General features: G+C 55.0%; 53 protein-coding genes and 1 pseudogene (1 of these 54 cut by a window edge). 29 read left to right on the top strand and 25 right to left on the bottom strand.

Features of this window, described 5'->3' with window-relative positions; all coding sequences use genetic code 11:
- The 4 genes from RZA33_RS04455 to RZA33_RS04440 all read left to right on the top strand — a co-directional run.
- Window positions 1–417 carry the final stretch of a CoA-acylating methylmalonate-semialdehyde dehydrogenase gene (locus RZA33_RS04455; protein ID WP_317506650.1) on the top strand. 1,080 nt of this gene lie to the left of the window's left edge, so only the last 417 of its 1,497 coding nucleotides appear in the window; its start codon lies beyond the left edge, outside the window; it ends in the stop codon at window positions 415–417.
- A gap of 95 nt (window positions 418–512) precedes the next feature.
- A complete protein-coding gene (locus RZA33_RS04450; RefSeq protein ID WP_317506649.1) occupies window positions 513–1,133 on the top strand; it encodes a TetR/AcrR family transcriptional regulator in 621 nt (206 codons plus the stop codon).
- 71 nt (window positions 1,134–1,204) lie between these two features.
- Window positions 1,205–1,744 carry a type IV toxin-antitoxin system AbiEi family antitoxin gene (gene abiEi / locus RZA33_RS04445; RefSeq protein WP_317506648.1) on the top strand — a complete coding sequence of 180 codons (540 nt, stop codon included), beginning with the start codon at window positions 1,205–1,207 and terminating at the stop codon, window positions 1,742–1,744.
- Entirely contained in the window at window positions 1,731–2,663 is a 933-nt protein-coding gene (locus RZA33_RS04440) for a nucleotidyl transferase AbiEii/AbiGii toxin family protein (protein WP_317506647.1), read from the top strand. The genes abiEi and RZA33_RS04440 overlap by 14 nt, the downstream gene beginning before the upstream one ends.
- Window positions 2,664–2,679: 16 nt before the next feature.
- Here RZA33_RS04440 and RZA33_RS04435 read toward each other — a convergent pair whose 3' ends face one another.
- Entirely contained in the window at window positions 2,680–2,988 is a 309-nt protein-coding gene (locus RZA33_RS04435) for an Lrp/AsnC family transcriptional regulator (protein ID WP_317506646.1), read from the bottom strand.
- A 101-nt stretch (window positions 2,989–3,089) separates the two neighbouring features.
- Here RZA33_RS04435 and RZA33_RS04430 point away from each other — a divergent pair.
- Window positions 3,090–3,829 (top strand): annotated as a pseudogene (locus RZA33_RS04430) (IS5 family transposase).
- A 139-nt stretch (window positions 3,830–3,968) separates the two neighbouring features.
- Here the strand turns inward: RZA33_RS04430 and RZA33_RS04425 are convergent.
- The gene (locus tag RZA33_RS04425; protein ID WP_317506645.1) at window positions 3,969–4,550 is read right to left on the bottom strand and encodes a DUF1566 domain-containing protein; all 582 of its coding nucleotides are present in this window, start codon (window positions 4,548–4,550) and stop codon (window positions 3,969–3,971) included.
- Window positions 4,551–4,893: 343 nt separating this feature from the next.
- On the opposite strand from RZA33_RS04425, the gene RZA33_RS04420 reads away from it, so the two are divergent.
- Together RZA33_RS04420 and RZA33_RS04415 are read left to right on the top strand one after the other, a co-directional pair.
- Complete coding sequence (locus tag RZA33_RS04420) at window positions 4,894–5,205, top strand: Hsp20/alpha crystallin family protein (RefSeq protein WP_317506644.1); 312 nt, start codon at window positions 4,894–4,896, stop codon at window positions 5,203–5,205.
- Between the two features lie 144 nt (window positions 5,206–5,349).
- Entirely contained in the window at window positions 5,350–6,402 is a 1,053-nt protein-coding gene (locus RZA33_RS04415; protein ID WP_317506643.1) for a class I fructose-bisphosphate aldolase, read from the top strand.
- A 39-nt stretch (window positions 6,403–6,441) separates the two neighbouring features.
- Here RZA33_RS04415 and RZA33_RS04410 read toward each other — a convergent pair whose 3' ends face one another.
- Together RZA33_RS04410 and RZA33_RS04405 are read right to left on the bottom strand one after the other, a co-directional pair.
- Window positions 6,442–7,332: a PhzF family phenazine biosynthesis protein gene (locus RZA33_RS04410; protein ID WP_317506642.1), complete on the bottom strand. Its 891-nt coding sequence runs from the start codon at window positions 7,330–7,332 to the stop codon at window positions 6,442–6,444.
- The gene (locus tag RZA33_RS04405; RefSeq protein ID WP_317506641.1) at window positions 7,319–7,543 is read right to left on the bottom strand and encodes a DUF1127 domain-containing protein; all 225 of its coding nucleotides are present in this window, start codon (window positions 7,541–7,543) and stop codon (window positions 7,319–7,321) included. Before RZA33_RS04405 ends, RZA33_RS04410 begins: the two co-directional genes overlap by 14 nt.
- 164 nt (window positions 7,544–7,707) lie before the next feature.
- On the opposite strand from RZA33_RS04405, the gene RZA33_RS04400 reads away from it, so the two are divergent.
- The gene (locus RZA33_RS04400; protein WP_317506640.1) at window positions 7,708–9,159 is read left to right on the top strand and encodes a PLP-dependent aminotransferase family protein; all 1,452 of its coding nucleotides are present in this window, start codon (window positions 7,708–7,710) and stop codon (window positions 9,157–9,159) included.
- Here RZA33_RS04400 and RZA33_RS04395 read toward each other — a convergent pair.
- Window positions 9,143–9,853: an anti-sigma factor domain-containing protein gene (locus tag RZA33_RS04395; protein WP_317506639.1), complete on the bottom strand. Its 711-nt coding sequence runs from the start codon at window positions 9,851–9,853 to the stop codon at window positions 9,143–9,145. The two genes, RZA33_RS04400 and RZA33_RS04395, sit on opposite strands and share 17 nt — an antisense overlap.
- Window positions 9,832–10,395 carry an RNA polymerase sigma factor gene (locus tag RZA33_RS04390; RefSeq protein WP_317506638.1) on the bottom strand — a complete coding sequence of 188 codons (564 nt, stop codon included), beginning with the start codon at window positions 10,393–10,395 and terminating at the stop codon, window positions 9,832–9,834. Before RZA33_RS04390 ends, RZA33_RS04395 begins: the two co-directional genes overlap by 22 nt.
- Window positions 10,396–10,593: 198 nt before the next feature.
- Between RZA33_RS04390 and RZA33_RS04385 the strand changes: the two genes are divergently transcribed.
- A complete protein-coding gene (locus tag RZA33_RS04385; protein WP_317506637.1) occupies window positions 10,594–11,145 on the top strand; it encodes a fasciclin domain-containing protein in 552 nt (183 codons plus the stop codon).
- A 148-nt stretch (window positions 11,146–11,293) separates the two neighbouring features.
- On the opposite strand, the gene pcsA is transcribed toward RZA33_RS04385, so the two are convergent.
- Window positions 11,294–11,977, bottom strand: coding sequence for a phosphatidylcholine synthase (gene pcsA, locus RZA33_RS04380; RefSeq protein ID WP_416337845.1), 684 nt, complete (start codon window positions 11,975–11,977; stop codon window positions 11,294–11,296).
- 351 nt (window positions 11,978–12,328) lie between these two features.
- Here pcsA and RZA33_RS04375 point away from each other — a divergent pair, with 351 nt between their 5' ends.
- Window positions 12,329–12,778 carry a GNAT family N-acetyltransferase gene (locus RZA33_RS04375; protein WP_317506635.1) on the top strand — a complete coding sequence of 150 codons (450 nt, stop codon included), beginning with the start codon at window positions 12,329–12,331 and terminating at the stop codon, window positions 12,776–12,778.
- 10 nt (window positions 12,779–12,788) lie between these two features.
- Entirely contained in the window at window positions 12,789–13,244 is a 456-nt protein-coding gene (locus RZA33_RS04370) for a rhodanese-like domain-containing protein (RefSeq protein WP_317506634.1), read from the top strand.
- A gap of 77 nt (window positions 13,245–13,321) precedes the next feature.
- On the opposite strand, the gene RZA33_RS04365 is transcribed toward RZA33_RS04370, so the two are convergent.
- The 3 genes from RZA33_RS04365 to codB are packed head-to-tail and all read right to left on the bottom strand — an operon-like array spanning window position 13,322 to window position 16,464.
- Window positions 13,322–13,876 (bottom strand): YbaK/EbsC family protein, encoded by a 555-nt coding sequence (locus RZA33_RS04365; protein WP_317506633.1) that lies wholly within the window; start codon window positions 13,874–13,876, stop codon window positions 13,322–13,324.
- A 51-nt stretch (window positions 13,877–13,927) separates the two neighbouring features.
- Complete coding sequence (gene codA, locus RZA33_RS04360; protein ID WP_317506632.1) at window positions 13,928–15,181, bottom strand: cytosine deaminase; 1,254 nt, start codon at window positions 15,179–15,181, stop codon at window positions 13,928–13,930.
- Window positions 15,182–15,198: 17 nt separating this feature from the next.
- The gene (gene codB, locus RZA33_RS04355) at window positions 15,199–16,464 is read right to left on the bottom strand and encodes a cytosine permease (RefSeq protein ID WP_317506631.1); all 1,266 of its coding nucleotides are present in this window, start codon (window positions 16,462–16,464) and stop codon (window positions 15,199–15,201) included.
- Window positions 16,465–16,872: 408 nt separating this feature from the next.
- Between codB and RZA33_RS04350 the strand changes: the two genes are divergently transcribed.
- The 3 genes from RZA33_RS04350 (at window position 16,873) to RZA33_RS04340 (ending at window position 20,188) form a co-directional block, all read left to right on the top strand.
- Entirely contained in the window at window positions 16,873–18,342 is a 1,470-nt protein-coding gene (locus RZA33_RS04350; RefSeq protein ID WP_317506630.1) for a sensor domain-containing diguanylate cyclase, read from the top strand.
- On the top strand, window positions 18,330–19,226 hold the full coding sequence (locus tag RZA33_RS04345) for an amino acid ABC transporter substrate-binding protein (RefSeq protein WP_317506629.1): 897 nt from the start codon (window positions 18,330–18,332) through the stop codon (window positions 19,224–19,226). The genes RZA33_RS04350 and RZA33_RS04345 overlap by 13 nt, the downstream gene beginning before the upstream one ends.
- 74 nt (window positions 19,227–19,300) lie before the next feature.
- Window positions 19,301–20,188: an amino acid ABC transporter substrate-binding protein gene (locus RZA33_RS04340; RefSeq protein WP_317506628.1), complete on the top strand. Its 888-nt coding sequence runs from the start codon at window positions 19,301–19,303 to the stop codon at window positions 20,186–20,188.
- 3 nt (window positions 20,189–20,191) lie between these two features.
- On the opposite strand, the gene RZA33_RS04335 is transcribed toward RZA33_RS04340, so the two are convergent.
- Window positions 20,192–20,821 carry a TetR family transcriptional regulator gene (locus tag RZA33_RS04335; RefSeq protein WP_317506627.1) on the bottom strand — a complete coding sequence of 210 codons (630 nt, stop codon included), beginning with the start codon at window positions 20,819–20,821 and terminating at the stop codon, window positions 20,192–20,194.
- Between the two features lie 194 nt (window positions 20,822–21,015).
- On the opposite strand from RZA33_RS04335, the gene RZA33_RS04330 reads away from it, so the two are divergent.
- Together RZA33_RS04330 and RZA33_RS04325 are read left to right on the top strand one after the other, a co-directional pair.
- Entirely contained in the window at window positions 21,016–22,110 is a 1,095-nt protein-coding gene (locus tag RZA33_RS04330) for an efflux RND transporter periplasmic adaptor subunit (protein WP_317506626.1), read from the top strand.
- Window position 22,111: 1 nt separating this feature from the next.
- On the top strand, window positions 22,112–25,156 hold the full coding sequence (locus RZA33_RS04325) for an efflux RND transporter permease subunit (RefSeq protein ID WP_317506625.1): 3,045 nt from the start codon (window positions 22,112–22,114) through the stop codon (window positions 25,154–25,156).
- A gap of 7 nt (window positions 25,157–25,163) precedes the next feature.
- Here the strand turns inward: RZA33_RS04325 and RZA33_RS04320 are convergent, their stop codons facing one another.
- From RZA33_RS04320 to RZA33_RS04300, 5 genes are all read right to left on the bottom strand, one after another.
- On the bottom strand, window positions 25,164–26,018 hold the full coding sequence (locus tag RZA33_RS04320) for an ABC transporter substrate-binding protein (protein WP_317506624.1): 855 nt from the start codon (window positions 26,016–26,018) through the stop codon (window positions 25,164–25,166).
- Window positions 26,019–26,172: 154 nt separating this feature from the next.
- Window positions 26,173–27,507: an NAD-dependent dihydropyrimidine dehydrogenase subunit PreA gene (gene preA, locus RZA33_RS04315; RefSeq protein ID WP_317506623.1), complete on the bottom strand. Its 1,335-nt coding sequence runs from the start codon at window positions 27,505–27,507 to the stop codon at window positions 26,173–26,175.
- Complete coding sequence (locus tag RZA33_RS04310) at window positions 27,504–28,883, bottom strand: NAD(P)-dependent oxidoreductase (RefSeq protein WP_317506622.1); 1,380 nt, start codon at window positions 28,881–28,883, stop codon at window positions 27,504–27,506. Before RZA33_RS04310 ends, preA begins: the two co-directional genes overlap by 4 nt.
- Before the next feature lie 34 nt (window positions 28,884–28,917).
- Window positions 28,918–30,357 carry a dihydropyrimidinase gene (gene hydA / locus RZA33_RS04305; RefSeq protein ID WP_317506621.1) on the bottom strand — a complete coding sequence of 480 codons (1,440 nt, stop codon included), beginning with the start codon at window positions 30,355–30,357 and terminating at the stop codon, window positions 28,918–28,920.
- Between the two features lie 31 nt (window positions 30,358–30,388).
- A complete protein-coding gene (locus RZA33_RS04300; protein WP_317506620.1) occupies window positions 30,389–31,255 on the bottom strand; it encodes a nitrilase-related carbon-nitrogen hydrolase in 867 nt (288 codons plus the stop codon).
- Between the two features lie 574 nt (window positions 31,256–31,829).
- Between RZA33_RS04300 and RZA33_RS04295 the strand changes: the two genes are divergently transcribed.
- On the top strand, window positions 31,830–33,347 hold the full coding sequence (locus tag RZA33_RS04295; protein WP_317506619.1) for an NCS1 family nucleobase:cation symporter-1: 1,518 nt from the start codon (window positions 31,830–31,832) through the stop codon (window positions 33,345–33,347).
- A 36-nt stretch (window positions 33,348–33,383) separates the two neighbouring features.
- On the opposite strand, the gene RZA33_RS04290 is transcribed toward RZA33_RS04295, so the two are convergent.
- Complete coding sequence (locus tag RZA33_RS04290) at window positions 33,384–34,289, bottom strand: LysR family transcriptional regulator (protein WP_317506618.1); 906 nt, start codon at window positions 34,287–34,289, stop codon at window positions 33,384–33,386.
- Window positions 34,290–34,506: 217 nt separating this feature from the next.
- On the opposite strand from RZA33_RS04290, the gene RZA33_RS04285 reads away from it, so the two are divergent.
- The gene (locus RZA33_RS04285) at window positions 34,507–35,181 is read left to right on the top strand and encodes a hypothetical protein (protein WP_317506617.1); all 675 of its coding nucleotides are present in this window, start codon (window positions 34,507–34,509) and stop codon (window positions 35,179–35,181) included.
- On the top strand, window positions 35,150–37,264 hold the full coding sequence (locus tag RZA33_RS04280) for a putative bifunctional diguanylate cyclase/phosphodiesterase (protein WP_317506616.1): 2,115 nt from the start codon (window positions 35,150–35,152) through the stop codon (window positions 37,262–37,264). Before RZA33_RS04285 ends, RZA33_RS04280 begins: the two co-directional genes overlap by 32 nt.
- On the opposite strand, the gene RZA33_RS04275 is transcribed toward RZA33_RS04280, so the two are convergent.
- From RZA33_RS04275 to RZA33_RS04255, 5 genes are read right to left on the bottom strand one after another with little or no spacing between them, the layout of a single operon-like run.
- Entirely contained in the window at window positions 37,241–38,260 is a 1,020-nt protein-coding gene (locus RZA33_RS04275) for a CobW family GTP-binding protein (RefSeq protein ID WP_317506615.1), read from the bottom strand. The genes RZA33_RS04280 and RZA33_RS04275 overlap by 24 nt on opposite strands.
- Before the next feature lie 3 nt (window positions 38,261–38,263).
- Window positions 38,264–39,346 (bottom strand): GTP 3',8-cyclase MoaA, encoded by a 1,083-nt coding sequence (gene moaA / locus RZA33_RS04270; protein ID WP_317506614.1) that lies wholly within the window; start codon window positions 39,344–39,346, stop codon window positions 38,264–38,266.
- A complete protein-coding gene (gene glp, locus RZA33_RS04265; protein ID WP_317506613.1) occupies window positions 39,343–40,617 on the bottom strand; it encodes a gephyrin-like molybdotransferase Glp in 1,275 nt (424 codons plus the stop codon). The genes moaA and glp overlap by 4 nt, the downstream gene beginning before the upstream one ends.
- Window positions 40,614–41,252 (bottom strand): molybdenum cofactor guanylyltransferase MobA, encoded by a 639-nt coding sequence (gene mobA / locus RZA33_RS04260; protein WP_317506612.1) that lies wholly within the window; start codon window positions 41,250–41,252, stop codon window positions 40,614–40,616. Before mobA ends, glp begins: the two co-directional genes overlap by 4 nt.
- A complete protein-coding gene (locus RZA33_RS04255) occupies window positions 41,249–42,124 on the bottom strand; it encodes a formate dehydrogenase accessory sulfurtransferase FdhD (protein ID WP_317506611.1) in 876 nt (291 codons plus the stop codon). The genes mobA and RZA33_RS04255 overlap by 4 nt, the downstream gene beginning before the upstream one ends.
- A 211-nt stretch (window positions 42,125–42,335) precedes the next feature.
- On the opposite strand from RZA33_RS04255, the gene RZA33_RS04250 reads away from it, so the two are divergent.
- The 10 genes from RZA33_RS04250 to moaB all read left to right on the top strand — a co-directional run bounded on the left by RZA33_RS04250 (window position 42,336) and on the right by moaB (window position 51,932).
- A complete protein-coding gene (locus tag RZA33_RS04250; protein ID WP_317506610.1) occupies window positions 42,336–42,776 on the top strand; it encodes a DUF3305 domain-containing protein in 441 nt (146 codons plus the stop codon).
- Window positions 42,773–43,405, top strand: a complete 633-nt coding sequence (locus RZA33_RS04245) for a DUF3306 domain-containing protein (protein WP_317506609.1) — start codon at window positions 42,773–42,775, stop codon at window positions 43,403–43,405. Before RZA33_RS04250 ends, RZA33_RS04245 begins: the two co-directional genes overlap by 4 nt.
- 245 nt (window positions 43,406–43,650) lie before the next feature.
- Window positions 43,651–45,378 (top strand): 4Fe-4S dicluster domain-containing protein, encoded by a 1,728-nt coding sequence (locus tag RZA33_RS04240; protein ID WP_317506608.1) that lies wholly within the window; start codon window positions 43,651–43,653, stop codon window positions 45,376–45,378.
- 4 nt (window positions 45,379–45,382) lie between these two features.
- A complete protein-coding gene (locus tag RZA33_RS04235) occupies window positions 45,383–45,997 on the top strand; it encodes a TorD/DmsD family molecular chaperone (RefSeq protein WP_317506607.1) in 615 nt (204 codons plus the stop codon).
- A gap of 97 nt (window positions 45,998–46,094) precedes the next feature.
- A complete protein-coding gene (locus tag RZA33_RS04230; protein WP_317506606.1) occupies window positions 46,095–46,295 on the top strand; it encodes a twin-arginine translocation signal domain-containing protein in 201 nt (66 codons plus the stop codon).
- Window positions 46,296–46,319: 24 nt separating this feature from the next.
- Window positions 46,320–49,172, top strand: coding sequence for a molybdopterin-dependent oxidoreductase (locus RZA33_RS04225; RefSeq protein WP_317506605.1), 2,853 nt, complete (start codon window positions 46,320–46,322; stop codon window positions 49,170–49,172).
- 64 nt (window positions 49,173–49,236) lie between these two features.
- Window positions 49,237–49,851, top strand: a complete 615-nt coding sequence (fdh3B, locus tag RZA33_RS04220; protein WP_317506604.1) for a formate dehydrogenase FDH3 subunit beta — start codon at window positions 49,237–49,239, stop codon at window positions 49,849–49,851.
- An 11-nt stretch (window positions 49,852–49,862) separates the two neighbouring features.
- Window positions 49,863–50,963 (top strand): formate dehydrogenase subunit gamma, encoded by a 1,101-nt coding sequence (locus RZA33_RS04215; protein WP_317506603.1) that lies wholly within the window; start codon window positions 49,863–49,865, stop codon window positions 50,961–50,963.
- A gap of 115 nt (window positions 50,964–51,078) precedes the next feature.
- Window positions 51,079–51,405, top strand: coding sequence for a DUF1244 domain-containing protein (locus RZA33_RS04210; protein ID WP_317506602.1), 327 nt, complete (start codon window positions 51,079–51,081; stop codon window positions 51,403–51,405).
- Between the two features lie 5 nt (window positions 51,406–51,410).
- Window positions 51,411–51,932 (top strand): molybdenum cofactor biosynthesis protein B, encoded by a 522-nt coding sequence (gene moaB / locus RZA33_RS04205; protein WP_317506601.1) that lies wholly within the window; start codon window positions 51,411–51,413, stop codon window positions 51,930–51,932.
- Window positions 51,933–52,046: 114 nt separating this feature from the next.
- Here moaB and hsdR read toward each other — a convergent pair whose 3' ends face one another.
- The 3 genes from hsdR to RZA33_RS04190 form a co-directional block, all read right to left on the bottom strand.
- The gene (gene hsdR / locus RZA33_RS04200; RefSeq protein WP_317506600.1) at window positions 52,047–54,434 is read right to left on the bottom strand and encodes an EcoAI/FtnUII family type I restriction enzme subunit R; all 2,388 of its coding nucleotides are present in this window, start codon (window positions 54,432–54,434) and stop codon (window positions 52,047–52,049) included.
- Window positions 54,435–54,597: 163 nt separating this feature from the next.
- On the bottom strand, window positions 54,598–56,052 hold the full coding sequence (locus tag RZA33_RS04195; RefSeq protein WP_317506599.1) for an ATP-binding protein: 1,455 nt from the start codon (window positions 56,050–56,052) through the stop codon (window positions 54,598–54,600).
- Window positions 56,049–57,406, bottom strand: a 1,358-nt coding sequence (locus tag RZA33_RS04190) for a restriction endonuclease subunit S (RefSeq protein ID WP_317506598.1), incomplete at its 5' end; no start/stop codon positions are given. The genes RZA33_RS04190 and RZA33_RS04195, both read right to left, overlap by 4 nt.

The raw sequence follows: 57,406 nt of genomic DNA, 5'->3' as shown, positions 1-57,406 counted from the left end.
TATTTCGTAGGTGGCTGTCTGTTCGATAACGTTACCGCTGAAATGCGTATCTACCAGGAAGAGATTTTTGGGCCGGTGCTCTGCGTGGTTCGGGTTGGCAGTTTAGATGCTGCCATGCAGCTGGTTAACGACCACGAATACGGTAACGGCACCTGCTTGTTTACCCGCGATGGCGAAGCTGCCCGCCGCTTTACCGACGCTATCGAGGTTGGCATGGTCGGGGTGAACGTGCCGCTGCCGGTGCCCGTGGCCTACCACAGCTTTGGTGGCTGGAAGCGCTCGCTGTTTGGGGATCTGCACGCCTACGGGCCGGACTCTGTGCGCTTCTACACCCGCCGCAAAGCGGTTTCCCAACGCTGGCCGTCGGTTAGCGAAGCGACCCTTGCTGAGTTCTCGTTCCCCGCCAATCAGAGTTGACGTCTTGAGGTAACTAAGACATCTTCTCAGCACCATCGCCCGGCGGTGGTGCTTTTTTTGGTGCGTACTTCAGGCGTAAAAGGGACGAGAACAGCGTGGCGAGAACCCAGGACGAAATTCGGCAAACCAACGTGAAAAAGATTCTCCAGGCGGCAGAACAGCTGTTTGCCGAAAAGGGCTATGCCGGTGCTTCCATGGGCGACATTGCCCAGCTGGCCAATATCCCTAAGTCCAACGTGCACTACTACTTCTCTACCAAAAAAGCGCTCTATCAGGATGTGTTGCTGGAGCTGTTGGAGATATGGAAGCAGGACGCGCTGTGCTTTGAACTCTACGACGACCCGCGGGTGGTGCTCTCCACCTACATTCGCGCCAAGATGAACCACTCCCGCGACCGCGCCCACGGCTCGAAAGTATGGGCGGCCGAAGTGATGCAGGGCGCACCGATTCTTAAAGAGCGCCTGCGCGACAATCTCTATGAATGGGCCAAGCTCAAAGAGTCGAAAATTCGCGAGTGGGTCGAGTCAGGTCAAATCAATCCCGTCGAGCCTTCTTACCTTCTTTATATGATCTGGGCCTCCACCCAGCACTACGCCGACTTCGACTACCAAATCTGCCTGCTCAACGACGACCAACCGCTGGACGATCTGCAGTTCGAAAAAGCTGTGCAGTCGGTGACTTCAGTGATTTTGCGAGGGATTGGGTTGACGGCGTGAGCAAACAAAGATGACTTGAAGGCATTTAAGTATACGCCTAGACTATACATACATAGTCTAGGCGTATACTTATGGATCAAATGCTCGCCCGCCAACGATTGGATGCGTGGGATCGCCAGGGGCGCAATATCTTCACATTGCGAGATCTCGCCAAGCTGTTCCATGAAGATAACCCGAAAACGCTACAAGAGGGTGTGAACCGTCTCCGTCGTCATGGGGTGCTTGAAGGGGTTGCGCGGGGTATCTATCACTATGCACTGTCTCGAACTCCAGACGCTTATCGGTTGGAGCGTATCGCCCGAGCCATGCGGCGCGGCGAATACAGCTATGTTTCTTTAGAGTCTGCCTTGTCTGAATACGGCGCCATCTCGCAGATTCCGGTCGATCGATTGACCATTATGACCACCGGCCGAAAGGGCACCTATCGCACGCCTTATGGCACCATTGAGTTCACCCATACACGCCGCCCGGTCACCGAGCTGATGGGCCGCATGAGAAATATTGGCCGTCCTCTCAAGATCGCGACGCCTGAAGCCGCTTGGGCTGATCTAAAACGTGTAGGAAGAAATACGCATCTAGTGGATACCGAGGTGTTGAATGAACCGGATTGAGCTTGGGGATTATGAACAGCTAGTAGCGCAAGCGATGGAAGATCCAGCCCGTAAAGCAATGCGTCCAGTGATCGAAAAAGAATTGCTCCACTTCGATATCCTCTATGCCCTTGATAGAGAGGGGCTGCTCAACGCGCTGACGTTTCAGGGCGGGACTTGCTTACGGCTTTGCCGAGGATCGCCAAGATTTAGTGAAGATCTGGATTTTGCGGGAGGCATAGACTTTAAACGCGAGGACTTTACGCAGATCAAAGAGTGTATCGAAGCGTACATTAGCCGACGCTATCGTCTTGAGGTCACGGTGAAAGCACCAAAAGAGCTCAAAGATGATCCTCGATATGCCGATATACATGTCGACAAGTGGCAGGTTGCTGTTGTGACCGCGCCCATGCGGCCAGACATTCCGAAGCAGCGAATCAAGTTGGAGATTGCGAATATTCCTGCTTATACCCGTGAGGCCCATGCGATACAGATTCATTACCCTTTTCTGCCGGATGGATATAGTGATCTTTTGGTGGTCACTGAAAGCAACGATGAGATCATGGCGGATAAGCTCGTCTCGCTAGTGAATACGAAAAAATATGTACGCCACCGGGATATCTGGGATCTGCAGTGGTTAAAACAGCAGGGCGCAACACCCAGTCTTGATTTGCTTCAGCGCAAACTCTCGGATTATAGCGTTGAAGGTTACTCAGCTAAGGCTCGAGGCATGATTGAGCGTTTGCCAAGTATCATTTCAGGCACAGACTTCCACGCTGAAATGACTCGGTTTCTACCTGCTGACACGCTTGCGCGGACGCTGGATAATCCGCGGTTTGCTGACTTTCTGTCGCGCGAACTCACCACAATGCTTAGTACCGTCGTGGCAACGCTTGAGGGGCGTGATCCAAATACAGCACCACCTGAATTTAAGCTCTGAAAACCCGTTTATTTTCTCAACGGCTGAGCCGAACGGATGTATCAAACTTATGCCGCTTACGTGACAGAAGCGTGCGGAACTTACGCATATTGTCGTCGCCATAAAGTACGCGATCACAGAAGCGGTCATACTCATCTAAATCAGCGACTGTCACGATCAACACAAAATCACACTCGCCGGTTACCTGATAGCACTGCTTCACTTCAGGGGCGTTCAGCGCTGTTGTTAAAAAACGCCTGTAGAGTGATTTGTTATCCCGCTCCATGGTGACTTCTACCACCATGTGCAGGCACTGCCCCAAGGCGTCAGGGTTGAGTAGTGCCACCTCCCGCTCAATGATTCCAGCTTCGCGTAACCAATTAACGCGCTTTAAGCAGGCAGAGGGGCAAAATACAGGTTCCGACACCAACAAACTGCGAGCTTGACATGCCCCGACTGATGCTCACTGATGAACACTGGTCGAAGCTAAAACCTATACTGCTTCAACAACGTATCTATGACAAGGCTGACCTGCGGATGACGGTAGAAGGCATACTTCACCAAACTCGTACCGGCTGCCAGTGGCGCGATTTACCCGACGACTTTGGGCACTGGAATACGGTCTATAAGCGCTTTAACGCTTGGTCGGCCGCGGGCAAACGGGTGAATTTTTTTAATCGGTTAGTGGAAGATCCAGATACGGAATGGCTCTTTATTGATGGCTCCTATATCAAGATTGCACAGGGGCTGCCACAGAGGAAGTAGAAGCCATTGGTAATAGCCGTGCGGGCAACATAAGCAAGATACACTTAGCCGTTGAGGCTTATGGCCTACCGATTGCTTTCAGAATCACCGGAGGTGACTTACACGACGGCACAGAGGCAAAGGCGCTGATTGATGCGTTGCTAGCAGGCGGGGCATTAGTGGCTGACAAGGGGCATGACGGTGAGCGTATCCGTGAGCAGGTCGACGCCAAGGGGATGGACTCGGTGATCCCACGAAAACGTAACTCAAAGACAGGAGATGACAGTTTAGACAGAGGGTTATATCACTATCGTCATCTTGTAGAGAATGCCTTTGCTCGGTTGAAGCCGTATCGCGCCATAGCGACGCGTTAAGACAAGCTCAAGCGAAACTACGAAAGTATGGTGGTCTTGGCTTGTGCTTTTTTATGGTTGCCCATGTGAAACGTCAACAGATCCTAGTTATCCTGGTATGTGAAGTTGTATGTCACAAATTTCTGGAATGCGGAATGGTTCAAGGGCAGGTTAGTTAGATTGTTTTTTCTAAGCTGTACCCGCCTTGAGTCTGTTCTCTCAATAGCATTCACCGTTTAACACATCGGACCTCGTATCGATCTTCTTGACGTCGGTGGACCTCTTGGGGATTGGCATCATTAAAGAGGTAACTCCAGGCACGGTTGTCGTTAGTATTGTTATTGCCGCCTGAATATTGTGGCTGAGGGATTTCTCCATCGAGCTCGGTAGCAGACCAGTAAAATCCATTATGAAATCCGCCAATCTGCCACTTTGCAGCATGCATCTCAATCAGCTCGTCAAGATTTGGTAGGAACCAGTCATTTTTGCCGAGGATTGTTGTATTTTCACAAATATTTTGAGCATCCGACCAGTTGGCTCTGATTAAATCCCAACCCATTACTTCAAGACCGCTATCTAGTGTCGTAGAGCCTATCATTTCTTCAGGATAAAAACAGGTGGCGTCGTCACTTCTCAACTGAGCATATTGCGGTGTGTAAGGGTAACCAACGCCGGGAGCGCAAAACATATTGCTGCCAAGGTTAGCTTGACCATTAGAACTAAAAGGTCCGAAGCCTGATGCTGTGCTAAAAGGCGTTATGATTAGGGTAGTTAAGAAGCCAAAAATGGTTTTTTTAGCATGTTTCTTCATTAGCAGTTCTCCAAAAGATGGCCGCTAAAGCGGTCTGTATTCCTGTGAGCGTAGGTTTCACGAAAACAAAGTAGAGAAATATTATTTCTACTCCCTCAAGGGGGAAAAAAGAGATCAATCACTACATTTTTAGTAAATAATATTAACTTTATCTCATCAAAAGTGTTTAGAGTACAGCATCTTCAAATGCTGTGATGCGACTCTCATTTCGCTTTTCCGATTTTTGAGCCACTCCTCTTGAGGTGCCCACTGTTACTGGGCAGGATCAATTCGTTCATCTAACCAATCCACGCTTCAACAGCGTGGCGAAGAGAAGAACCCACAGGAAACGCTGCTGCCAGCGGTGGATATTGTCGAAGAGGCTGATGCCATCAAGTTGGTTGCCGATATGCCCGGCGTTACCAATGAATCGCTTAATGTAGAGCTCGATAATAACGTGCTGAGTTTGGAGGGTGAGATAAGCTTGAACATGCCCGAAGGACTGAGTGCGCTGCATGCTGAGGTAAGTGGCCAGCGTTTCGCACGGCGTTTCAACCTCAGCCACGAAGTGGACAGTGACGCCGTTTCCGCGACTATCGTCAATGGTGTACTGACGGTAACGCTGCCCAAGAAAGATAGCCACCGCACACGGCGTATCGAGGTTCAGGCGGCATAACATAAGCGGTTGCTTGGCTTCTTTGTGTAGCCGTCCTATGGGGCGGCGCTTTTCTTAACCCGTATTTTAGCTCTATGCTCTGTTTTAAGGGTTTTAGGGGGTACACTCACATTTCCTTACAAATAGAGCGTAGAGGATTGCATTATGACCGATATAGCCGCTTTGCTTGGCAGCGATGCCGATAGCTTGCTCAATCATACCTGCCGGGGAGTGCCTCGCGAGAGCTTGCACCTGCCGGGCTCAGACTTTATCGACCGTGTCATGGCGGATAGCGACCGCAGCCCAGCGGTGCTGCGCAATATGCAGAGCTTGTTTAATCACGGACGCTTGGCAGGTACTGGTTACCTCAGCCTGCTGCCGGTGGATCAGGGCATTGAGCACTCGGCGGGCGCCTCTTTTGCGCCTAACCCGCGTTACTTCGACCCGGCCAATATCGCTGAGCTTGCGCTCGAGGGTGGCTGTAACGGCGTGGCTTCAACGCTGGGTGTGTTGTCGTCGGTGGCGCGGCGCTATGCCCACAAAATCCCGATGATGCTCAAGCTTAACCATAACGAAACGTTGAGCCATCCGGCGATATACGATCAGACGCTATTTGCCGATGTGGATCAGGCCCATGACATGGGGTGCGTGGCGGTGGGAGCGACGATTTACTTTGGCTCCCATGAGAGCCGTCGGCAAATCATGGAGATCAGCGAGGCCTTCGAGCGTGCCCACCAACTGGGAATGGTCACAGTACTGTGGGCCTATCTGCGTAACCCGGAATTCAAGCACAACGGTGCTGATTATCACGTCTCTGCTGACCTCACCAGCCAAGCTAACCACATGGCCGCAACGCTCAAGGCTGATATCGTCAAACAGAAACTGCCCGAGAATAACGGCGGCTACAAGGCGGTCGGTTTCGGACATACCCATGAGAAAGTCTACAGCGAACTGACGTCTGATCACCCCATCGACCTGGCCCGCTATCAGGTGGCCAACTGCTTCATGGGCCGCGCCGGTTTAATCAACTCAGGCGGTGGCTCTAAGGGCCACTCAGATCTTGGCGAAGCGGTGCGCACGGCGGTTATCAACAAGCGGGCCGGCGGTATGGGCTTGATTTCTGGGCGTAAGGCCTTCCAGAAACCCATGCAGGAAGGCGTCGAACTGCTGCATGCGATCCAGGATGTCTATCTCTCTAAAGACGTTACCGTCGCCTGATTTCTTGGTTCGCACGAATCAAGTTGGGTCGAGGGGCGCTTAGTAGCTATCCGCCATTGAGTGATGTATTTCAAAAGCGCCCCTGCCCACGACCACAGCGTGACCGCCCACTGCGACCAAGCCATGCTTGATCTCGCCGTTGGCGGCGGTGTGGATAACACTGGGCCGCCCCATTTCAACACCCTGACGAATCGTGCAGCGCAAAGCGTCTGACTGTTTTGATGCCAAGTAGCCGGTCAATGCCGCAGCGGCACTGCCGGTGGCGGGGTCTTCGCAGAGACTGTGTTCCATAGAAAACATACGGCTGCGCACTACGAACTCCGTCTCATTATGCTGCTCCATCACGTAGAGGTAGATCTGTTCGGCGCCGCTTGTCGTCACGGTCTTTCCCCAGATGGCCGGTGATATCTGAACGCTCGCTAAGGCGGCCGTATCGGCAAGTTCAATCAAGTGATAGGGCAGCCCGCAGGAAGCAACGACTGTGTCGCCCATCACTTGATGTGTTTCAAGCCCTAACAAGGTTGCAGTAGTGGCGTGATCCAGCGGGCTGTCCTCTATCGTGGCGGGCTGAGCGGTGGTAAAGGTTGCGCTTTGCTGCGAAAAATTAACCACTAACGCACCGACCGGTGGCGCTAGCACTAGGGGTTGTTCACGGTTAACTAGGTTCAATTCTGCCAACAGGTACGCGGTGCCTACCGTGGGGTGGCCGGCAAAAGGTAGCTCAATAGTTGGCGTAAAGATCCGCATCGGATAGTGATTTGGTGCATCGGCGGCGCCTAAAAACACCGTTTCAGCAAGATTAAGTTCATTGGCCAGTGCTTGCATAGAGCTGGTGCTTAACCCGTCAGTATCTAGAAAGACCGCCAATGGATTGCCGGTAAACGGCCGGTCGGTAAAGACATCAAGCAAGTAATACTCAACGGTTTTCATAGGGCCCACCTTCTTTTTTTCCATGTTTTGGTCCATGTTTCCAAAACGCTTTGCGCCCCTCTTTGAGCGCTTGGGTACGTTCAATGCCAATATCATCTAGCAGCCGGTCATCTAATGCCAACAGGTGGCGTCGGCTACGGCGATAGTGACGATACTGCTGTAGTTGATAGCGCAACTGGTAACGAAGCTGGGTAAGGGTGAAGCGTGGCATGGCTAATCCTCCTTATTATCTGCTTAACCAGCTTACTTAGTGCTACTATCTCGATACAGATATAGGATTTATTATTTTTAGGATACAGAAGGGTTTGTTGGCGCTCTGTATGGTTCCAGAGTAGGGCATCTGTATCGATATCCGAGTGTGGGTGGGGGAGTGTCATGACGCGCTATGAAGAGGTCGCCACGATTTTGAGGGAGCGTATCGAGCACGGTATTTACCGCGTGGGTGATCGTCTGCCGTCGATTCGTGCGGTGTGTCAGGAGCTGGACGTCAGCATCTCCACAGCCCAGGAAGCTTATCGGCAACTGATGGATGGGGCGTTGATCGAGTCGCGACCAAAATCGGGCTACTTCGTGCTGCCTAGCCGCGCGCCGTCGGTGCTGCCGTCAGTCTCCCGACCGGCGCAGCGCCCGCTGGATGTTTCCCAGTGGGATCAGGTGCTTGAGCTCGTCGCCACCCAGCGGGATGACGTGCGGCTGTTGCTGGGGCGTGGTGTGCCGAATTTTGAGTATGAGACGCTGCGGCCGTTGTCGAAGATTCTCGCCGGGCTGCATCGCAGCAGTGACCTACACGGGTTCAACTACGACAAGCTGAGCGGTAGTCCCGAGCTGCGTCAGCAGGTAGCACGACTGGCCATTACTTCTGGCTGCCTGCTACACCCGGACGACATTGTGATTACGACCGGCTGCCAGGAAGCGCTTTCGATTGCGTTGCGCACCCTCACCCAGCCCGGCGATGTGGTGGCCGTGGACTCGCCCAGCTTTTACGGCACCATGCAGATCCTCAAGGCCAACGGCTTAAAAGCGCTGGAGATTCCTACCGACCCACAAACCGGTATCAGTCTGGAAGCCCTGGAGCTGGCATTGGAGCAGTGGCCAATCCGCGCCATACAGGTCACGCCGACCTTCAATAACCCGCTGGGCTACACCATGCCTGAAGCACGCAAGCGGGCGCTGTTTCAGCTTGCCCAACGCTTTGATGTGGCGATTATCGAAGACGATATCTACGGCGATTTGTCATTTAGCCTGCCAAGGCCGCGCACGGTGAAATCTTTCGATGACGACGGGCGCGTGATGCTTTGCAGCGGCTTTTCCAAAACGGTGGGGCCGGGGTTGCGGGTGGGCTGGCTGGCGCCGGGCCGTTACCGCGATCAGGCGCTGCACATGAAGTATGTCTCCACCGGCGCTTCGGCCACGCTGCCGCAGCTGGCAGTGGCGGAGTTCGTCGCCAAAGGGCACTACGAGCGTCATGTCCGTTACGCCACCCGCCAGTACCAGCGCCAGCGCGATATCATGATCAGTTGGGTGCAGCGCTACTTCCCCAAGGGGGCGGGTATCAGCTATCCACAGGGCAGTTTTTTGCTCTGGGTAGAGCTACCCGCCGCCGTGGATTGTGTGAAGCTCAATCAGCGCTTAGCGCAGCATGCTATCCATGTAGCGCCGGGGTCGCTGTTTTCTGCCTCGGGCAAGTTCCGCCAGTGCCTGCGTCTGAACTATGCGTTTACGCTAACGCCGGCCATCGAAGACGCCGTGCGAACCTTGGGTGAGCTTGCCACTGAGATGGTGGCAGATGCGCAGCAGCATGAGGTAGGCCTTATAAATTCAGAGTAGTGCCTCGCACGGGGGTCAAACTGCCATGGTCGATAATCGGCCCGGTTGGCTGACCTCCAGGCGCTCCTCCCTGGGGCTCTACACTGACGGCTAAATCGGCAGTGAATAATTGCGCGCGCAGCTCCTCGCTGGGTTGTAGGCGTCGGCTGCCTTGCTCTGGCAGCAAGCCTAGCGAGATGGGCGTGCCATCGGCAATCAACCACAGTTCACCGGTCTGTTCGCTGCCGACTTGGGTCGGTTGAACCGCTTGCACGATCAGCTCTCCCTCCTGGGTCGCGCTAATGATCCAGCCTGGCGTGCGTGATTCGTCCTGAACCACGAAGACGGCTTCTCCGTCTGGCAGCTGGGTCCGTTCAGCTTGTTGCCAAAGAAGGCCTAGCGCTATCGCGATCACCCCAAAACTGGTCGCCATGGTTTGCCATGCACCCAGGCGTTGCCACCAGCGCAAGGATGATGCGCCGGTCGCCTGGGTAATGCGCTGCCAGACCTCCCTGGGCGGTGTTTTAGGGTCCAGTTGCTCGTTGAACAGGTGCAGGTATTCTCGCCACTCTTCCACGTCATTACGCAGGTCATGGCTGACAGCCAACAGCGCCTCAAAGCGTGCTTTCTGATCGCTATCCAATACGCCCAGTACGTACTCGCCAGCCGCTAGGTGGCGATCGTGAGGGTCGCTTAAATCCCATTGGTTAGACATGTTTTTAACCTCTCAAGTCCACGGCGGATCCAGCTTTTGACGCTGCCCAGCGGTTGGGACAGAGAGTTAGCAAGCTCGCTGTGAGTCATGCCCTGAAAGTAGGCCATTTCCATTAACTGGCGCTGATGTCGACTGAGTGTGTCGAGGCAGTCGTTCAGTTTGTCGTTTTGCTGATGATTGATGCTGTCATCTTCAGGGTCGTCGGCGCCTAATAGCGTTGCTAGCAAGGGTTCATCGGTGGTGGTGTCCTGTGGTTTTTGGCGGCGCAGCCAGTCGATGCCAATATTGCGAGCGAGTGTTGAAAGCCAGGTCATTGGCTTGGCTCGCGTGGCGTCATATTGATCGGCAGCATGCCAAATTCTGATAAAAGCCTGTTGCAGACAATCTTGTGCGGCACTTTCATCTCTTACTATACGCAGCAGTTGAGCATATAGATGCGCACTGGAGAGGCGATAGAGACGTTCAAATGCTTGACTGTCGCCTTGGGCACAGCCGTGAAGCTGGTCAATAAGATACTGGTGGCGCTGCGTTGCATCTAGCATTCAGGCATCTCTGCACAATAAACCGAATCGTCAGTCTTGGTGAGTCCGCCGTTGAAGGCAATAGGCGCGCTTTCCGGTGGTCAATAAAAAATTATTGCGATAACTGTTGAGATAGCTGCATCCACCTAGGCGTTAGGCGCGTAAGTGTTAATGAGCTTGTATTGTTGAGCTTTTTTAATGACAACCAGGAGATGCCCAATGAAACTCAAACTTCTTACTGCCAGCCTATGTGCCGCTGCTCTCTATACCGGCGTTGCCGTTGCTGACCATGGCCCGACCACGGTAGGTGGCGCCAGCATGCTTCCCGAGCGGAATATCATCGAGAATGCGGTTAATTCGGGTGACCATGAAACACTCGTCGCCGCTGTAAAAGCAGCTGAATTGGTTGATGTGTTACAAGGCGAAGGTCCGTTTACCGTATTCGCTCCGACGGATGATGCCTTTGCGAAACTTCCTGATGGCACTGTCGATACGCTTCTGCAACCAGAGAATCAGGAACAGCTACAAACTGTCCTTACCTATCATGTTGTGCCTGGCAACCTGACGCGCGATGTTTTGCTGGAAGAGGTAATGGAAAATGACGGTACGGTAGCGTTTAAAACTGTCCAAGGTGAGTACCTCTCCGTCATGCGCAACGGTAACAATTTGATGGTTATGGATGCCCAGGGTAACAATGCCAATATTACGGTCGTCGATGTCGCCCAGGAGAATGGTGTTATCCACGTGGTCGATAGCGTGTTAATGCCCTAACGGTTCAACTCGTATCGGATAACCACCGTCATCCGTTCTAGGTGACGTCTACCCACCGCCTGGCAAGCTAGGCGGTGGTTTTTTATTGGCCAGGTGGCCATAAAAATCCTTCTCGGGGGCGATAAAGTCGTTAGCCATCCGTGATCTGTCAATCGAACCATTCTTTCGCGGTACGCCACAGGCAGATACCGACGAAGTACACCGAGGTGACGCCCCAGCCCCATAGTGCCCAGGCTGCGTGCTCGGGGGTGGAGAGTACCAGCGACGTGGCACAGACGAACCACAAAAGCGTCACAGCGATATTGAGTGGCATGAACAGGCGCACCCGGAACGGGTGAAGAAACTTCATCCGCGTCACGGTGAGGGCGGCCAGCAAGACAATCACGGCAAACGTGAACAAGGGCGGCAGGTCAAGAATATAGACGTAGATCGCGACGACGTTCCAGGCGGCAGGAAAGCCGACAAAGAAATTATCCTGGCTTTTCATATTGACGTTGCAGAAACAGAACATCGATGACAGCAGAATGATGAACACCGTCAAAAGCCCGAGATTAGGCGGTAGCTCAATGAAGAAATAGATGAAAAGTGACGGGATAAAGGCCCAGGTAAGGTAATCGATGACCATGTCCAGAGTTGAGCCATCGAAATGGGGCAGCACGGTCTTGACGTCGAACTTGCGGGCCAGGGCGCCATCGAAGCCATCGACCAGCATTGCCGCGCCTAGCCAGAGAAGGCAGGCAACCGGATTATTGTCGACCAGGGCGAGCATCGCCATCGTGCCGAGCAGAACGCCGCTGGCTGTGAAGGCGTGCACGCACCAAGCCTTACCTATCGAAGCGCGGGACTCTGTTTGCGAAGAGAACGGTTGAACCACGTTGACCCCATTGGGAACGCGTTGTCCCCTTGCTGGTTGGTAGAAAATTGTGTGTATGAAGAACGTTACCCTACTATAGGAAGGTACTTGGAGAATACGCAGGCAGGCCATCTATTGATGGCGGGCGGCGTTTTTCTGCCATGCACCTTAAAGCAATGGTCACCGGTGATGCCTTAGTGCAAGGTAGAGAAGGAAGCACATCGTCAGCCGTCAACTCAACGTGTTGGATCCACGCCTTTAGAGGCCACTATAGCTGCAAGCTGTGTTGCATCACCACCCATGCATCACCACCCAACTGGAGCAGTCGTTATGGTTCATATTCGTTCGGCGGTACTCAGTGACCTGGAAGCACTCAGTAGTTTACTTGATGGCTATCGTCAGTTTTATAAACAACCGAGCGATACAGACGCGGCGCGTAGCTTTCTGCGCCAGCGCATGGGGCTGGGAGATTCATTCATTCTGGTTAGCGAGAACAGTGAAGGAACGCTCACGGGTTTTGTACAGCTATATCCTGGTGTTTCCACGGTGGGCCTAAATGCCCGCTGGACGCTAAACGATCTCTTCGTGCTGCCGGATTGTCGTGATAAAGGCACCGGGAGGGCATTAATGGAAGCCGCTACAAAACTGGCCCACGATCACGGCGTTGCACGCTTGATATTAATGACGCAAGTAGAAAACGAGCGCGCTCAACACCTTTATGAATCATTGGGCTGGCAGCGCAACACCGCTTTTTACGGCTATTTACTCGATATTAAATAAGGGCCAAGCGATGAAAAACGAGCATCAATCCGCCGTGTTGGCGTTTCCGCCTGCTAAGCCCGCGGCCATGGCCGCTGCGATGTATGACAAGCTTTGCTACCACACGGATGCCTGGGACGTGGCGCAGGATTTGGCCAATGGCATTGCCGAGATCGTAGTGATCGATACACGTAGCTTTGAGCACTACTGTGCCGGGCATATTCCAGGAGCGATCAGCCTGCCGCATAAAGAGATGACGCCAGCGCGCTTGGCTGAGCTGGATAACACCCTTGTTTATATCACTTACTGCGATGGCATTGGCTGCAACGGCTCAACCAAAGGCGCCTGGAAGCTGGCCAGCGCCGGGCTACAGGTAAAAGAGCTGTTGGGCGGGTTGGACTTTTGGCGTCGTGATCAACATCCTATTCAAACAGGTGAGCAGATGGGAAGCATGGAGAGCGCGGAGACTGTGGCATGTGGGTGTTAGGTGATTAAGTGCATGAAAATTAATTATGTTGCATTTGTTTAACTTCAGAAAAGTACACTGACGTTATTTTCAAATAGCTAACGTGGCTTTGCCTGCCCAGAATGGTTCTGCTCGATTGATGTCTCTAAATTTTTTGCGTTGGCTTGAGAGCTGAGTAAGTAATCAGTCTCCGGCAGCTTGCACACATCCACCCACTGGGCATTGACCAGTTCGGCCAGGCGCTTGGGGCTCAGGCGTACGGCGCTGTTGGGCGAGCCGGCGGCGGGTAGCACTTCTTCAAAGGCGTGGAGTGATTCATCGCAGTACACCGGCAGGTCGGTGGCGAGGCCAAAGGGGCAGACACCGCCCACCGGGTGGCTGGTGAGTTCCATGACGGTGTCGGCGTCGAGCATCTTGGCCTTGCCGCCGAAGGTGTCGCGAATCTTGCGGTTATCAATGCGCGCGTTGCCGCTGGCAACGATGAGCAGCGGTTTTTCACCCACCCGAAACGCCAGGGTTTTGGCGATCTGCCCGGGTGCCACGCCGTGGGCCTTGGCGGCCAACTCTACCGTGGCGGTGCTGGTTTCAAGCTCTTCGATGGTCACATCCGGTGCATGCTCGGCAAAGAACTGGCGAACGGTCTCGACGCTCATCGTGAAATCCCCGTGTTGGCTGAAAGCCTAACCTAACGCGCTTGGGTTGTATTAGCCAAGCCACGGTGGCGTGGTGATTCTGGCTGGCTCGCGCTGCATGATGATCTCGCCGTTTCGTACCGAGAGCAGTACTTCGCCCTGGGCGCGCAACACGCTGTAATCGTCCTCGCCGTCCAGCAGGTTGAAGCTGGCGGGTTTGCCCACTTCAATGCCGTAACGTGATTCGATATCGAGCGTGCGCGCGCTGTTGTCGGTAATCAGCGACAGCGCCTGGCTGAAGTCCTGATAGCCCATCATATGGCAGATATGCAGGCCAAAATCCAGCGTGCGTAGCAGCTTGCCGTTGCCCAGCGAGTACCAAGGGTCGACGATGGAGTCTTGGGCCAGGCATACGTTGATGCCCGCCTCGTTGAGCTCCTTCACCCTGGTCACGCCGCGCCGTTTGGGGTAGCTGTCGAAACGTCCTTGCAGGTGAATGCTTTCGGTGGGGCATGAGACAAAATTGATACCCGAGCGTTTAAGCAGCAGAAACAGCTTGGAGCAATAGGCGTTGTCGTAGGAGTGCATAGCGGTGGTGTGACTAGCCGTGACGCGGCTGCCTAAGTCGTTAAACAGCGCTTCGCAGGCGAGTACCTCAAGGAAGCGCGAGTTGGGGTCGTCGATTTCATCACAGTGGACGTCCACCAAGCGGTCGTACTTGATCGCCAGCTCAATCACCCGCTTCATGGAGGCGACACCCAGTTCACGGGTGTATTCGAAATGCGGAATACCGCCGACCACATCGGCGCCGATCTCCAGCGCTTCTTCCAGCAGTTTCTCGCCCCCTGGGTAGGAGAGCAGGCCGTCTTGAGGAAAGGCGACCACCTGGATATCGATTTTATCTTTTAACTCATCGCGCAAGGCGCACAGTGTTTTTATCCCAATCAGCCTCGGGTCGCTAGTGTCTGCGTGGGTGCGCACAAACTGAACGCCGTTGCTGATTAGCAGGTTAAGCGTTTTCAGCGCCCGCTCGCGAATGTCGGCCTCTGACAGCATGGGCTTGCGTTCGCCCCAGCGCTCAATGCCCTCAAACAGCGTACCGCTCTGGTTCCAGTTTGGCTCACCCGCCGTCAAGGCTGCGTCCAGATGAATATGTGGCTCAATAAACGGCGCGCAAGCCAGCTTACCATTCGCATCAATTTGCCCAGCGCTTGCGGTTTGAGGCGCGTCTTGGGCGGTAATCGCACTAAATTCGCCGTTATCAATGTCTATACGATAAAGCTCAGGGCGTTGGCGCAGGCGGGCGTTAATTATCTGCATGCTCATATAAAAGAGAGACTCACTTATTGCTTAGCAGTAGAGGGAAGGCTATCACCCAGCGTAGCGTGTTTGAGGCGTAGCAGCACGGCGTAGCTTGCCGCTGCTATCGCGATACCTACCAGTGGGGGCAGTAATGGTGAGAAGTAGGCAGCGCCCGCGCCTAGCGCATAGGCGGCTAATCCCCGGCGATTAAAGTCGGGTAATGCAGCAGTCTTCAGCGAAGGGTAGCGGCCTTTATGCTTGAGCCAGAAGTCCGCCATGATCACCCCGCCCATGGGCGGAATAAAGGTGCCCAGCAGCACCAGGAAGGGGATCAACAGGTTGTACATGCCACCGACCGCCAGCACGGTACCAATGGCTGCGCCGCCTACCGTCACCAAACGGCGCTTCTCGGTGCGCAGTAAATTGCAGCCCGCCACGGCGAAGTTGTAGATGGTGTTGTCCTGTGTGGTCCAGATATTCAGGAACAGCATCAGCACGGCGATGGTGACAAAGCCCTGGGCGATCAATACATCCACGATATCCGCCTGCTGGTAAATCATGGTGCCCAGCGCACCGGTCAGTACCATGAAACCGTTACCGACAAAAAAAGCCGCCAGGGTCGCGAGCACGGCAATTTTCGGCGTTTTGGCGAAGCGGCTCCAGTTAGTCGCTTGAGTGCCGCCGCTGATGAAGGTACCGATAATCACGGTAATCGCCGCTGCTACGCTCATGCTTTCCGTGGGCGTTTGCTGGCTTAGCCCGGCAAAGCCGCGCACATCCACCAGACCGGTAAACAGACTGATGACGATAAACAGCATCATGGCGGGGACGGCAAACCGCGATAACCAGTCCATGCCTTTATAGCCAATCATGGCGGTCACGCAGAAACCGAACCCAAAAAGCACCATTAAGGGGATTTCCAGCCATTCAGGCATCCCGGTGGTGCGTACCAGTACCAGGGCAATCGTCGCGGTACCCCAGGCGTACCAGCCAATTTGGGTAAAGCCGAGAATAAAGTCAGAAAGTTTGCTGCCCTTTTCGCCAAAGCAGAAGCGCCCCATCAACACCGAGGTGAGCCCGCTTCGACAAGCGATATAAGCAAGTGTCGCCGCGTAGGCGCCCAGCAGCAGGTTGCCAGCCATAATAATCCATAGCAGCTGGCCAATCGGGAAGGCTTGGCCCAAGGAGCCACCTGCCCACATGGTGGCGGTGAAAAAGGTAAAACCGAGCAATACGGCAGAAGTCGAGAGCAAGCCCTTGCGGGCGCTGATGGGGACTTCGCTTAGGGGGTAATCGGAGTGTCGCATGGTGATCTCCTAGCCAAAGGTAACAGTTAGCCCAAAAGTGCTTATTTATCAAAAAGGTTCAAAAGTACCTGTTTATCAAAAGCCCCAAAGTGCTTATCAACAAAAGTACTTATCAAAAAAAGCAGTTATCAATAAAAGGGATCAAGCAAAGCGCAAACAATGCAAGCGCGAATGAAAATAACTGAGCAATAATTATGCCAATAAGCGGGCTTTTGGAAAAACGTGTTGTTTGTGTTTTTTTTAAGGTCTATTCAGTCTTTTTAGTGGTACTTTTAAAATAAAGCCTAATAAATTTTAATCATTGCCGAAGAGCGTTGTATACGACAAATACCTCGTTAATAAAGAAGAGTCATTACAGAGACTGCTCTCCACTGCCGATGGTATAGCAAATAAGGGACTCCTAAGCACATGCAACAACCCCCTCGGGCGAATTCATCAGCGACGGTGACCAAGCTGCCCTGGCACCATACGCTGGTAGGTAAGGTGGTGGTGTTTATGCTGCTGGGGGTTGTGTTTGCCTATTTAATGGGCGCGTTGTCGGGGTTTTTAATGGTAGAGCGTGGTGCGCGCGAACAGTGGTCGCGTGAAGCGCAGTTAAATGCGCAGATCGTCAGTGCTACTATTCGGCGTATCTATACCTCTGTCGCCGTCAATGCTGACGAAATGGGGCAGATCACCCATATTGTCTCTCAGCGACCCATTGGCGATGAGGATTCAGTGCTTGAAACGGGATTTAGTCCCGTCGATGTCCTGGCACTGGCCAGTGCCCAAACACGCAACAATGTGTGGCTGTTTGGAGCAACGCCGGAAGGCTCACTTGAGGTAGTGGCAGACGCTCTTAACGCCTCATCGGGATCAATGGCGAGGTTGACGGTGAATGCTTGGCAATCAACAGCAGAGGCCGCTGACTTTTACGTCGGGTTTGCCGGGGTCGGCAGTCAAGAACACTTTATTAGCTCGTTGCCTATTGTGACGCCTGACGGCCAGTTATTGGGCGTGGTTGTTTCAACCATTGGTCAGCGAGAAACGCTTTATCAGATGCGTAATGATCTGATTGGTAAAGCGTTAATAGCATTATTGGCAGTGTTGGTCGCAACTACCCTGGTACTAAGTATATTAATGCGTCATCTCTTCAGGCCAGTACCGATACTGGTTCGGGCACTGGCGGCCATAGCCAAAAATCAGACACAAAGCCCCACGCCTTATACCTCTCGCAACGATGAAATTGGCCGTATGGCAAAAGCCATTGATGCCCTGCGTAAGAAGGTCATTGAGCGAGAACACTTACTTGATGTAAAAGACGAAGCCCTTCGTTTTCAACACCTTGCTCACCATGATGAATTGACCAAACTGCCAAACCGGATACAACTTAATGACGCTTTAAAAGCGGCAGAGTACTCACTGCTGCAAGGTGATGTATTTAACGTCATATTGTTTGACCTTGATTACTTTAAAGACGTGAATGATAGCTTGGGCCATGCGGTGGGCGATGCGCTATTGATAGAAGTTAGCCAGCGAGTGCAGAGGTTGCTGAAAGACAACGATTTGGTGGCGCGCCTAGGCGGCGATGAATTTGCCATCATTCAGCGCGTCTCAGGCAGTGCATCGGAAGAGGGGGCTAAGGCATTGGCGGATAACATTGTTGCCACGCTCGGTGAGCCGTTTCAGATTGAGGCACAAGAAATCCACATCAGCGTCAGTGTGGGTATATCCAGAGCCCCCGTCGATGGTGACACCAGCTACGACCTGCTGCGTAACGCCGATATTGCGCTGTACGCGGCTAAGGCGAAAGGGCGTAACCGCTATATGCTGTTTGCCACGGGGATGAAGATGACAACGACGAAGACTGTTGGGAGGGAGAAATCATGCCCTGGTTAACCACTCTTATCATGGTTGGCGTGTTTAGTTGGCATAGCACCGCCTTAGGTGATCCGTTTTCCTCCTCGCCAGTACTGTCGCGTATAGCGTCGAATGGCGAAATCAACGTCGGTCATCGTACCAGTGAAGCGCCTTTTTCCTACGTGGCTAATGATAAGCCGATGGGGTATGCCATTGACCTATGTTTGAACGTCATAGAGGGCCTACGCAAGGAGTTGGTGCTAGACGAGTTGGCAATTAACTTTGTACCGGTAACGCCTGCGAATCGGTTTATCCTGGTGCGCAATGGTGAGGTGGACATTGAGTGTGGTGTGACCACTAATACGCCCGAGCGCCGCCGCCAAGCTGCTTTCTCTTTCCCGCATTTTTTAACCGCCACACGCTATGTATCGCTCACCGAGCAAAATATGCAAAGCATTGAAGATCTGGCTGGCCGCAGCGTTGTGTCAACAACAGGCACCATCAATATTGAACAGCTCAATGAGCTCAATCGCAGCAAGGGTTTGAATATATCGGTCATGTTGAGCCGTAACCATGAAGATGCCTTTTCCATGGTGGCGTCAGGTAAGGCATCGGCGTTTGTCATGGATGCTGTTTTGCTGGCGGGTTTGGTGTCATCTGCCGCGGACCCTAGCATGTTCAATATCTCAAAAGCAGCGCTGAGCAGTGCTGAACCGTATGGCTTAATGATGCCACCGGATGACCCGGTTTTTGTTGACCTAGTCAATAGTAAACTACGCCACCTTTATCAAAGTGAGGCTATTCACCCCCTTTACGCGAAGTGGTTTTTGCAGCCTATACCACCTGATGATCAGGTATTGAACTTGCCGTTAACGCCAGAACTCGATGCGATATTCGCCGATCCTGATAGTTACTTAGAGTAGAGGGGTGTGCGATGCATAAAACAACATTAATAGGATGTTGTAGCTTACTGGCAATAGCGCTTAGTGGAGGTCCAGTGCACGCAACGCCGCCACTTAATACGCTAGAACGAATAGCAAAAACGTCCATATTGCGGGTGGGGTACGGCGATACAGCGCCTTTTTCCTACCTAAATAATCAGGGTCAAGTCGTTGGTTACTCTATCGATATTTGCCAGCGTTTAGCTAAGCAGTTGAAGGAAAACCTAGGACTTTCGTCACTTGAAATAGTCTATGTGCCCCGTACCCCTAGTAACCGGGTTCAGCTACTCAACCGTGGCGATATTGATATTGAATGCAACGCCAGCACTAATACCGCCGAAAGACGGCGTAGCGTGCTGTTTGCCCTGAGCCACTATTTCGTCACCGTGCGCTATGTGGCACTGCGCGAGAGTGGTTTTAGGACGTTGGATGATTTAGCCGGGCAGAGCGTCAGCGTGGCGAGAGGTACGGTTAATATCGGGCAAGTCAATCAAGCGAACCGACAGCATCAGCTGTATTTATCGGTGGTGCTTGCCGATACGTTGCAAGAAGCGTTTGATTTAGTCACTGAGGGCCGCGTCGCTGCCTTTGCGATGGATGATATTTTACTTAGTGCAATGATTGCCGAATCAGAAAATCCCTATGCATACACCTTATCCGCTGAGCCATTAACAGAATCACAACCGCTGGGTTTTATGATGCGAACCGGCGATGACGCATTTGCTGACCAAGTCAATAAATCCCTTCATGCCATCTACACAAGTCCTGATATGGAATCGATTTACGACCGTTGGTTTCATCAGCCGCTGCCGGGTAAAGGCGTTACGCTTAACGTGCCGATGAGCGATGTACTGGCTGAACACTTTACGTCCCTTCGCGATTTCCCCTCGCGATATGGGAGTGGATTAAGCGAGCGGAAAAATTCCCAGAATGAGGCTAAATAGGTCTCAAGTTCCTACGGTTTGAGTGTTGAATAAACCACGGATTAATGTCTCTACGATGCCGTGACTCTCATCTGCCAGAGAGTGCCGCTGGGGGGCCTGGAGCCAGTCAAAACAGACGCCAATCAAAACGCCATGAAACTGGCGTCGGGCGCTGGCCGGGGTAAGGTCAGCGCGCAAGTTACCGGCTAATTGGGCCTCTTCAAACAGCTGCTCTACTCGTTCCTCGGCGTGCTCAGAGAGCCGTGTGATCATACTGATTCTTGGGTGATCATCTTCAAGCTTTTCGCAGCGGTGGAGCACAATGGTGGCGGCCCGCTGCAGCGGTAAATCGTGACAAATGCCCGCTAGCGACCGCTGGGCAATCTCGCGTAAACAGGCCACGGGCGTTGTGCCGAGGCGCTGTACCGCGTCATCGACAATTTCATCCAGTGGAATACGTACCCGCTCAAGCAACGCATCGAAGACCGCTGCCTTATCCGCGAAGTGCCAATAAATCGCTCCTCGGGTGACGCCTGCCGCCTCGGCAATATGCGCCAGGGTGGTGCGAGCAACTCCGTGGGCGAGAAAGGTGGCTTCTGCAGCGTCGAGAATGGCTTCCCGCGTGCGTTCGGCATCGGCCTTGCGACGGGTCATGGCGGCTCCTGGGACAACAAGTCACATTATTCTGGCATTGATGAATGGCAAAGTCGCCAGCGGATGATTAGTATACATGCACCACTGACATTCATGAATGTCAGTGGTGCATGTCAGTTAGAAAATATCAGTTATAAGACGCTATCTCTCGCCCGATGCCCATGCTGAAGGCAAACGTTGCCAAGGAGTTCGCCGTGCCCGTTTCTTTTGTTCGTTTATTGACAGGGCTTTTGGTCTTGCTGTTTTTGGCGGGCTGCGACCCCTCTCCGGTGGAGTCGGAAAGCACAGTGCGCCCGGTCAAGCTGGTCACCCTGGAAGCGGGAAACGTGACGGCGTTGCGGCAGTTTCCAGCGCGGGTGGAGGCGACGACGCGCAGCAATTTGTCGTTTCGCATGGCGGGCGAGCTACTGGAACTGAATGTCAGCCCCGGCCAGCAGGTGAGCGAGGGCGACGTCATCGCGCGGATTGATGATCGCAATGTCCAAAGCGAGCTAGACAGCGCCCGCTCGCGATTGGAGCTAGCCGAGGCAACGCTAGAACGCATGCGCTATACCCTGCAACGCGGGGCGGTCAGCCAAGCCCAGTTTGATCAGTCGGAAAGCGAGTGGCGAGCAGCGAGGGCCACCTTTGAACAGGCCCAAGAGCAGGTCGAGCATACAAAACTACGTGCCCCTTACGATGGTGTGATTGCCCAAGTGCCGGTGGATAACCGCCAGATTGTTCAGGTGAAGGAAACAGTAGCGGTTATTCAGCAACCTGGGCAGTTAGACGTCGTGTTTCATCTGCCCGAGCAGATTGTGCAACGCATACCGCGAAGCAATGGCACACCCTTCGGTGATGCGTTGGCGTTTGAAGTGCGCTTTGGCAACAGCGATAAACCCTATCTCGCCCAGCTAGCTTCCTATACCACCCAAGCTAGCGCGCAGAGCTTGGCGTATGAAGTCACCCTAACGCTTCCCCAGCCGGACGATATCACCCTGTTGGATGGCATGAGTGCCAACGTACGGCTCGATTTGAGCTCGCTGGAAACCAAGAACGTCGCTCCACTGTGGCGTCTGCCCGCTGACGCGGTGAGCTATGCGGGTGATGACCCCGAACAGGCACAGGTGTGGCGCTTTGTTGAGCCGGAAAACGTTGAAGCGGTACCGGTAGAGGTCGGTCGCCTGACCTCCAAAGGGCTTGAAGTCAGCGGTGACCTTGCCGCGGGTGACCGCATTGTAGCGGCTGGCGCCCATCGTTTAACGGCGGAGACTCAAGTGACGCCGTGGGAAAAAGAGCAGGGGCTTTAAGATGGTCGACTACTTTCTACGCCACCGAGCGGCCAGCTATTTAATGACAGTCGTTCTGCTGGCGGGCGGCGCGCTATCGTTTTTAGGCATGGGCCAGCTAGAGTTTCCTGAATTTACGATTCGCAATGCACTCATTACCACGCAGTATCCCGGCGCGACGCCTGAAGAGGTCGAGCAGGAAGTCACCTCGACACTGGAAGAGTCGATCCAGGGGATGTCGTCGATTAAACGCGTTAGCTCGGTGAGCTCCGATGGCCTCTCGCAGATTACCGTCGAATTAGAGAGCACGGTACAGAACGAGGAGCTGGAGCAGCTGTGGGATTCGCTGCGTCGTAAAGTAGCCGATGCCCAGGCAGCGCTGCCGCCAGGGGCCAGTCAATCCCGCGTTAACGATGATTTTGGCGATGTGTTTGGCTTTATGGTCAACCTAACGGGCGATGGCTATAGCATGCCTGACCTGGCCGATCATGCGGATTTTCTCAAGCGTGAGCTGGCGCTGGTCGAAGGAGTAGAGAAGGTCTCGTTGGGTGGCGAGCACGCAGAGCGCATCTATATTGAGTTTGACCGCGAACGCCTGCGCGCGCTGAATATTCCGCTAACTCGCCTGCAGCAGCTGCTCGATACGCAAAACGCGGTGGCCGACGCGGGGCATCTCAAGCAGGATGGCCGTCGTTTTCGTATTACGCCTACCGGCAGCGCGGCCAACATCGATGATCTGCGCGGGCTGATTGTTAGCGAGGGCAATGGGGAGTTGGTGCGGCTGAGCGATATTGCCGATGTAAGCCGCGAGCTGGCGGAGCAGCCCCAGCAGCTTTACCGGGATATGGGCAGGCCGGCAATCTCATTGGGGATTTCTTTTGAGAGCGGGGTGAACGTCGTCGAAGTGGGTGAACGGCTGCAGCAGCGCCTGGATGAACTTCAAACGCGCACGCCGCTGGGTATGGAACTCAACGTGGTTTACGACCAGCCCCAGGTGGTCGACGAAGCGGTATCGGGCTTTTTGCTCAGTCTGATTCAAGCCGTCGCCATTGTGATCGTGGTACTGATGCTGTTTATGGGCTGGCGCAGCGGCCTACTGATGGGCTTTATCCTACTGATCACCATTATCGGCACCTTTATGATGATGCGCATCCACGGTTTGCAGCTGGAGAAAATCTCGCTGGGGGCGCTGATTATCGCCCTTGGGATGCTGGTAGATAACGCCATCGTGGTCACCGAGGGCATGCTGGTGGGCTTAAAGCGGGGCAACACGATCCGCGACTCAGCCCATCAAGTGATTCGTCAAAACGCCTGGCCGTTGCTGGCGGCCACGCTCATCGCCATTGCCGCCTTTGCACCGATTGGTTTATCGCCGGATACCACCGGCGAGTTTATCGGCTCGTTGTTTTTTGTGCTGCTCTACTCGCTGCTGCTGAGTTGGATTACCGCGCTGACGCTAACGCCCTTCTATTTTAAGCTGTTTTTCCGCAACGTCGCGCCCGGCGATGGTCAAGAAGACCCCTACCAAGGCATTGTCTACCGCTTTTTCGCGCGTATTATCATCGTCGGTATTCGGTGGCGTTGGGTCACCCTGGTGTTGGTAGCCGCGGTTTTAGTCGGGGCGGTGGTAGGCTTTGGTTCGGTCAAAAACGCCTTCTTTCCTGCGTCCAACACGCCGATCTTTTTTGTCGATTACCGCACGCCAGAAGGCACCGATATCCTCGAAACCCAGCGCCGCGTTAGCGAGCTGGAAGATAGCGTGATGGCGATGGATGGGGTTCGCCACCTGACCACGACGGTGGGCGGCGGGGCACAGCGTTTTACGCTAACCTACTCGCCGGAAGACCGCTACTCAAGCTACGCGCAGCTGATTGTCGAAACCGACGATAAAGCGACTCAACACGACCGCATGGCTGACGTAGAGCAAGTGTTGGAGCGCGACCACAGCGATATCGACTATAAAATTGCCCCCTTGGAAGTCGGCCCTTCTCCCAAAGCCAAGCTGGAGGCGCGCTTTTACGGCAGCGACCCGGAAGTACTGCGACAGCTGGGCGATCAGGTCGAAGCCATGTTTCGCGATACGCCGTATATGACCAGCGTGCGCACCAGCTGGCGTAACCGCGTGCAAGCGATTGAGCCCGTTTTTCTTGAAGATACTGCACGCAGGCTGGGTGTGACCCGTGAAGACCTGGCGAGCACCCTTGCTCTGAGCACCAGCGGCAGCCAGGTGGGTATTTATCGCGACGGCAGCGACCTGATTCCCATGGTGGCGCGGGCGATTCCCAGCCAGCGCCACGACGTTGATAACCTTGGTTCGCTCAACGTATGGAGCGCAGAGCAAGGTCGCTATATCACCGCCGATCAAGTGATTAGCGATATCACCACACGCGTTGCGGACCCGCTGATAATGCGCCGCAACCGCGAACGCATGCTGGCCGTGTACGGCGAGCCGGACCCGCTAAGCGGGGTAACTGCGGCCAGCGTACTGGCGAATGTTCGCCCTCAGGTAGAAGCGCTAGAATTGCCACCCGGCTATCGACTGGAGTGGGGCGGCGAGTACGAAACGGCCGGCGAGGCACAAAGCGGGCTGTTTTCCTCGCTGCCTCTGGGGCTTGCGATGATGTTTATTATCACCGTGGTGCTGTTTAACAACTTCCGTCAGCCGCTGGCCATCTGGTCGCTGGTGCCGCTGACGATTATCGGCGTAGTGGGCGCGCTGCTGCTCACCGGCATGCCGTTTTCGTTTATGGCGTTGCTGGGTACGCTGAGCCTGATCGGTATGGTGATAAAAAACGCCATTGTGTTGGTGGAAGAAATCAACGTGCAGCTGCCGCTGCATCAGGACCGCTACCATGCGGTAGTGCGAGCGGCCGTCAGCCGCGTGCGTCCGGTGGCGATGGCTGCGTTAACCACCATGCTGGGGATGATTCCGCTGATTAGCGATGCCTTCTTCGCCAGCATGGCGGTGGCGCTAATCGGTGGCTTAGGCGTCGCCACCCTATTGACGCTGGTTGTGTTGCCGGTCGTCTATTGTGTGCTGTATCGAATCAAAATCCATACGGATTAACTAGGGGTTAATTCAGCGCCGCAGACACTTCTTTAACCTGCAAGGCAAGGCTTTGCAGGCCGCCGCCTGAGAGGTACCAAAGCGCAGGGGTCAGCATGATGACCTGTGCGTCTTCGGCACCGGCATCAGCCAGCGTTCGAGTTAACGCATCTGCGTCTGCGGGTTCATCGCCGATCGCGGCGCTGCGGTCAACCACCAGCACAACCGCTGGATCAATTTCACCAATCGCCTCAGCAGACAGCGGGGTAAAGGTTCGGGTGCCGCGGGTTTCCGAGATCACGCTGTCGGGCATCTCAAGTGCGTCTACCTCTAGCACCTCGTGCACCACAGGGTGCTGGTTGAGCATCAGGTTCCCGCTGTTATGGGTCACAACCAGCGTGCGAGGCGCATCGCTTAGCGCTTCTCGCTGGGACTCAATCGCGGCGTGCAGGATTTCAAGCGCCTCTTCAGCTTCGCTTTCCGCGTCTAATCGGCTGGCCAGCTCGCGAACGTTGGCGTCAAAAGCAGATAAATAGTCGTCACCCTGTAGGCTGGTATTAAGCAGCGGCGCAATGTCGCTCAGCTCGGCTTCCCAATCGCCCTGGCGGCCGGTGTACAGAATCAGGCTAGGCTCGCTTTCGCTGATGGCGTCCATATCCGGCGAACGCAAGCCGCCGATGTCGGCGTAGTCATCGCTTGTGTACTGCTCAAGGTAGTCAGGCAGGCTAGCTTTCGGTACGCCCACCACCTGCTCGCTTAATCCCAGGGCGTCCAGGGTATCCAAACTGCCCAGATCAAACGTTGCGATGCGCTGCTCGGCTTGTGCGATGCTAGCCGTTGATAGCAGTAATGTGGCAGTAAAAGCACATATTTTGAGCTTCATGCTAACTCCTTTATGAGAAAATATTTTATATGCGATATTTTCTCATTATTTCAATAAAATGGCCTCTTGTCGCTACTTGGTGACGGAACAGCTTGTTGCGGGAAACGCCACCGCCCTCACTCAGTGGTGGCGGTGGCGTTTTATAGGGCGTTAATCAAGAGGCCGCGCGGAAGGGGTTGCGCGGGTCGTTGTCCCAAGCCAGAAAGGGCTTGTCGGTTTCCTGCGGCACCATGGTGATGCAGTTCTCCACCGGGCAGGTGATCTGGCACAGGTTGCAGCCCACGCACTCGTCCTCGATGACTTCGTAGCGGCGCGCGCCGTCCTGTTCGGTGAGCTTGGCAATCGACTGGTGGGAGGTATCCTCGCAGGCGATATAGCAGCGGCCGCACTCGATACACAGGTCCTGGTCGATCTTGGCGATGGTCTTGAAGTTGATATCCAGATGCTTCCAGTCGGTGGTCTGGGGGATCGCTTTGCGCGAGAACGCCTCGATCGAGTCGTAGCCTTTTTCCGCCATCCAGCGGGAAAGCCCGTCTTTCATCTCCTCCACAATGCGAAAGCCGTTGAGCATCGCCGCGGTACACACCTGCACGCTACCCGCCCCCAGGGCGATAAACTCCGCCGCATCCCGCCAGGTGGCAATGCCGCCAATGCCAGAGATTGGCAGCGTGGGCGTTGCCGGGTCGCGGGCAATTTCTGCCACCATGTTCATCGCGATAGGTTTGACGGCGCTGCCGCAGTAGCCGCCGTGGGTGCTCTGGTGGCCGACGGTGGGCTTGGCAACCATGTTGTCCAGATCGATGCTGGTGATCGAGTTGATGGTATTGATCAACGACACCGCGTCGGCCCCGCCGCGCAACGCCGCCTGTGCGCCCACGCGAATATCGGTGATATTGGGTGTCAGCTTCACAATCACCGGCTTGGAGTAGTGCTTCTTGCACCAGTAGGTGACTTTCTCGATCAGGTCGGGGTTTTGACCCACCGCCGCGCCCATGCCGCGCTCCGGCATGCCGTGGGGGCAGCCCAGGTTGAGCTCGATGCCGTCGGCGCCGGTGGCTTCCACTAGCGGCAGAATATAGGCCCAGGCTTCTTCATTACAGGGCACCATGATGGAGACGATCAGCGCACGGTCGGGCCAATCCTTCTTCACCTGGGTGATCTCTTTAAGATTGATCTCCAGCGAGCGGTCGGTAATCAGCTCGATATTGTTAAAGCCGATCACCTCGCGGTTCTTGCCGTAGTGGGCCGAATAGCGCGACGAAACGTTCACCGCGGGCGGCTCTTCGCCAAGGGTTTTCCACACCACGCCGCCCCAGCCCTCTTCATAGGCGCGTACCACGTTGTAGGCCTTGTCGGTGGGCGGGGCGGAGGCCAGCCAGAACGGGTTGGGGGCTTTGATGCCGGCGAAATTGACCGATAGATCAACGCCGTTGACCACGTTGTCGCCGCTGTTGTGCTTGCCCGGCGGGGTAAAGTTGAGGGTGTTCATGCGGCCTCCTGCTTGGCGACGAGCGCCTGATGAATGGCGTGGGCGGCAAGCTTGCCGTGCTGCACGGCCTGAACGGTGAGGTCCTGGCCGGGTTTTACACAGTCACCGCCGGCGTAAACGTTAGGCAGCGAGGTGCGCAGCATGTCATCCACCTGGATGCGCTCGCCGTCGCGGGCGAGCTCGGCGACGGTGGCGTCGCGAAGGCTTGCCCCCTCAAAGCCCTGACCAATCGCCTTGAAGATGGCATCGGCGGCAATCTCGAAGGTGTCGCCGGTAGCGATCAATTGCCCCGCTTGTTCCTGGGTCTTGGCAAAGCGCATGCCGGCTACGCGGCCTTGACTGTCCAGCAGAATGTCGTCGGGCTGTGCCCAGGTGACCATGCGCACGCCGTTGGCTTTAGCGATCTCCTGCTCGTGGTCGGTGGCGGACATCGCCTCGACGCCGCGGCGGTAGACCAGCGTCACCTCGGTGGCGCCCAGGCGGGCCATCTGGGTCGCCATGTCGATGGCGGTATTGCCTGCGCCAATCACGATGCAGCGCTTGGCGACCGCAAGGCTGCCCAGATCGTCGGTTTGGCGCAGGGTCTTGATGTAGTCCACGGCGGGCATCAGACCGGGAGCCTCATCGCCGGTAAGCCCCAGGGCGCGGCTGGTGCCCAGGCCCAGGCCGAGAAATACGCTGTCGTACTGCTGATGCAGGGCGGCCAGTTCCAGGTTGTCGCCCAGGCGCTGGCCGTACTGGATATCGATGCCGCCGATCTTCAATAAAAACTCGACTTCCTTACGGGCGAAGTCATCGGTCATCTTGTAGCGGGCGATGCCGTACTCGTTCAGTCCGCCGGGCTTTTGCTCGGCCTCGAAGATGGTCACCTGATGGCCGAGCATCGCCAGTCGGTGCGCGCAGGAGAGCCCAGCGGGGCCTGCGCCGACCACGGCCACATGACGGCCGGTGGAGGCCGCGCGTGTGAAGGGGTGGCCGTCGAACTGCATATGGTCGGTGGCGTGACGCTGCAGCAAACCGATCAGTACCGGCTGGCATTCGGCGTCGTGGTTGCGCACGCAGCTGCGCTCGCAAAGGATTTCCGTTGGGCACACCCGGGCGCAGCTGCCGCCCAGGATATTGGCTTCCAGGATGGTTTCCGCCGCGCCGTTGATGTTGTTTTCGCTGATCTGGCGAATGAAGCTCGGGATGTCGATCTCCGACGGGCAGGCCTCCACGCAGGGCGCATCGAAGCAGTAGAGACAGCGCTGACTTTCGATCATCGCTTGGCGATGGGTCAACGGCGGGTGTAGATCGCTAAAGTTGCTTGCCAGCGTAGCCGGGTCATAGGTGCCGACCTCTTTTGCGCTGGGTAGGTGGTTCAGTGGGCTAGTCACAGTAGAGCCTCCGCTGTTGTTATGGGCACAGCTGTTATCTTTTTACGGCCATCGGTGCATTCAACTCGGCGCGTTTGGCCAGCAGCTCGAAGACACCGGGGTAGGCGGGACGCTCCAGATAGCGGCCTGCGCCGCGCTCGGCGCGTAGGTCGCCGTCGCGCCATACCCATTTGCCGTGGCTGATGGTGTGGCGGGCGATACCGCGTACCGTCTTGCCTTCGAAGATATTGAAGTCGACGTTCTGGTGGTGGGTCTTGGCGGAAATCGTCCGCGTACCGTTGGGGTCCCACACCACGATGTCTGCGTCAGCACCCACCTGAATGGCGCCTTTGCGGGGGTAGAGGTTGAAAATCTTGGCGGTGTTGGTCGACGTCAGCGCGACAAACTCCTGGGGCGACAGCTTGCCGGTGTTGACGCCTTCATCCCACAGCACGGCCAGGCGATCCTCGACCCCGGCGGTGCCGTTGGGAATCTTGGTAAAGTCGTCCTTGCCCGCGGCTTTCTGATCGGCACAGAAACAGCAGTGGTCGGTGGCGGTGGTCTGGAGGTTGCCGGACTGAAGGCCGTGCCAGAGCGCTTCCTGGTGGCCTTTGGGCCGGAAGGGCGGGCTCATCACGTGGGCGGCGGCACGCCCCCAGTCGGTATCCTGGTAGACGCTGTCGTCGATCAGCAGGTGACCGGCCAGGCATTCGCCGTAAACCGGATGACCCTGCTGGCGGGCGTAGGCGATCTCATCCACCGCGTCCTTGGTCGATACGTGAACCAGATAGATTGGCGCGCCCAGCGTGCTGGCAATGCGGATCGCCCGGCTGGCGGCTTCGCCTTCCACCTGGGGCGGACGCGAAAGCGGGTGGGCTTCCGGCCCGGTGAGGCCCTGGGCGAGCAGCTTCTGCTGCATGTGATAGACCAGCTCGCCGTTTTCAGCGTGAACCGTGGGAATCGCCCCCAGCTCCAGGCAGCGCGAGAAGCTTTCCACCAGAATATCGTCGGTGGCCATGATCGCACCCTTGTAGGCCATGAAATGCTTGAAGCTATTTACGCCGTGTTCGTGTACCAGGGTGCCCATTTCTTCCCGCACGCTATCGTCCCACCAGGTGATCGCGACGTGGAAGGCAAAGTCGGTGGCGGCTTTTTCCGCCCAGCCCTGCCAGGTCTCGAAGGCTTCCAATAGCGACTGGCCTGGCTGGGGGATCACGAAGTCGATGATTGAGGTGGTGCCGCCCGCCAGGGCCGCGGCGGTGCCGGTGTAGAAATCTTCGCTGGCCACAGTGCCCATGAAAGGCAGCTGCATGTGGGTATGCGGGTCAATGCCGCCGGGCATTACCAGCTGGTCGCTGGCATCGACAATTTCGCACCCATCCGGGGCCTCTAGGTCGGTGCCAATCGCTTGAATTTTACCGTCCACACACAGCACATCGGCGCGGTAGGTGTCGGCGTGGGTGACGACGGTGCCGCCCTTGATCAATACGCTCATGGTTCGCTCCTGTTATTTTTAACCAGCAAGATCATTCGCCTTCGGTCAGGCGGGTATAGGTCTCCGGGCGGCGGTCGCGGAAGAACTGCCAGTTGTTGCGCACCTCGCGCACCATGTCCAAATCGATCTCGTGAACCAGCAGCTCGTCGTCGGTTTCGCTGGCCTGGGCTTCGATCTTGCCGCGCGGGTTGACGATGTAGCTGGAGCCGTAAAAGTCGCCGATATTCCAGGGCGCTTCGGTGCCGACCCGGTTGATGGCGGCGATAAAGCAGCCGTTGGCGGCCGCGGAGGCGGGTTGCTCAAGCTCCCACAGGTACTGGGAAAGCCCGGCGACGGTGGCAGAGGGATTGAAGATCACCTCGGCCCCGTTGAGCGCGAGTGCCCGCCAGCCTTCGGGGAAGTGACGGTCATAGCAGATATACACGCCGATCTTGCCGTAGGCGGTGTCGAACACCGGCCAGTTGGATTTACCCGGCTTGAAGAAGAATTTTTCCCAGAACCCGGCTACCTGCGGAATATGGGTTTTGTGGTACTTGCCCAGGTAGCTGCCGTCGGCGTCGAACACGGCCGCGGTGTTGTAGTAAACGCCGGTTTCGGTCTCCTCATACACGGGGACGATAATGACCATGCGGTGCTCGGCGGCGAGTTTTTGCATCATCTGGCAGGTAGGGCCTTCCGGCACCCGCTCGGCGGCGGCGTACCATTTGCCGTCCTGGCTTGGGCAAAAGTAAGGCTGGTTAAACACTTCCTGAAAACAGAGTACCTGTACGCCCTGGTCAGCCGCTTGCTGAATCATCGGCAGATGGGCTTCGTTCATGGTATCTCGGATCGCCGCTGGTTCCAGGTCGGTGCTGGTTTTTAGCCCCATTTGAATCAGGCCGATTTTCATTTTCTGCATGAAAGTCCCTCCCTATGGTCATTGGTGTATATGCATTTTTGTAAAGCGTGACGTATGAATTTTATAAAGCTGACAAAAGAGACAGCTTTTACCAAAAGTATCGCTGGGTGGGTGGTTTTAGCAAGTTTTAAGAAGGGGTTTTTACGATTGACTTTAACTCTTTGAGTTTGTTTGCTTTTATTCGTGATTTAATTTTTATTCACTGTTTTGGTGAGTTAGTGCACTGTTTTGGATATTCTAATTAAATATTTAAAATCAATAGTTTGTTAATTTTTTAATGCTTATTTTTGGATGAATGTTGTTTTAAATTGGTGCAAATATTTTTTCTGGTCTAGCTTTATTCAATTGATTCGGGTTTGGGTTAAGTCAATTTAAAGAATGCAGGCTAATAATAATATTGTTGTCGAGGAAGGCAGCTTTTTAATCAATGAGTTAATCGGTGTGCTTTTAGGGTTAGGCATGCTTATTGCTTGGCTTCTAAAAGCGATGGTTGCTAACAGCCATGATTTCTAAGCGATTTGATTTAAGCACTCCCTAGACCGTGGGGGAAAACGCAATGCGGAGGAGAGACAAAATGACCGAAACAACTTCTCAAATGGTGAACCGAGGTGGGTTAATAGAGCTCGATAAAGGCGACGATGTTCGCAATAGTGCGCGCTTTAACCAGGATATTGCACCTACTCAGGCCAGCGAGCGTACCTGGAGTAAATGGAACATCGCGGCGTTATGGGTAGGCATGTCAATTTGCGTACCCACTTATACCCTGGGTGGGGTGCTGACCGCCTACTTTGGGTTGAGCGTGGGGGAAGCGCTGTTTGCTATTCTTTTAGCCAACGTGATCGTGCTGATCCCGCTCACTCTCAACGCCTTTCCGGGTACTAAATTTGGTATCCCCTTTCCAGTGGTGTTGCGCTCGTCCTTCGGCATTTTAGGTTCCAACGTGCCCTGTCTGGTGCGCGCGTTGGTTGGCTGTGGCTGGTTTGGCATTCAAACCATGTTCGGTGGGCTGGCCATTCACCTGCTGCTTTCCGAGTTGATTCCCGCCTGGGCGGCCCTGGGGGGCGTTGGCGAAGTTATCGGCTTTTTTGTATTCGGCGCGATGAACCTTTACGTGGTGATTCGTGGCGCCGAATCAATCAAGTGGCTGGAAACCTTGGCAGCACCGCTGCTGTTAGCCGTCGGCGTTGGTTTGATGGTGTGGGCATGGCCGCATATGTCGATGACCGAACTATTGGCACAGCCGCCATCGCGCCCGGAAGGCGCTTCGGTGTATGGCTACTTTTTCGCAGGCTTAACCGCCATGGTGGGTTTTTGGGCCACCCTATCGCTGAATATTCCCGACTTCAGCCGCTTTGCCAAAAGCCAGAAGGACCAAATTGTTGGCCAGGTGCTTGGGCTGCCGCTAACGATGTTCTTCTTTGCGGCCCTCGGCGTGGTGTTAACCGCTGCCTCTGAGTCGCTGGTAGGGCAAACGATTGCTGATCCGGTCAATCTGATTGGTATGATCGATAGCCCGTTTTGGGTGGTACTGGCGATGCTATTAATTATTATCGCCACCTTGTCGACTAATACGGCGGCAAACATTGTTTCACCAACCAACGACTTCCAGAACATTGCGCCTAAGTTGATTAATCAGACCCGAGGCGTTCTTTTAACGGGCGCAGTGGGCGTGTTGCTGATGAGCTACGATCTGCTGCAAAAAGCGGGGATTATTCCGCCAGGGGTTTCCCTTGAGCAGATGTACTCCAACTGGCTGTTGGGCTATTCAAGCCTGCTGGGCCCGATCGCAGGCATTATGGCGGTCGATTACTTTCTGATTAAAAAGCAGCGTCTGGATGTGCCCAGCCTGTACATGGATAACCATGCTTATCCCGCCGTGAATATTGCCGGTTTCATCGCCTTTAGCGTACCCGTGGCGCTCACTCTGATTTCGCTGTTAACCGGCACCATGAACTGGTTCTACGACTACGGCTGGTTCACTGGTTCAGCGTTGGGGGCCATTGTTTACTATGTGGCAAGCCTGTTGTTGGCGACATCGCCACAGGTAGGGCCTGCGCCCATTATGGCCAGTGAGGTGGCAGAACAGCCTTAGGGTAGGCGAGGGCGGGCTCAAGCGGCGCTGATTTACTCAATCAGCGCTTTTAACAAAGCTTAAAAACGCATCGACTACCCGATTAGGGCGACGGTCATGGCGGGTAATGAGTACAAACGGAATGCGGTAGTGCTGCGTGGCAACATGCAGCGCTCGCATCTTGCCCGCCGCGACCCATTGCGCGGCGACATGGGCAGGTAAAAAGCCAATAAAGCGCCCAGTCAAGATCAAAAAGGCGGCGCCTTCGCGGTCAGATGCCGAGGCGCGCAGGCTTAGCGCATCGTGCGCTTTGCGTGCCTCAACGGGCAGCGGATAACGAGGTGAAATAGCCGAGTGTTGGGCGATATCCGCAACGCTAAGCGTGTCATCGTGCTGAGTGAACAGCGGGTGGCCTGCCGCACAGTAAAGGAAGGATGGCTCGTCATAGAGGTGGCGTGTTTCTAAGCTGGTGGGCAGGTTCACGGCGGGTACAACGCCGACGTGTAAATGGCCATCCATAACGCCGCGAATGACGGCGTCGGAAGGCTCCATATGAATATGCAGCGTCACGTCGTGTTCAGGCGCGCTAAGCTCAGCCAGGGCATTGGTCACGTGCATGGCGGGTAGCGTGACCAAATTGTCGGTAATGCCAATATTCAGCTTGCCTTTAATTGTCTGATGCAGCGCATTAACGTCGCTTTTGAATGTTTCAAGTGCGGTTAGCAGCGTCATGCCGGCCTGATAAATCTCTTTACCTTCTTCTGTTAAACTAAACCCGCCACGCCCCCGCTGGCAGAGCGAAAAGCCCAGCCGCCCCTCTAAATCGTTCATGTGCTGGCTAATCGCCGAGCGGCTAATGCCCAGCATCGTTTCCGCTGCGGTAAAACCACCGCATTCGACCACGGTCTTAAATATACGGATAAGGCGTATTTCGTAGTCGCTCATTTGGCCCAGCGATGCCATAACAATTCCTCGGTATTTAGACGATCAATAATGTACTGCGATAAAACCTGATATACATAACCAATGTACTGCGGCACTATCTGGTAAAGCTAGGTGTTGATAAATCTATGTTACGGTCAGACAAATCCATGTTTCGGTGTTTGTGGTGTATCGTTTCTGACCTTTTTTTACACTGTGCCAGGCCTCTAGTTAGGCACCTTAATAAGGCCTTTGTGCGATGCCGGTCACTCCCGTTGATGTCAACGATGCGGTGTTAAAAACAACTAATCATTACCCTCAGCAGCGGCGCAATGTCGTTACGCTTTACGCCTCAGCGCTCTTGACCATGGTGGTGCTGTTTGGTTGGCAGCTGTATTCACAGTACCAACAAGAAATACAGGCCGCCGAGTCGCGTACCGCAGCGCGTGCTAATGTGGTCTCTGAATGGGCTAAAGGCGTGTTTGCCCAGAGTGGTCAAGCCTTGTTTGGGCTGACTGAATTGATGGCAATAGACGCGACGGCTGAGGCGCGCCATCCCCCGCTATTGCCACACGCATTAAACAACCTGATTGCGTACGTGCCCGTGATTGATGAGATCGGGGTATTTGACCAGGAAGGGCATGTGCTGGCGAGCGGTGGTAGCGGGCAGTGGATGACCGAGGGTAATGTCAGTGATGCCCCGTTTTTTAAAGCCTTCCAACACAGTGGACAGCAAGAGTTGATGACCCCCTTATATGGGTCTGAGAGCGAGTATGGGTCTGAGAGCGAGTATGGGTCTGAAAGCGAGCAAACGTATTATCTTTACCATGGCCGACGATTAAGCGGGCCGACAGGCGAGTTGGCAGAATGGGTAGTCTCTCGCATTGTGCCCACCGTGTTTAATGACTCGCTTAAAGAAATGGGGGGGGTATGACGGTGAGAGCATTGCGCTGGTCGACGTTAATCTAAGATTGATTGCGCGTCATCCGAGTGTTGGCGAGCAATTTAGCATTGGCAGGCAAATTGACAGCCCTGAAACCGCTGAATGGCTTGCAAGCGGTGAATCGACATGGTCTATCACTACGCGTTCGCCTATTGACGGTCGCGAGCGGCTGTTTCGTATGCAGCGGGTGGGTGAGTACCCCATGCTGGCGGTGGTGGGCATCGATATGCACGCATTGCTGGCGGGCTGGCGACAGCGCGCTGTCATCTTATTAGCCGTGATGGGGGTAATTGCACTGTTGGGTGCTTGGGGCGCGCGGCACTACCTTAATCGATTAGTGTTAACCGATCAGTTACGCCAGCGGAGCGAAGAGCGCGAACAGGCACGCGCCGAAGCGCAAATTGCCGCGGCGGCCTTTCAAACTCATTTAGGTATCTTGATTACCGATGCCGATGGGAAAATTCTCAAAGCAAACCAAACGTTTACCCATATTACCGGCTATAGCGAAGCCGAGGTGTTAGGCAAGAACCCCCGCCTGTTGAGTGCTGACCACCACAACGCCGCGTTTTATCGTCGGCTATGGAAAAGTCTCGTTAAGACAGGTAACTGGGAAGGCGAAATATGGAATCAGCGCAAGAATGGCGAGTTGTTTCCTGAATGGTTAACGGTTAGCGCGATATACAGTTCCTCAGGCGAGCTGACCCACTATGTGGCTACGATGAACGATATTAGCGAGCGTAAAGCCGCTGAGCAGGAAATACATCAACTGGCGTTTTATGACCCGTTAACAGGGCTGGCTAACCGACAGCTATTTATGGATCGCATGGAAGCGGCGCTCAAAGAGCTTCGGCGCCATCAGCTGTGCGGCGCGCTACTCTTGATCGACATCGATAACTTTAAACAAATCAATGACACCTTGGGCCACTTCAGCGGTGACCTGCTGTTGCAAACAATCGCTCGGCGGCTTGGTCGAATGCTCCGCGATACAGACACCTTGGCGCGTTTAGGCAGCGATGAGTTTGCGGTATTAATCGAAGGGCAGGCGAGCAGCCCCGTACAAACGTCTCAGCTAGCCGAGCTTGTTGCGCATAAATTACAGGCAACATTATTCACGCCCATTGAGCTGGCCGACGAAAGCGTCACGGTGACAGGTAGTGTTGGCATTGCCCTGATGACGAACAGTGAGTACGGCGTGGCTGACTACTTACAGCAAGTCGATATGGCGCTTTTTCAAGCTAAGAACAGCGGTCGCCATCGTATGTGCTTTTTTGACCCTTCAATGCAGGCGACGCTGCTAGCCCATGTGAAACTAGAGACAGACTTATACCAAGCGCAGGCAAAGCAGCAGTGGCTGCTCTATTACCAGCCCCAAGTCAACCACCACGGTAATGTTTTCGGCGTGGAAGCGCTGTTACGTTGGGAGCATCCTGAGCGTGGCTTGGTGGCTCCCGATGAGTTTATTCCATTGCTGGAAAGCACTGGGCTGATTAATGCGGTGGGCGAGTGGGTATTGGAGACGGCTTGTCATCAATTGGTACGCTGGGCGCAGCACCCTCAGTTTCGCGAATTGACCTTATCGGTCAACATTAGCCCACTGCAGTTCCGTGATGAGGGCTTTTTGCGTCGTGTTGAGGGGGTGTTTGCGCGCACTCAGGTGCCGCTTAAACGGTTAAAGTTAGAAGTCACTGAGTCACTGTTTGTCGAAGCCCGCGATGATGCCCGCGATAAAATGCTCGCCTTAAAAGCACAAGGGGTGCGCTTTTCGCTGGATGATTTTGGAACCGGCTACTCGTCGCTTGCCTACCTAGCCCAGCTGCCGCTGGATCAACTGAAAATCGACCAGTCGTTTGTGCAGCAAATACTCGTCAGTCAGGCCAATGCCGCCATTGTCGAAAGTACCATCGCTCTAGCGGAGAGTCTTAATCTAGACGTTATTGCTGAAGGGGTAGAAACCCAAGCGCAGCAGGCATGGCTATTAGCGCACGACTGCCGCGCTTACCAAGGCTTTCTGTATGGACGTCCCGTAGCTGCCAGCGCCTTCGAAGCACAGTTATTGGGCTGGCTGGCCAGCTGACATAAGCTTAGCTTCAAGGTCTGCGCCGGGGCTTGCCATTGTATCGGGGATGATAATTTCCAAGCGTGAGTCCTGCCGCCAGGCGCTGCTTTCGATGCTCAGCGTGCCGTCAGCGCGGTTAAGGCGCTTCCAACCGCTGTGGGTATGGAATACTCCTTTAATGCGCGCTTCCCGAGGCAGCTCTCCCAAGTGGGCGGCGATACGATCCAGGTCGAAGCGCTCGCTTGGGTGCCAGCGTAACCCTGTGCTGGTGTAGCCCAATGCGGTTCCGGTTTCGCGCTGTGGTTTACCAGGCGCGGGCGGAAAGTCAAAAAAAGAGCCTTCCAGGCTGGGCGATGCGCTCAGCTGTTGGTGGCTGGCGGGCATGCTTATATCGCTCGCCTCGGCGTTTCCGCTTTGGGTCAACAGCGCTATCGGTAGTTCACCGTGGGGGGCTTCCTGCACCCATTTACGCGGCGGCCAGCGCTGAGCCACAAAGGCATGAGCGGCGCTGAGCTGCTCGGGAGTGCTTTGGTCAAGCATGGTCAGCGCAACGGCATCGGCCATCTCCAGCTGATCGCGAAAGGTGTCGTGCTGTCGCGCACGCGGATCATCCAGGCGACGGGGATCGAGGGTGGCAATGATATCGCGCACCTCAAGCACCTCATGGAAGGCTTCACCGCGAAGTAGGTCCAGCAGGCCAGCTGGGTGGCCAAGGCCAGAGGGCTCGATAATGACGCGATCGGGTTTGCTGCGCGCGAGCAGGTTAACCAGCGCTGCCTGCAGTACAAAGGCAAGCTGACAGCACAGGCAGCCGCCGGGCAGACCCTTGACAACGACGTCATCGCGGGCGTCGAACATGGCTTGGTCGATACCGATCTGACCAAACTCGTTGACCAAGATGGCCCACTTTTCATCCACAGGCTTTTGTTCGATTAGGCTGTGGATAAGCGTGGTTTTGCCGCTGCCTAAAAAGCCGGTGACGATGTGTGCGGGTACTTGCGTCAACGCTGCCAAGGCTTAGCCCCCTGTCATGTTCATAAAGCGTACCACTTGGACATCGCCATCGGTGGTGAAGTGGTGGCGCTCGGGCTTGAGCGGCAGGGCGTTGATAATCGTTTCTTTCAGTACCTGCATATCGCCGGGGTGGCTGCGCAGCACCGCGCGCAGATCCACCGAGTGTTCGTTACCCAAGCACAGCAGCAGGCGACCTTCTACCGTCACGCGGACCCGGTTGCAGGTATCGCAAAAATTGTGGCTATGGGGCGAGATAAACCCCACACGGCTATTGCTATCGGCCATTTTAAAGTAGCGCGACGGGCCCGGTGTTGTTTCGCTGGTGGGTATTAACGGGAAGCGGGTTTCGATCAGTTCCTGTACGTCATCGCTGGAATAGAAAGTTTCTGCCCGTGAATGATCGGAGACATCGCCCAGCGGCATCTCTTCGATAAAGCTAATATCGAGGTTTTCCTGGCGGGCAAAATCCACCAGATCGATGACTTCATCATCGTTGCGGCCTTTTAAAATCACCGCGTTAAGCTTGATGCGCGTAAAGCCCGCTTCTTGGGCTGCGTGTATGCCGTCGATGACCTTGGCTAAATCGCCGGTGCGGGTGAGCTGCTTGAAACGCTCGGGGTCCAGCGAATCCAGGCTGATATTAAGCCTGCGCATGCCACCTGCATAGAGCTGCTTGGCATGCTTGCGCAGGCTGGCACCGTTGGTGGTCATGGTGAAGTCGTCAAGCCCGGGCATGGCGCCGATTTCATCGACCAGTTGGTCAATGCCGCGGCGTACCAGCGGCTCGCCGCCGGTAAGACGAATCTTCTCTACCCCCAGCTCGGTAAAGGCGCGCGCCACCATAGCGATTTCTTCCAGTGAGAGCACCTGTTCGCGGGGCAGAAACGTCATCTCCTCGCTCATGCAGTACACGCAGCGGAAATCGCAGCGGTCGGTTACCGATATGCGCACGTAGCTAATACGCCGGCCAAAATCGTCGATCAGTTGCTTGTCCTGTTGGGGGTAGGCAGCTTGTGACTGGGCCGTATTTTGCTGAGCAGGTCTTTGCTGAACAGGCGCTTGTTGGGAAGTTGGTTGCTCGGTCATAGCCATCCCGTTAGTGGTTGTATGCTGACGGTCTCGCCGGGTTGCGCGCCGTCTTGGTCGTCGGCAAGCTCAATCAAACAGTTGGCCGTCACCATCGAGGTTAAAATACCCGAGCCCTGGGCGCCGGTGCTATGCACGTGTAACTGTCCTTTGTCATCAGTATGGTAGACGCCGCGAATAAAGTCAGTGCGTTTAAAACGGCTCTCCAAGGCGGTGTCGGTGATCGCGTAGAGGCGATGGGGCGAGGTAATTGGTTGCCCGTGAAGTCGCTCCAGCAGCGGCCTGACAAACTGAAGAAAGGTTACCATGACCGCCACCGGATTGCCGGGCAAACCGACGAAGGGCGTATGGGATTCGCCTAACCAGCCACAGGCCATTGGACGCCCTGGGCGCAGCGCCACGCGCCAGAAAGCCAAGCGTCCCAGTTGCTCCAATGCGTCGCGGGTAAAGTCGGCTTGGCCGACGGAAACGCCGCCGCTGGAGATCACCAGGTCGCTCTGCTGGGCGGCCTGTTCAAGCGCCGCTTGAGTCGACGCCAAGTCATCCGGCAGAATGCCCAGGTCAACGACGTCCGCGCCATACTCGGTGAGCAATCCTGTCAGCGTAAAGCGATTGGCGTCGTAAATCCCCGCCCTGCCCAGTGGCTCGCCGGGTGCGGTGACCTCGTTGCCGGTAGAAAAAATGGCCACCTTGGGGCGCTGATACACCATGACGTCGGCGCAGCCTAATGACGCTAATAGCCCCAGCGAAGCGGCATTAAGCCGCGCACCGGCTGGCAGCGCTGTCTCGCCAAGGGCAATATCCTCACCGGCCTGGCGAACATGCTGGCCGTGTTTGAGGCGCTCGGGAGACTCAATGATCACGTGCTTGGGCTGCTCATCCAGTAGCGGTTCGCGCAACTGTTCACTCATGACGACCGTATCGGTGCCCGGGGGTAACGGGGCGCCGGTGGTAATGCGCACGCAGTGACCGGCAGGCACCAATTCGCTGCGATACTGCCCGGCCAACACCTCACCGGCCAGAGGCCAGTTGGTTTGCTTGGCCCCAACACCTTCTTTGGCCAAGGCTAGCGCTACGCCATCCATGGCCGCATTGGTGTTTTGCGGCACGTTAATCGGTGCCTGCACGGCGGCCGCCAAACGGCGGCCATGGGCTTGGATCAGCTGGATCGATTCACTGCCTAGGGGGCGTTCAATCAGAGTGGAAAGCGCTTGGCGCGCTTCGTCGACGCTAAGCATCTGCTCGCCAAGATCAAAGCAGGAGAGCGTCATGTCGTCACCTTCCCTGAGGCGGCTGCCAACATGCTTTCCAAGTGAAGTTTCTCTTCCTCGGTATTAAGGTTGGCAAAAGCATCGGGGCAGTCCGACATATCGACCTTGCACCAGTCGTGGCGGGCGTACCAGCGGTCGATTTTGCGTTCGCCTTCGGCAAGCGTAGTGGCTAAATCATCGGCCAGTGAGGTGCGCAGCAGCGCAACGACGGGGTGCAGCCGTTCGCCATCATAGGCAACGGCGATGTCATGGTGGCCGTTGTCTGAGGCAATTCCTGCCACCATACGCGCGACTAAATCAGTGGGCAGCGCGGGGGAGTCGCAGGGAACGACCAGCAACCACGGCGTTTTTGCCGCACGTAGGCCGCTATAAATCCCCATCAGCGGGCCTTTAAAGCCGCCTTCGGCACCGTCCATGACGAGATCAGCAATCACGCGGTCAGCAAAGAATTGGTAGGCGTCGGCATTGCGATTGGCGTTAATCAGCAGCTCGGCCACCTGGCCTTCAAGGCGTTTTACCACGTGGCCGACTAACGGCAGGCCTGCAAAAGGCTCAAGGCCTTTATCGCGACCGCCCATCCGGCGCCCTTCGCCGCCAGCGAGAATCATGCCGGTGAGGTCGTGAGTGGAAATCATGAGCTAGCCTCTTTAGGTAAGGGAGCCTGGTTGGATGAACGGGCATGAGGCGGCCGTGCCGGGATAGCATCCAGGGCTAGGCGCCCCTGCGTATTAATGGCTTGGAAGTGACGCCCTTTGGCGCGGGCGATCAGCATGACACCGAAGCGCTCGGCCAGTTCGACACCTTTTTGGGTCACACCAGAGCGCGACACCAGCACGCTAATGCCCATTTGTGCCACTTTTAGTACCATCTCGGACGTTAGCCGCCCGGTGGTGTAGAAAATATCCGCACTGGCACTGTCCGCCTGCTGCAGCCATTGGCGGCCCGCTAGGGTGTCCACGGCGTTATGTCGCCCAACGTCTTCAACAAAATCGAGCACCTCGGTTTGATGACACAGCGCGCAGCCGTGCACCGCACCTGCGCTGCGGTAGGTTTCATTATAGGCATTTAGGTTTTGCAGCAGCTGATAAAGGGTTGACTGGGCTAATGACGTTTCGGGCAGCGCCGTGAGCGCGGTTTGATCGAGTAATTTACCAAACACCGTGCCCTGGCCGCAGCCAGTAGTGACCGTGCGGGTACTCAAGCGGGCTTCCAGGTCCTCCGGTAGGTGGCGGGTAACGATGACCGCTGCTTCCACTTCCCAGTCAACCTGCACAACCTGTAGATCTGCGGCCGCACGCAGTAACCCTTGATTACGCAAATAGCCGACCACCAGCGCTTCAGGATCGTCTCCTAAGGTCATTAACGTAACGATCTCGCGCTTGTTGAGGTACACGGTCAGCGCTCGCTCGGCGGCAATCGCCTGCTGGCGCGCATCGCCGTACTCATCGACAATGCTGATTTCCGTGGTGGCCGGTAAGCGGGCTCGGCTTAGCTGAAGAGCAGCCATTTGCGATCCTCGTAAGACTGAAGTAAACACACCGTTACTTAATATACGCGAGTAAATACCTGAGTAAAAAAGTCGGAGTTGACGATGATGGCGCTGTGGGGGCTTACTTGTCTACCCATTCAAGGTCTAACTTCTAAGTGCTCTCTTCAAGCGCTATCTTTCAAGAGCTGTCTTTCAAGTACGATTCGTTCCAAGTGCAGGGTCTAACGTGATGAATGATAATCTACGCGCCATTAGTATTGCTCTGGTCGCCGAAACCAAGCAGGTGAACCGTTTTACCCTGACCCAGTGGCGTATTGCTGAACTCGCTCTGGGTGAGCAGGGGCCCGTGGTGCTGCAACTGCAGCTTTCGATGACCGAGCGCGCGGCCTACCGTTTCAACCTGACGTCTACCACCCCAAGATTATTCGTGCGCGCGGGCTTTACCAGCCAAGCGCCAAAGCCCAGTGCCATTACCGCTAGCCAGGACGTCGCGGCGGGCTGGATGGATGGCGAACAGCAGGTGCTCGAAGCGCCAATGCCCATGGCCATTCAGGTCTGGATTGAGAACTATCTTGCGCGCCACGGCGAAGCGCCGATGGAAATGCGTAAAAAGAAACGCAAAGGGGCCGGGCGCGCTAAAGACACGCCCACCAAGGAGCAGCCGCAATGAGTCGCTTAGAGCGCTGGTCACGCCGTAAACGCAAGGTTCAAAGTGAAGAAGAAGCCCCGCCAACCGTTGTGGCTAACGCAGCGGATGAGGAAGCGTCAGGGTCGGCATCTGCGCTGCAGAACGAAGCCGAGCAGCCCGACCAGCCGGAAGGCGAAGCAGGTGCGATAGACGCCGCACCGGCCCAAGCGCCAGAGCCGGGCAGCCTCGACCACACCTTGCCTGACCCTGATAGCCTAGCAGCGGGCAGCGACTTCAGCGCTTTTATGGCGCCAGGTGTCAGTGGCGCTTTGCGGCGGCGCGCCTTAAAACGGCTATGGGCTACGGGTAACTACAATGTGCGCGATGGCCTGGATGACTACGATGCCGACTACCACCAACAGCTAAAACCCATGGCGTCGGAACTTGCCAGCAAATTGCGCCGTTGGACTCATAAAGTGGAAGAGGCGGTGGATAAGCAGCTGGACGATACTCAGCCCAATCCTCAGCCTGACGAAGCGTCCCAGCAAGAAGCGCCATTAAGCGAACAGATACAAGAAACATCATCATCAGCAACATCTGCATTAACAGAAGAAACCACAGCGTCTGAGACAGGCACCGATAACGAAGTCACCAAGGTCACCAAGCGCTAATAGACGACCAGTCTGATTTTATAAGCCTCTAATACGAAAATATGAAATCGTTATTAATGCGATAAAAAACAAAGTTTTATTATGCTTTTGGTGGCTAGCGTTGGTAGCGCAATTGGCAAAAAAAACGCCTACATCGTAGTCTGAATGTAGTACCAATGAAACGTTATGCCCTATAGTACTTAGACAGCCGTTATAAAATATAACTCAAAAATATAATAAGAATTATTCCCTGACCGTGAGAGCGCATGAACCAACGAATCCAACTGGCGTCGCTAGACGACCAGCGCAATGCCGAGGCTCGGGAGGTGGTACGCCAACGTATCTCCTGGCCGGCTAATTTAACGCCCGCCAATGTGACCTATCACAGCCGTGGTCATGCCCTGTTGATAGGTACTGAAGCCGATATTCATCCTGCCGCGCGTGCCTTGCAGGGGCGCGGTTTGGCATCGCTAACGCTGCTCGTGATTGATCCGGCCACCAACGGCCCGGATAGCGGCCCGGTCGATCCACACGGCGCGAATGAGCCGTTAATTGTTCAAACGTTGAACCGCAAACAGCTCGCCCAGCTGCGTATTAACGGTTATTTAGGCGCGTTTAGCGTGCAGCTTGATGACGGCGACGCTCCGCTGGAATTGGCGCGTGCACTGATTGAGCGCGATGGGTTTGATTTAATCCTCGATCTTGCCGCGACCACCCATACCCAGCGCTGGGAACTGCCACCTCCCGGCTACGTTGTCATGCAATGGCAAGATGTAGAACAGCGCACCGCCACGCTCGACGATTTCGTGGGGCTAGTGGGCGAATTTGATAAGCCACGTTATTTTCAAGTTAATAGTGACTTATGCGCCCATTCCACCAGCGGTAATATTGGCTGCACCCGCTGTTTGGACGTTTGTCCGGCGGATGCCATTTCTAGCATTCAAGGGCGCATAGAATCCCATATAGAGATTGATCCCTTCCTCTGCCAAGGCGTGGGCAGTTGCACCAGCGCCTGCCCGACCGGCGCTATCGAATTTCGTCTACCGGAAACGCGCCGCCAGCAGGATACGCTCTCCGCTTGGCTGGGGGCCTACCGCGAAGCCGGTGGTCAAGTGCCAGTTCTGCGCTTTATTACCCATGATTCCCAAGACGCCGAACGCGCTGCGGGCACGGTGCCTGCCGGCCATATCATCGATGCGCCGCTAGAAGAACTGGGTGCGGCAGGCCACGACCAGTGGCTAACCGCGCTTGCCGCCGGTGCCGCCGAAGTGCGTATCCAACTGCACCCCGATATGCCTGCCCGCTTGAGCGCCTTTTTGAGCGATCAAGTTGCCCAGGCGCATGCCCTGCTGGATGCCTTAGGTCTTGATCGCGCGCGGGTAACGCTGCTGGATGTTGCCGACACGGCTGCTCGCGACGCGCTACCGGCGCTAACCCCGTTGACGGATGCCCCGCTTAACCTTCCGGAGCCAGAAAAACGCGCGCGCTTGAATCGCGTACTGGCGCGGCTGACAGAGCTAGGCGCGCCTAGCGGTGAACGGGTCGCGATGCCAGTGGGTGCCGCCTACGGCGCGATTGAGGTGGATAGCGACGCCTGCACGTTATGCCACGCCTGTGTCAGCAACTGCCCGACCCCGGCATTAAAGTCAGGCGGCAACACGCCTGCGCTGAGCTTCCTTGAGGCGGACTGTGTGCAGTGCGGCCTGTGTGAGCAGGCTTGCCCGGAAAACGCGATTACCCTGATGCCTGGCTTCCTGGCATCTAGTGCCCGTGAAACGCGCCATATCTGCCACGAAGAAGCGGCTTTCGAGTGCATCAACTGCGGTAAGCCGTTTGCCACCGTCAGCACGGTAGCAACGATTAAAGAGAAGTTGGCCAATCACCCCTACTTTGCTGGCGAAGCGATGATCCGTCTGGAAATGTGCGAAGACTGCCGGGTGAAAGACGTTTGGAAAACCATGATTCGCGATCCCAACGCGCAACTAAAGGTATAAGCCGATGACGGACGCCCTGCCCACGCTAAACGAAGCGGATGCGCTACGCGCCGATATCTATCGGCTTTTTGCTACGCTATTGCGCCAAGCGCCGGACGACGAGCTGCTTAACTGGTTGGCTGAACTTTCCATCGAGCAGGATGGCAGCCGCTTAGCGGAGTGCTGGCAATCGCTGGCTGGCGCCGCTCAAAGCGCGCATGCAGAAAAATTGCAACGAGCTCACTTTCGCCATTTAGTGGGCGTTATTCAAGGGGACGTTGTGCCGTATGCCTCCTGGTACCGCAATGGTGAATTGATGGAAGCTGCGTTAGTGGCGCTGCGCCGTGACTTGAAAGTACTCGGTTTCGAGCGCAGCGAGCATACCCGTGACCCTGAAGATCACCTTGCCGCGCTGTGCGAAGTCATGGTGATGATGATTGAGTCGGCGAGTTTCGAGCAGGCTTACTTCTTTAGCCAACATTTAGCCCCCTGGGCGGCCGACTGCTTTGCTGACATTGGGCAGGTAGATACCGCTTTCTATGCAGCGCTGGGGCAGTTGGGTAGCGCTTTTATGGAGAGTGAGCAAGCCCGCTTGAGCATTGATGCGAGCCATAAACCGGTGCGTATCGTAGAGCATTAATTGGATAAAAAAGACCGCAAGCTTTGAAAAAAAGCTTTGAAAAAAACAAAGTCCGTATAAAAGACCCAGCACAAAAAGCATGCAAGAGGAGAAGCCCATGCAACCGTCACACAACGCTGAGCGCCGCCGGTTTATGAAAACCGTTGGGTTGGGAACCGCCGCCGCTGGTGCCGCGGCGGCCGTCGGTCATGTCACTCTGGCCCAGGCTGACACGGCCCCGGAGAAAAACGAAAAAACAACGGTTAATTATCGTGAGACTGATCACGTCCGTGCTTATTACGCCTCGCTGCGTGACTGACGGCGGAATGCCAGGAGACTTGCCATGCGTTTAACTCGCAAAACAGACACCCCTAAAGCCGATGGGCTGGGTATTTCCCGCCGCCAGTTTCTCAAGCGCAGCGGTGCCGCCACGGGCGGGGTAGCGGCCGTTGGCTTCATGGGCGCGCCGATGATGCAGCGCTCAGAAGCAGCCGATAAAACACCCGTACTAGACTCGCCGGTCGAGACCAAACGCACCATCTGCTCGCACTGTTCGGTAGGTTGTGGCGTTTACGCCGAAGTTCAAGAGGGCATTTGGACCAAGCAAGAACCCGCGTTTGATCACCCCATCAACCGTGGTGCGCACTGTGCGAAAGGCGCTTCACTGCGCCAGCACGGTCACTCCACGCGGCGTCTCAAGTACCCGATGAAGCTTGTGGCGGGCGAATGGGAGCGCATGAGCTGGGAAGACGCCGTTAACGAAATTGGCGACAAGCTACTTGAGCTGCGCGAAGAGCACGGCCCGGACAGTGTCTACTGGCTGGGGTCAGCGAAGTTCAACAACGAGCAGGCGTATTTAATGCGCAAGCTCGCCTCGCTGTGGGGCACCAATAACACCGACCACCAAGCGCGTATCTGCCACTCTACCACCGTGGCAGGCGTGGCTAATACCTGGGGTTACGGAGCGATGACCAACTCGCTCAACGACATGCACAATAGCAAGTCGATGCTGTTCATTGGTTCTAACCCCAGTGAAGCGCACCCGGTCGCGATGCAGCATTTCTTGATCGCCAAAGAGCGCAATAATTGCGACATTATCGTGGTCGACCCACGTTTTACTCGCACCGCTGCTAAGGCCAACAAATACGTACGCCTACGTCCCGGTTCAGACGTCGCTTATATTTGGGGTCTGCTGTGGCACATCTTCGAAAACGGTTGGGAAGATAGCGAGTATATCAGTCAGCGTGTTTACGGCATGGATGACGTGCGTGCCGAAGTGGCTAACTTCCCGCCCAGCGTTGTAGAAGAAGTCACCGGTGTGCCCGAAGCTGAAATGTACGATGTCGCCAAGCGCCTCGCCGACAACCGCCCCGGCTGTGTCGTTTGGTGCATGGGCGGTACCCAGCACACCACCGGCAACAACAATACCCGCGCCTACTGCATCCTTGAACTAGCGCTGGGTAATATCGGTAAAGCAGGCGGCGGCGCTAACATTCTGCGCGGTCACGATAACGTACAAGGGGCAACCGACCTGGGGTTGGGTTCCGATTCGTTACCCGGTTATTACGGCCTGGCGGAAGGTGCCTGGCAGCACTGGGCGCAGGTTTGGGATCTCGACTACGAGTGGATGAAAGGCCGCTTTGACGATACCGAATACGCTGATGGAAAACCGATGTACAGCGCTGGCATCACCGTGTCGCGTTGGGTCGATGGCGTATTGGAAGACGATGAGAACATCTCCCAGCGTACCGCGCTGAAAGCCATGTTCTACTGGGGGCATGCGGTCAACTCGCAAACCCGTGGCGTCGAAATGCAGCAAGCGATGCGCAAGCTTGAGATGATGGTCATTGTAGATCCTTATCCCACCGTCGCTTCCGTTATGCATGACCGCACTGATGGCGTTTATCTGCTGCCAGCCGCTACCCAGTTTGAAACCACCGGCAGCGTTACGGCCACCAACCGCTCTCTTCAGTGGCGTGACCGGGTCATTGAGCCGCTGTTTGAATCCAAGCCTGACCACGAAATCATGTACCTGTTTGCCCGCAAGCTGGGCATTGGTAATGAGCTGGTGAAAAACTATCAGATGAACGGCGATGAGCCGCTGATTGAAGATATTTTGCGCGAAATTAACCGGGGTATGTGGACGGTAGGTTACACCGGCCAAAGCCCTGAGCGTCTCAAAGAACACCAGCAGAACTGGCACACTTTCAGTTTCGAGAACCTGCGTGCAGAGGGTGGTCCCGCCGATGGCGATTACTACGGCCTGCCGTGGCCCTGCTGGGGAACGCCAGAGTTTCGCCACCCCGGTTCGCCTAATCTCTACGACACCAGCGTCCCAGTGATGGAAGGCGGAATGGGCTTCCGTGCTCGCTTCGGTATTGAGCGCGACGGCGTGAACCTTCTAGCGGAAGGCTCTGCGCCTGTAGGCGGCGATATCGACGACGGCTATCCAGAGTTCACCGACCAGTTGCTCAAAGATCTAGGCTGGTGGGACGAGCTGACGGCCGAAGAGAAGCTGGCGGCGGAAGGCAAAAACTGGAAAACCGATTTTTCCGGTGGTATCCAGCGAGTTGCCATTGAGCATGGCTGCGCGCCCTACGGCAACGCCAAAGCGCGCGCCGTGGTATGGACCTTCCCCGACCAGGTACCGAAGCACCGCGAACCGCTTTATACCACGCGTCGTGACTTAGTCGAACGTTTCCCCACCTGGAACGACTTTGACTCCATCATGCGTCTGCCGACTCTGTATAAAACCATCCAGGATCGCGACAACACAGATAAGTATCCGATGCTGCTCACCTCTGGGCGACTGGTCGAGTACGAAGGTGGCGGTGAAGAGACGCGCTCCATGTCGTGGCTGGCCGAGCTGCAGCAGGAAATGTTTGTCGAGATCAATCCGGCGGACGCCAACGACCTGAGTATCAAAGATGGCGATGATGTCTGGGTCGAAGGGGCAGAAGGAGGCCGGGTGAAAGTCAAAGCCCTGGTCACGCCTCGCGTTGACCGTAACGTGGCGTTTATGCCGTTCCACTTTGGCGGCATGTTCCAGGGCGAGAGCCTACGCGACCGTTACCCGGAAGGGTCGGATCCGTACATCATCGGTGAAGCGGCCAATACCGCCACCACTTATGGCTACGACCCGGTGACACTAATGCAAGAGACCAAGTGCACCATTTGCCGCATTGAGCGCGCTTAAGCCCCGACCGACCTGACAGCACGACGGTGCGGGAGCCATCCCGCGCCGGCATAAGGAGAACACCATGGCTCAAATGAAATTTATGTGTGACGCCGAACGCTGCATTGAATGCAACGGCTGCGTCACCGCCTGTAAAAATGCCAACGATGTCGAGTGGGGCATTCAGCGCCGCCGCGTGGTCACGCTCAACGACGGTGAAGCGGACGAAATGTCTATTTCCGTTGCCTGTATGCACTGCGACGACGCCCCCTGTATGGCGGTGTGCCCGACAGACTGCTTCTATAAAACCGATGACGGTATCGTACTGCACGACAAAGACCTCTGCATCGGCTGCGGTTACTGCCTCTACGCCTGCCCGTTTGGCGCCCCGCAGTTTCCCCAGCAGGATGCCTTTGGCGAGCGTGGCAAGATGGACAAGTGCACCTTCTGTGCAGGCGGCCCCGCCGAAAGTAAAGAAGAAGAGTACGAGAAGTACGGCTCCAATCGCATTGCCGAAGGCAAACTGCCGCTATGTGCGGAAATGTGCTCTACCAAGGCGCTGCTCGCTGGCGATGCCCAAGACGTCGCTGATATCTTTCGTCAGCGTGTGGTGCAACGCGGCCACAAAGATGGCGGCTGGTCGAATAATCCCCAGGCCAGTGCCGACAACCTAGCCTATGATGCTGCCCATAAAGGGTAAGGAGGCGTGCCATGAACCTGTTGACTGCACAGGCACCCGGTGGGGTGCCACGCTCAGGTAAGGGGCTCGCCCTGGGCATTTGGCGCTTTATGTTGGTAGCGCTGGCTCTGGTGCTAAGCCTAGGTTTTACACAGCTGGCGGTGGCCCAGGCGGAGCCTAACCGCGAAATGACCACTGCGGCTCCCGGCATAACGGCTGATCAGTGGCGTCAGGTGCGAAGCGGTGAGACCGGGCCTAACTACCGCGACTCGCGCTATGAGAGTAACTACAACCTGATCAACTCAAGCGGTGAAACCTGGCGGCAGATCCGCAACCGTTGGGTATCGCCGTTTGGTCTGATTGCGGTATTTGGCATGGCGGGACTGATCGCGCTGTTCTACTTTATTGTTGGCCGCAAGGAGCTTGAAGCGCCGCGCACGGGCCGCCTGCTCTTGCGTTGGACACTGATGAAACGCGCACTGCACTGGGTGGTAGCGACGCTGTTTATTGTACTGGCGCTGACCGGTATGACGCTGTTGTTTGGTAAGTTTGTGTTCCGTCCTCTGTTTGGCGATGGGGTATGGGCCTGGATGATTGCGGCCACGAAAGTGCTGCATAACTACCTGGGGCCTATGTTCGGCATTCTGCTGGTGATCCTGCTGGTCAGTTTGATCAAAGAAAATCTGCCCAAGAAACACGACCTCGTCTGGTTCAAGCAGGGCGGCGGTATGATTGGTAAACAGCACGTCGACGCCGGTTTTGCCAATGGGGGTGAGAAAGCGTGGTACTGGCTGTTGGCCACCGTGGGTATTCTCGTCGTTGCCAGTGGCTTTGTGCTCGACTTCCCTAATTTTGATCAGGGGCGCGATACCATGCAGTGGGCCAATATTATCCACGCGGTGGGTGCATTGGGTCTTACCGCTGTTTCCCTCGGGCATATCTACATCGGCACGCTGGGTACCGAAGGCGCGCTAGAGGGTATGACCACGGGTTACGTGGATGAAACCTGGGCCAAAGAGCACCACAACCTGTGGTACGAAGAGGTCAAGGACCAAACGCTATCCGAAGAGGAGGTGGCGGCTCGCAAGTCAGGTGGTGATAGCAGCGAACCATCGGCACCGCGAACCAGCTAATAAGCCTTTGCTAAGACCTGAGACACCGCCGAATTTGGCGGTGTCTTTTGTTATGCTTGGCCTGAAGTTACTTAACCACCAGGCGTTCAGGCGTCATTTTATGAGAGGAACGGTTATGTCAGCGTTTGATGAGTTTGATTCCGCCACGCGCACCGAGCTTGAAGCCGCCGCGTTTCGGCGCTTGCTACAGCATTTGGACGATAACAAAGACGTCCAGAATATCGACCTGATGATTCTGGCCGATTTCTGTCGCAACTGCCTTTCCAAATGGCTGGTGACGGCGGCTGACCAACGTGGCGAAACGCTCGATTATGAAGCGGCGCGTGAGTACGTTTACGGCATGCCTTATAGTGAGTGGAAGGAGCTTTACCAAGGAAAAGCGACACCCGAGCAGTTGGCGGCGCTAGACGCTCGCCAAGCCCAAAAACAAGCCAAAGGGTAACGGCCATGAATGAGCCAATGTTGCCCCTCAATATCGCCGTACTCACCGTCTCGGATACCCGAACGGAAGAGACGGATCGAAGCGGCCAGGCGCTTGTGGAGCGGCTAACCAACGCAGGCCATCGCTTAGTTGAAAAGCGCATCGTGCCAGACGATGTCTACCGTATTCGCGCGGTGGTAGCCAACTGGATCGCCGATACAGATGTGCAGGTCGTCATCACCACCGGTGGCACTGGCTTCACTGGGCGCGACTCTACCCCTGAAGCTATTTCAGTGCTGCTGGATAAGCGCATCGAAGGCTTTGGTGAACGCTTCCGCCAGCTTAGCGGTGAAGAGATTGGCAGCTCGACTATTCAAAGCCGTTGCCTCGGCGGCCTAGCCAACGCCACGGTAGTGTTCTGTCTGCCCGGCTCAACAGGCGCCTGCCGCACCGGCTGGGACGGCATACTGGCTGAACAGCTAGACAGCCGCCACAAGCCCTGCAACTTCGCCAACCTGGTTATCCCGGGTCGAGGTCAGCATGGTTGAATATGAACTTGTTTGACAGTGTGACAACACTGGAAAGTAGCCAGGTTTAATTTTTAGACATATGGCCTGCTTGGCAGGCCATGAGATGATTTTTATAGACGATTAGATAAAGCGCTAATAGAGGTTTTTTTGGAAGTCCACAAACACATCACGGATGTTTCCTACTGGACCTAGTTCGCTTACAGCATCTCGGATGTTGTGGTACTTCAGCTCAATCAGCAGCGGTAATTTGTCGGGGTCAAGCTCGCCAACGCCACGCTCTACATAGTGATCTAGAACAAAACGCAAAAATTCTTGCTGTTGATAGTCGTAGCCACGAAATATTGACTCCCTATGGGAGTCTACTCGCTCAGTGCGTGTGACCGGTGGGTGATTAAACGCAATATAGGCTAACACGTCGTAAATATCGCTTTTGTCGGCCTCAATCATCTTGCCGACATCAAGTAGCTGTTCGATGGCGTACCCCTTTTCTTCCAGGCTTGCTAACAGCTTTTTCCGCGTATCAGGACTGCTCCAGAGCTCGCGCAGTTTATCCTCATCAGAAAACCAAGCAGGTAAGTCGCCATAAAGGCGCTTCACAAACTCAGCGGCCGACATCGGCGTGCCGTCAGGACTCCAAAAGCTGGTGGCGCTCATGTGCTGTAACGTGCGCTCTTTTCCATCGGCTAATTTAACTTTAATCTTTGTTTTTTTCTGACAAATACAGGGCTTCTCAGCACATTCAGGGCAAGGTTCAGGTGGCTCTTTCTTACACGCACAGGGGCGTTCGCCGCACTCGGTGCATGGTGCTGGTGGCTCAACAGCACACTGACAGGGCATCTGGCCGCACTCCTGACAGGGTTCTGGGGGGAGCGGCTCACCGTCCCACTCTGGGTCATTAAAGTGCTCATGAGCTCTGACAAAATCGTAGATGGTGAAATAGTCTTTACCATCAAACAAGCGCGTGCCGCGGCCGATAATCTGTTTAAACTCAATCATAGACTTTACCGGGCGCATTAAGACGATATTGCGCACATTACGGGCATCAACACCGGTAGAAAGCTTTTGTGATGTGGTCAGAATAGTAGGGATCGTTTTTTCGTTATCCTGAAACTGCTTTAGGAAACGCTCGCCCTCAGCGCCATCGTCAGCGGTGACTCGCTCACAATAATGGGGGTTTTTGTTGCTTTTCATTTGGTTGATCAGATCACGAACCGCCAGCGCATGCTCCTGAGTGGCACAAAAGACGATGGACTTTTCACGCTGATCAACCTGCTCCATGAACACCTGAATGCGATACTTCTCTCGGGCCTTTATTTCAATAACACGGTTAAAGTCGGTCTCGGTATACCGGCGACCCTTTTCTATCTCACCCTCAACGACTTCGTCATCACTGGTATAAACATAGTCATCTAACGTCGTGGCAATCTGCTTTACCTTGAACGGGGTAAGATAACCGTCATTAATGCCCTCTTTAAGTGAGTAAATATATACAGGTTCACCAAAGTAGGCGTAGGTATCGGCGTTGTTATCACGCTTTGGCGTTGCCGTTAAACCAAGCTGCACTGCTGGATGGAAGTATTCTAGAATGCCTCGCCAGTTGCCTTCATCATTAGCGCCGCCCCGATGGCATTCATCGATAATGATAAGATCGAAAAAGTCCGGTGGGTAATCGCCAAAATGGGGTGCCGAGCCACCATCTTCATCCCGGCCCGTCATAAACGTCTGGAAGATGGTGAAAAAGATGCTGCCGTTTTTGGGCACCCGGCCTTTTTTGCGGATAGTGTCTGGATCGATACGCACTAAAGCATCTTGAGGAAAGGCCGAAAAGTCATTGAAAGCTTGGTTGGCGAGGATGTTGCGATCAGCTAAAAATAAAATGCGCGGTCTTCGTCCTGTGTCGCCCGTCTCCTGGGCAGAGAGACTCCAGCGGGCGTGAAATAGCTTCCAAGCAATCTGAAAAGCAATAGCCGTTTTGCCTGTTCCAGTGGCAAGGGTGAGCAGAATCCGGCTTTGGTCATTAGAAATTGCTTCCAATGCCTGGGTAATCGCGTTGTGCTGATAGTAGCGTGGTTGCCAGAACCCACCTTTATCTTCGAAGGGGACGGCACCAAAGCGCTCGCGCCAGACATTCTGTTCAGCGAAGGTCTCCGCCCAGAGCGCTTCTGGTGTGGGGTAGCCATACACCAGGCCCTCTTCACCGGAGATTAGGTCTACACGATAAATACCTTCTCCGTTAGTGCTGTAGGCAAAGCGGGCCTGAAGGCGTTCGGCGTAGCGCTTTGCCTGGGCAAGACCTTCTGTGACCGGCAGCGCGCGCTTTTTGGCCTCAATCACCGCTAACTTCTGGCCTTTATAGGTCAGTACATAGTCAGCAATATCCGAAGGGCCTCGGCGGCCACCGCCTTGCAGTCGCCCTGGAGCAATCACCTCGCGCCGAACCCGGCTGGCATCAACGACACCCCAACCAGCTGATTTCAGCGCCGGGTCAATCAGTTCTGCTCGGGTTTCTGCCTCGTTCATAGCTTTCCTACCAGTCTGGCCGCTTTGCGGCCTGTTCTGAAAACAGAATCAAGAGTGAATCAAGAAGTTTCGCTCTCATTAAATATACAAATTATTGATTTAATTTGTTTTTATAGAAAACGAGCATCATTTTTCCGCGCAAAATCAAAACCCGATCAAGAAATTAGGCCCACCAGGGAATGTAACCGGCTCTTGGGTGTTCAGGGTCGGCTTCTCGAATCAGCCCTGTTTCCTTCGCCTTCTTAATAACAACTGACGCTTGCGACGCATTCCTGCTTTCAATACCGAATCGCTCACACAGTGTTGCGTTTTTCATGCGCTCGCCGGTTAAAAATTTAAGAACTGCATGGTGATAACATGCCCGTGTGCGCTCTTCTGGAGTCATTTGGGCAAAGTTTCGCGGCCCATAAAGTACCACCTGCATGGCATTACCTTCTTCCCGAAACAGCGGTGGTGGCAACTGGAACATTTCAACGGAAGCGATCACTTTATCTAAGCCGCTGCCTTGCTCTTCACACATGCCCATCCGGCGCATCAGTGAGGCCAGCGCTTCATTTCGAGAGCGGGGCGGGAGGTCAATCATTCGGTCAGCGGGCACCAACGGCTTACCGGGATTAGTTATCTCCATGCGATCCTGAAAAACCTCAACCTGTGGGCCAGCCCCGGAGATAGTCATATCCTGATGAATCAGCGCATTGGCGATCACTTCACGAACCGCGATAGTAGGAAATAGCGGCTCTTCGGTGCGCAGCGCTACATCAATATGCTCATTTTTCGGCAGAATACCGTTAATAAATTCAATGAGCCCTTCAAAGCCCACTGCATAGCCTTTCTTACCTTCAACCCGGTGGCTGACCTGAGCTGCCCGATTTTTACCCGCATAGGCAGTAAAGCGAACGGCTTTCCGGGCTAAGGCACTATCGAACTGGGTAAGGTCAGAAGCAAAAAGAATGGCACCCAGATTGGTGATGTTCCAGCGTTCACCGACATCCTGGTGAATCAAACGCTCTGCCGCTAATTTATCGAAAATTCCCCGTCGATTATCCGGCAGTGGCTGCTTCGTGAGTTTGAAGTAACTGCTGTAATCGAGCAGATCCAAGACCTCGTCGCCGCTGACATACTGTCGAGCTATCGCATGCTCCCAGGTATAGGGGCGCAACCGCTCAATCAACTGCTGGTAGCGCTCCGGATAATCCGTCAACTTGGGTGTCGCGCTACCAATGCGAATGTAGGGGATGTTTTTGAAAGCAACCGGCGCAGAGGTAGCTGCAGGTATCTCCAGAATCACCACGTTGCCACCCGGGTGCTCGACCCGCCTGAATTGAAAGGCAATGCTGGGTTGTAACTCCCGAGCTAGCCAAAACGCCAGTTCTTGCCCATTGGCTTTCTGAGTATCTGGGTTGAAACTTGAGCCGATGACTTGAAGTGAGGCATCGTCAATGCCCCAAAGCATATAGGCGATATCTTTGCCCACAAGGCGAGCGGCATTAGCCAGCGCAGAACAGCGAGCGCCGATCATGCTGGGTTCAACATTATCTTTCTTGAACTCCAGCCAGTCTGTTTCAGCACCTTGGGCCAGCAGCTCGTTGATCAGATCAATATCGCGTTGCTGGCTCATAGGGCAAGACTCTCTTGCCCAGTCACGCGTTTACCGCGCCCTTGGGGCACCAAGCCATTGTGGCGTAGCTGAGAAATGGCATTGCGGAATTGCTCCTCTGAATACTTAAGCTTATCAGCATGCCAGTTTTCCCGCGCTTCGTGAATGATGGCGTTCTCTGAAGGCTCAATACCTTCGAGGAGCAGGTTGTTCCATGCCGCATATGCTGTCGCTAGAATTTCCGTTTCAGCGGTATTGAGTGGCATGAGTAACTTAACCACGCGCTTCAATACGTTTTCATAGGGCGTTAGGGCCTGCATGGCTTCTGCAACCAAATCCCCGTAATGCCCACCTTTCCTAAAATCGTAACCTCGCTGACCAGTAGGGCGCTTAACAAACTCAAAAAAGCAGCGATCTCTAGCCCATTCTTCTGCCCGTTGCATATGTTGAAAATCATTGGGGCCAGCGGCATCTTTAATAGGCTGGCGCCCCAGGTCGATATCTGCCAGTGACTCCATCAAATGGAGCGTTTTCTGTGCCTTGACACGACCGAAGGTCTTTTCTCGGCTCTGCGAAGCATGCCAGTGATAAGCGGCTGCCATAATGTAGGCAGCAAATTCCGGTGAGTTGGTGTCTATCGGGCCCTTCGGCTGTTTTTGGGCAGTGATTTCAACCACGTTATTAGCAGTCAGTTCTCCGGAGAAGGCCTTTAGGAGAAGGGATTGTTTTAACTCAAGAAGCGCTGATATCTTTAGTTTGCTGACTGCAACCAATCTCTTTGTGCTTTCAGAGATGTCTATAAACTTACTTACTATCTCTTTTTGTACTCCTAATGGAGGAAGCGGTATGAGAAGGTTTTTTAACTCTTCTGAATTTATTTTTAGCGTCCCATGGGCGGCAGCACTCAATGTATTTTCTGAAGCATTAATTTTATGTTTTAGGCTAAACAACAAATAACTAGAAACAACATTAGGCTCGGGTAGTATAGCTTTAATATCCTGATTAAAGGCGCAAGGTACCATCAGCTCTGTAACCTGTGCTCCATGTGCAAGTCCCATTCCCCGAACAAGAACTAATAAAGCGCCAGCCGGAGCAAGGCGAGTTACTGATTCAGAGATAGCACTTTCAGAAATATGAAGCTGTGAATCGTACATATAGGCTGTCTTCATGTCTCGACCAGACACCCAAGGGATATTGCCATCCCAGTATTCTGCTTTTTTCTTTGATGGGGTGCCGCCACTTCTGAATTGGCAAATATCTGAAAGCCGTTTTTTTGGATGTTCTTGATCACATTTATCTAGGGCCTGTTGACGTTTCACATGGGCAGCCATAAAAAACCACAAGCTAAGGCCACCATGCTTTCGTAGTTTCGCTT

This window comes from Halovibrio sp. HP20-59, assembly GCF_033052795.2.
Classification (GTDB): Bacteria; Pseudomonadota; Gammaproteobacteria; order Pseudomonadales; family Halomonadaceae; genus Vreelandella.
Note: the sequence above shows the minus strand (reverse complement) of the source record. Positions and strands in the feature narration are given on the sequence as shown.

Coding starts and splice junctions, on each gene's coding strand:
- abiEi (WP_317506648.1), top strand. CDS start 1,205: ATGGATCAAATGCTCGCCCGCCAACGATTGGATGCGTGGGATCGCCAG.
- RZA33_RS04440 (WP_317506647.1), top strand. CDS start 1,731: ATGAACCGGATTGAGCTTGGGGATTATGAACAGCTAGTAGCGCAAGCG.
- RZA33_RS04425 (WP_317506645.1), bottom strand. CDS start 4,550: ATGAAGAAACATGCTAAAAAAACCATTTTTGGCTTCTTAACTACCCTA.
- RZA33_RS04415 (WP_317506643.1), top strand. CDS start 5,350: ATGACCGATATAGCCGCTTTGCTTGGCAGCGATGCCGATAGCTTGCTC.
- RZA33_RS04410 (WP_317506642.1), bottom strand. CDS start 7,332: ATGAAAACCGTTGAGTATTACTTGCTTGATGTCTTTACCGACCGGCCG.
- RZA33_RS04405 (WP_317506641.1), bottom strand. CDS start 7,543: ATGCCACGCTTCACCCTTACCCAGCTTCGTTACCAGTTGCGCTATCAA.
- RZA33_RS04400 (WP_317506640.1), top strand. CDS start 7,708: ATGACGCGCTATGAAGAGGTCGCCACGATTTTGAGGGAGCGTATCGAG.
- RZA33_RS04395 (WP_317506639.1), bottom strand. CDS start 9,853: ATGTCTAACCAATGGGATTTAAGCGACCCTCACGATCGCCACCTAGCG.
- RZA33_RS04390 (WP_317506638.1), bottom strand. CDS start 10,395: ATGCTAGATGCAACGCAGCGCCACCAGTATCTTATTGACCAGCTTCAC.
- RZA33_RS04385 (WP_317506637.1), top strand. CDS start 10,594: ATGAAACTCAAACTTCTTACTGCCAGCCTATGTGCCGCTGCTCTCTAT.
- RZA33_RS04375 (WP_317506635.1), top strand. CDS start 12,329: ATGGTTCATATTCGTTCGGCGGTACTCAGTGACCTGGAAGCACTCAGT.
- RZA33_RS04370 (WP_317506634.1), top strand. CDS start 12,789: ATGAAAAACGAGCATCAATCCGCCGTGTTGGCGTTTCCGCCTGCTAAG.
- RZA33_RS04365 (WP_317506633.1), bottom strand. CDS start 13,876: ATGAGCGTCGAGACCGTTCGCCAGTTCTTTGCCGAGCATGCACCGGAT.
- codA (WP_317506632.1), bottom strand. CDS start 15,181: ATGAGCATGCAGATAATTAACGCCCGCCTGCGCCAACGCCCTGAGCTT.
- codB (WP_317506631.1), bottom strand. CDS start 16,464: ATGCGACACTCCGATTACCCCCTAAGCGAAGTCCCCATCAGCGCCCGC.
- RZA33_RS04350 (WP_317506630.1), top strand. CDS start 16,873: ATGCAACAACCCCCTCGGGCGAATTCATCAGCGACGGTGACCAAGCTG.
- RZA33_RS04345 (WP_317506629.1), top strand. CDS start 18,330: ATGCCCTGGTTAACCACTCTTATCATGGTTGGCGTGTTTAGTTGGCAT.
- RZA33_RS04335 (WP_317506627.1), bottom strand. CDS start 20,821: ATGACCCGTCGCAAGGCCGATGCCGAACGCACGCGGGAAGCCATTCTC.
- RZA33_RS04325 (WP_317506625.1), top strand. CDS start 22,112: ATGGTCGACTACTTTCTACGCCACCGAGCGGCCAGCTATTTAATGACA.
- RZA33_RS04320 (WP_317506624.1), bottom strand. CDS start 26,018: ATGAAGCTCAAAATATGTGCTTTTACTGCCACATTACTGCTATCAACG.
- preA (WP_317506623.1), bottom strand. CDS start 27,507: ATGAACACCCTCAACTTTACCCCGCCGGGCAAGCACAACAGCGGCGAC.
- hydA (WP_317506621.1), bottom strand. CDS start 30,357: ATGAGCGTATTGATCAAGGGCGGCACCGTCGTCACCCACGCCGACACC.
- RZA33_RS04300 (WP_317506620.1), bottom strand. CDS start 31,255: ATGCAGAAAATGAAAATCGGCCTGATTCAAATGGGGCTAAAAACCAGC.
- RZA33_RS04295 (WP_317506619.1), top strand. CDS start 31,830: ATGACCGAAACAACTTCTCAAATGGTGAACCGAGGTGGGTTAATAGAG.
- RZA33_RS04290 (WP_317506618.1), bottom strand. CDS start 34,289: ATGGCATCGCTGGGCCAAATGAGCGACTACGAAATACGCCTTATCCGT.
- RZA33_RS04285 (WP_317506617.1), top strand. CDS start 34,507: ATGCCGGTCACTCCCGTTGATGTCAACGATGCGGTGTTAAAAACAACT.
- RZA33_RS04280 (WP_317506616.1), top strand. CDS start 35,150: ATGACTCGCTTAAAGAAATGGGGGGGGTATGACGGTGAGAGCATTGCG.
- moaA (WP_317506614.1), bottom strand. CDS start 39,346: ATGACCGAGCAACCAACTTCCCAACAAGCGCCTGTTCAGCAAAGACCT.
- glp (WP_317506613.1), bottom strand. CDS start 40,617: ATGACGCTCTCCTGCTTTGATCTTGGCGAGCAGATGCTTAGCGTCGAC.
- mobA (WP_317506612.1), bottom strand. CDS start 41,252: ATGATTTCCACTCACGACCTCACCGGCATGATTCTCGCTGGCGGCGAA.
- RZA33_RS04255 (WP_317506611.1), bottom strand. CDS start 42,124: ATGGCTGCTCTTCAGCTAAGCCGAGCCCGCTTACCGGCCACCACGGAA.
- RZA33_RS04250 (WP_317506610.1), top strand. CDS start 42,336: ATGAATGATAATCTACGCGCCATTAGTATTGCTCTGGTCGCCGAAACC.
- RZA33_RS04245 (WP_317506609.1), top strand. CDS start 42,773: ATGAGTCGCTTAGAGCGCTGGTCACGCCGTAAACGCAAGGTTCAAAGT.
- RZA33_RS04240 (WP_317506608.1), top strand. CDS start 43,651: ATGAACCAACGAATCCAACTGGCGTCGCTAGACGACCAGCGCAATGCC.
- RZA33_RS04235 (WP_317506607.1), top strand. CDS start 45,383: ATGACGGACGCCCTGCCCACGCTAAACGAAGCGGATGCGCTACGCGCC.
- RZA33_RS04230 (WP_317506606.1), top strand. CDS start 46,095: ATGCAACCGTCACACAACGCTGAGCGCCGCCGGTTTATGAAAACCGTT.
- RZA33_RS04225 (WP_317506605.1), top strand. CDS start 46,320: ATGCGTTTAACTCGCAAAACAGACACCCCTAAAGCCGATGGGCTGGGT.
- fdh3B (WP_317506604.1), top strand. CDS start 49,237: ATGGCTCAAATGAAATTTATGTGTGACGCCGAACGCTGCATTGAATGC.
- RZA33_RS04215 (WP_317506603.1), top strand. CDS start 49,863: ATGAACCTGTTGACTGCACAGGCACCCGGTGGGGTGCCACGCTCAGGT.
- RZA33_RS04210 (WP_317506602.1), top strand. CDS start 51,079: ATGTCAGCGTTTGATGAGTTTGATTCCGCCACGCGCACCGAGCTTGAA.
- moaB (WP_317506601.1), top strand. CDS start 51,411: ATGAATGAGCCAATGTTGCCCCTCAATATCGCCGTACTCACCGTCTCG.
- hsdR (WP_317506600.1), bottom strand. CDS start 54,434: ATGAACGAGGCAGAAACCCGAGCAGAACTGATTGACCCGGCGCTGAAA.
- RZA33_RS04195 (WP_317506599.1), bottom strand. CDS start 56,052: ATGAGCCAGCAACGCGATATTGATCTGATCAACGAGCTGCTGGCCCAA.